Genomic DNA, 57671 nt, shown 5'->3' with positions numbered 1-57671 from the left:
CCGAGAGTATGCTGTAGTCGGAATGAATTTTATTGATTGCTGTGGTCATTTCAATATCCACTGCCTGCCACGCCTGGAAGAGCTGAGCCTGGGCAATCTTGCCAAGAACCATTTTCATCGCTTGTACTTGGCTCTGGATGAGAGCCACAGCGCTGGATAGTGCAGTCAACTGAGTTCCGATGTTTTGGATTTCTGTCGTTTGCGCCGCCAACTGACCGTTTAGCAGTGCTATGTCTGATGCCTTAAGGTTGGCGCTCTGGACGTCGGTCTGCAGCTGAACAAGATTAGCCCCGCCTGTCGACTGCTCCCCCCCGAAGAGCGTACTGAGCATGTTGCCAACGACCGGCCCAGTAACTCCCTGCACATATCCCGAAGCAGACTGCGCCAAGCTTTGGCCCATAGTACTGAGCGCATCATCAAAAAATCCCATTCTGACTTCTCCTGATAAAGACAACTTGTTTTTTAACTGAGGGGAACCATCGTCAATGCGAGCATTGCATACAATGCAAGTAGCATGCGGTCGCGATACTGGTCCAACCGTTGAACTCGCTGGCATGACTAAGGGCCACCCATAGTGAGGTATAAATATTGCCAAAAACTCTTGAATTGTCACTGGCCAAAAATGACCGGCGTCCGTTTGGTTCTGAAGCATTAGTGCTCGTCGGCAGGCCGATCAAGTGAAACAAGGTATTTGAACGCTGGAGGAATCGACATGCCTAACGTCCAGGGGATGCGTTTTGTGATCGGCTTGATCTTGGTATGCATTCGTTGGTATGTGGCTTACCTGCGGAGCTACCGGCACATCGAAGGAATCATGGCGGAACGGGGCGTATCGGTCGCCCACTCATCGATCAAACTATGTTGCAAGGCCTGGCATATAACCCGATCTATATCGGCCCGTGCCAATCAGCAGAGGAGGGCAATGTGATCGCACGCCCCAATGCAACGCGACCAGAACGATGCGTTGGAGTACCGATCGACCTTCAAACGCCTTGACCGGCCGTGGGGGTGAAACCCAAACCGCTGGCACCGCCAACGTATCAAGTCAAAGCCGGCGCCCCTCAAGACCTCAGCTACAACGCCGCAAAGTGTTTAGTGCAACCCGCCGAAGCTCAAGCAGTTTGTGTTTGAACGCGGTAGGAGTGTCTGCCGGGCAGGGGAGATAGACAGGCCTGCCCCGATCTCGTCGGTGGATCAGGCAGCTACGAGAATGCGCACCAGGTGCCTAACAGGACACGCAGGCCATAACACGATCCATCGGGTTTTCATCTTTCAAGAAGTATGGATCAGGAGAGCCTAAGCTACTGATGGCGATTCAGTCCGAAAATGCCCGGTTCGCTCAGTAGTGAGGCGTCTCGCGGCCTGAGACGCCATGCGGTGTCTACATTGGCACAGTCTTTCAGAGGCGGTACAGACTGCCGGAGCCAACGCTGTCCACCGGCGTGCCGTCCGTGCAGCCGGCCATCGGCAAACCCTGCGCCCATCCGGCTGCCAAGGCATGCACGTCACGCAAGGGATCGGACGCCTTGGCGCGCTCATTGCGAATGCGGCAGGTTTCAGGATCAGTGGCAAACAGACCGCGCGCGAAAACGCGACCCTGCTCGGCCAGCTTCGCTGTCTTCGGCCCGCGGATCTCCGCGAAGCGCAGCAGGGCTGCGTCGAGGCAGCCGTCCGTCCCAGCCAGACACCGCGCCAGATGCCAGGCGTCTTCCAGCGCCTGACAGGCGCCCTGGCCAGATGTCGGCAACGGCGCGTGCGCCGCATCCCCCACGAGCAGTACATTGGCCCGGCTCCACACGTGCAGCGGCTCCAAGTCGTGCACGGCAATCAGTCGGATGGCATGCGCCGGTGTCGCCTGGATGATGCGTATGACAGGCTCCGGCCATCGCGCGAACAGATCCCCAATCTCCTTACGCATATCCGCTGCGGACGCCGCCCCCGGCAGTGGCCGTGCCTGCGCCGCCGCCCAGTAGACCAAATCCGGCCGGATCGCCACGCAACCGAAGCGATCACCCGAACCCCAATAATCCTGAATCGCGATATCGTCCACCAGTGCACTCTCCGCCTGCGCCACACCCACCCAGTTCACAAAGCCCTGATAAACTGGCGTGTTGTCCCCCGCGACGAACGCGCGTGCCACCGAGTCCATGCGGCCATCGGCGCCGATCAGCAGATCCGGACGAATGCTTACCCCGTTTTCGAACCGCGCCACGGCTTTGCCGCCAGCATCGAGGTCGATCGCCACTGCCCGATGTCCGAATTCTACCGGGATCCCGGCCTGTGCCGCATGATCCAGCAGTACCGCCTGCAAGTCCCGGCGCAAAATCGTATGGGTCGGATGTCCCATAATCCGGTCTAGCAGCGCAATATCGATGCCCCCCAAAGAATTGCCCGCGGCATCCTGGCGTTGCATGGCCACTGGCCGGCCTCCCACTGCAGCGATGTCTTGCAGCAGCCCGAGTTCCTCTAGCACAAAGCCGGCGTTGGGCCAGAGCGTAACGCCAGCCCCCATCGTCGCAGGTCCCGACCGGCGTTCATATACGCGGGGACTGTACCCCTGCTTGCTCAAGGCAAGCGCCACGCTCAACCCTGCAATGCCGCCGCCAAGTATTCCGATTTCCATGCTGAAGCTCTCCTATTCAATCCGTCCCGACGCGCCGCCGACGGCGATTCATCGGACGAGACGGCATCTTAAATTCCGCCACTGTGGAGTACTAGTATGTGAAAATGGGCAGATTTCATACCTTAATCGGGATAATCATGCGCAATGCCCTCGACCTGAATACCGTCCGTGTCTACGTGGCGGTCGTCGATGAACAAAGCTTTGCCGGCGCGGCACGCCTGCTGACCCTGCCATCCTCTAACGTCAGTCGCCACGTCGCCTCGCTGGAACGCATGCTGGGCGTCCGCCTGCTGGAACGCAGCACCCGCCATCTGCGCATGACGGAAGCTGGCAGGCTACTCTACGAACGCGCAAAACCCTTGCTCGACGCCTTACTATCCACCGAGGAAGAGCTTGGCGCAGTGCAGCGTGAACTGCGTGGCACCCTAAGGATGTGCATGCCAGGCGAAGCGCCAAGGCTGCTAGCTCCTATCCTGGCCGAATTCTGTAGCCTCCATCCCGGCATCGAACTGGAATGCGACACGCGCCTGACTGGTCTGGAAGCTCTCCGAGAAGACATGGATCTGTCCATCGTCTTCCATCGTGGGCGCCAAGATGACAGTACCTTCATCACCCGCGAACTCGCTACGCTGCCCAGCATCGTGGTCGCGGCGCCCGCCCTGCTAGCCAAAACTGGAATACCGCGCCAAGTGCGCGAACTTAGGTCATTGCCTTGCATTACGACCTTGAGTGCGTTAAAGGGCCAGCCCTGGCAGTTTCTCGACGCCACTGGCGAAATCGTGAAGGTATCCGTGCGTAGCCGCTATCGCGTTAACAGCGGAGAACTGGCATTGGCGGGCGCGCGGCAAGGCATCGGCTTTGCGATAGTGGCGGCCTATCCATGCCAGGAAGATATTGCCGCAGGCCGATTGCAGGAAGTGCCGCTGGACCTGTGCCCTGCGCCGCTGCAATTGCTTGGCGTGTACAGCCATCGTCATTCCGTGACTGCGCGGGTTCGGGCTTTGCTGGAATTGATACAGGTGCGGTTGGAAGGAGTCGGGAGCGGCTCAAGATGAAAATCGAATCGAGGAAGGCGCCCGAATAGCGGAATGCCTGCTCCGGCGCTGTGAATTCAATCGAATAATGCAACACTTGAACTTAAAAGCATCGTTGCAGAGCGGAAATGATGCGAAAGAGAACTCGAATCGATTGCGCCGCGCACCGCGAACTCCGGGATTAACGTTGCAAGAGGTTTAGCCACGGAAGAGTTCATGGTGGAATCCACCGAAGCTCAAGCAGCTTTTACTTGAGCGCGGTCGAAGTCGCTGCAGGGCAGGGGAGATAGACAGGCCAGACCCGATCTCGTCGGTGGATCAAGCAGCCGCGAGATCGCATACGAGGAGCGTTGCAGGACACGCAGGCCCAACACGAACCACCGGTTTTTCATCGTCCGAGAACCATGGATCAGGACAGCCAAAGCTACTGGTGGCGATTCAGTGGCACCGTCCGCTTCCGCCCCGAAGCGGTCCTTCAACAGCTGAGTAAAGACGTGATTTCTCGCCACCTGATACTGTGCGGGAGCTCGTTACCGTGCAAGAACGCGGTGAAATATTGAGTAACCAACGGAGCTGATAGCCATTCGTCGGCTCGAAGCCTTACTTGGCCACCGCTGAAGGCGAGGATAGTACCATCTGGATGTATGCCGCTCGGCGTCTTAAGATACGCGCGGAAGTGCTTTCCATCAACTACAGTACGTTTTTCAAGTAGGCAGGTAAGGCCACCTCCTGCCACTTGAAGATAATTCCCAAGCTCATCTGTCAACGACGCAAAAGATGATGGGCCATATGAGCGCAACTTCGCAATCTGTGAACTCACTTGAGCAGCTGTTGGGTCTTGTTTCGGCTGCTTTTTCTCGACTTCGAATAACACATCATGTCCTTGGAAAACTAGTTGATGAAAATGACTGCTTCTGGCCGGTTGCCGTCGTTGGCAGGTTTGGCCTGCGGATTCAATCGGTCAACGCAACACACTGTTCAAATCGTTGAGCCGGTGTTTGGTAGTGTAGCGTCTTCCTGGGGCGCTCGTTGAGTCGTCTGGCTACCGCGTCGAGTTGCTCTTGCGAATACGTGGAAATATCCAACCCCTTGGGGAAATACTGGCGCAACAGGCCGTTGGTATTTTCATTTGAACCGCGCTGCCATGGATTCTGTGGATCGCAGAAGTAGACCTGGATGTCGGTGGCCAATGTAAAGCGTTTATGCCCGGCGAGCTCACTGCCACGATCCCAGGTCAGTGACTTATATAGTTCCTGGGGCAGCCTGCGGGCATTGTCGATCAATGCGTTGACCACCGTGTCGGTATTCTTGGCGGCGACCTTTATCAGCATGGCATAGCGCGTCTGGCGCTCAACCAACGTCACGATCTGGCTGTTGTGGCTGCCACATAGCAGGTCGCCCTCCCAATGCCCGGGCACCGCTCGATCCGCTGCCGTCGCTGGACGCTCGCTGATCGACACCGCGTCGACAATTCTGCCGTGGTTGTCCGTCTTTTGGGTGTGATGACGTGAGCGGCGCATGGCGCGCGTACGGCGCAAGTGCTCCAGTCACTCCTTCTTTAGGGCGCCTCGGGCCTGGATATAGAGGCTGCGGTAAATGGTTTCGTGCGACACGTGATACTCCTCGTGGCTCGTGAACAGCTGCTTGAGCCAGCCAGCAATCTGCTCTGGTGACCACTGCAATTGGAGCTTGCTGGCAACCATGTTGGCCAGCATGCGGCTCTCCGTCAGCTTACAAGGTTTGGGGCGGCGCGCCTGATCCCAAGCATGCTGATCCGCTTGAGCGGCACGATATGCTGCGCGACCACCATTGCGTCTGAGTTCCCTGCTGATGGTTGATGCTGCGCGTCCAAGGCGCCTGGCAAGTGCGCGGATGGATACGCCGGTAACGATGGCGCGCGAGACCTCCTCGCGCTCGGCCAGTGTCAGCGCCAGTCTGGAACGGCATCGCGGCGCTGGCCGTATGCCACCAGATTCAGCCAGAATCCGCTGTATCGATGAGTGATTCCGATCAAATAGCTGGGCTATCATCTGCAGAGAATCGCCTTGCTTCCACCGTTCCCACATCAAGGCCTTCTGCGTCTCGGTGTAATAAATACGTGGTTTCTGTTTCATCTTCAACACTCCTGTAACCTAGGCATTTAGGTTAGAGTGTTGCGACCACCGATTGAATCCGCACCCCATTGCAGACATTCGACCGCCCAGGAAGCGGAGGCGGACACCACGTCATTACTGCGTTGGTCACCGATTTCGGCAAAACCGCCGACTCAATCGAGCTATTCCAATTCTTCGCCGTACATCGCCAGCGAGCGCTGGCTAAGTTGTAGCGACTCGAGCTCGATTTCCAGCGCTTCCTTCTCGACCCCAGCTACCGGCCCGCGCAGCGCGCGCTCCGTTGCCTCCACCTGGCCATTGACCAGACGGTTGGTTGTCGCATGCCACTTGCGGGCTTCACCCGTCCGCTGCATGCGAATGAGCACGTAGATCTTTTCGACGTGGCATGAGGCGTTCGCATAGGAAACATCGATGCAGCGGTCCAGGTATTTCAGAGCACTCGCCGGTCGGCCGAGCTTCATTGCGGCCATGGCCGCTTCCCAGTGGGCGGTAGAAAAGTCTCGTGGTCGGTCGATGCCGACGCAGCGCTTGATATAGGCGTTCGCGAACCTTTCCATCGCTTCCCAGTCCCGTGCCTGCATGGCGGCGCTGCGTTCCTGCTTCTGATGCAAGCATGTCTGGAGTCGGTCGCCGGACTGCCCGGCTGCCGCCGCTGTGTGCACCACTGCGCTGAAAGACAGACCCACGAGTAGAGCGGTAAACCGGTTCATGAGCGATACTTTCTAAACGAGGTGTTAGTGGGCAATCTTGATCGAACCAATTCGTATGGTCGTTTTGCACTATAGCAATTTGTTTTAGCACTGGCAATCCTGTAGGGTTGCCGGATGGGCAGCGGTATCTCGGCACCTAACGGCAGCGCTCGTTAACGCTTGACTCGGCGCGACAGCCCAGGGCGCAGGATGATCGAGGCGAAATATTTCTCTTGACTGTTCTATACCTGTTTGCCTCATACTCGTTTGCTCCCGACAACGTTGCTTCTGGGAGCTGCTACATGCATGATCCTCTTCCGCCCAACCAACACAACACGATGACATTTCGCCGCTCCATCTGGGAAGTCACTGACGACTACCGCTTCCATGGGATCACCAACGAAAAACTCGACCATATCGCACGGGTTTACAACCTCATGGCGGCAAAGCTCAACATTGCTTTCCCGGTACCAGTGGTCTGTACGATCCTGATCGAAGCGATTGCGGCCTTACCGGACGACCCGGCCAGGCTACCCGCCGGGACGCTGAGGCCTGCCTTGGAAGCTTACCTTCGGTTGGCCAAACGCCAGCCAGGATTCGATATCAAGACGGCGATGTGTCTGCTGGCTGTAGAAAAGGGTGGGAACTACGCGCCTGCCGACCGCAAGGTCACGAAGGGGCTGCTCCTGCGCCAAGTGGTGACCGAGGACGAGGCGGGTACGCTCGGGCGTAAGGATGTCGAAAAGTTCGTAAGCGTCTACCTCGACAAGGTGCTGCCGGCCTGGTGGCGGGAGCGTCAGACCAGAACGGCAAGGGACGTAGATGACGACTGGGGAAAGTCCAGTTGAGGATTTCGAAAGCCGCGGCGCTAACAACCGGCACGCGCTTCCGCTATGGAGGCCCTGCCGAGCGAGACCTGCTATTGATTTATTAGGCGGGAGATCTTTAATATTCCAGTCCACCTAGCAGTTGCCGCACGACGACCACATTAAGGCACGCAACAAAACCCTTCTTCTTGTCAGAGCAGCTAGACCACACATTCCGAATGTCTGGAATTGGCCGGCTGCCGTCGTCGGCGGTTTCAGCCCCATTGGGGACATTGGTAAAGACTCAGAGCAGCGTTTAGACGTTCTGGATACTAGTGCACCCTAGCTTATTTTGTCCGGCGGACTATGGGGCAGTGCTGCGATTCGCTCCAATTCCGATCTAAGTCCAAATGCATTGATTGCATGTTGGAGTCCGTACGTTGCAAATGAAACGGCATCAGAGATTCTCCCTTCCACTTCGCGCAGACGCGCGAGTACAAGAGCTAAGCGAACGTTCGTTATCCCAAATCCACAGAACTCCATCGGACCTTCCACCAAGTGTTCCACATTCATTGTGTCGAGTGGAGAGGGCGGCATCGACATCGTATCAAACACCGGGCGACCGTATGCCACGTAGACCTTGGCTGCATCGTTCATTGCCCTTTCAAGTGATGCCTGATCATCATAGCGCCACCACTGATCTGCCCCAGATTCCGACAATCGCCTCCTGAACTCACACGCGGACTCAGCGATCTTCTTTGGGGCGGGCGCGTTACCTAGTACATCAGGAACTGCAACTGGTTGAATAGCAAGATTGATCGCGAACTGTCCTCCATAGCTCGACCCCTGTATATTGACCACATGGATTTGACCATCCCGAGTGCGGCGGAACGTCCTTCCAGATCCCGTAAAGCCTTCTGCACGAAGTTCTGGAGCCAAGTGAACCTTGATAATGGTTTCGATACGCGTAGTTTCAATGGACATTGTGTTTCCCAAAACTCAAAGTAACAGGCTACTGGTAGACATAGCGCAGAGCCAAACCGTAATGCTGCGCGAAATGAAGAGCGACACCGCCATTCAACTAGCGACTTTGTCGTCCCATGAGATGAACGGCCGCTTCTGGCCGGTTGCAGTCATCTGCAGGTTCCGCCCGGAAGCGGCCATTCGGAGAATCGAGGATTATGGCGAGGGCCTGTCATTAGATAACTCATTCGACGCGTCTCGAACCGCATGTAATAGTTCGGTCGGAGTCGGCCACTCCGTAGGCGCCATCGTTTCAGCATCGACAAAATTTTGTGCTCGGCTCAGGAGGAAGGCTGTGGTTGAGGTGACCTCTGGTGTGTGCCATGCCGCAATATCTAAAGAAGCCTTTGCCAACGCCAGTTCGTCCAGCACAGCGCGTGTGTCTTCGAAAAACACAGTCGTACCAACGCTTGACTCAGCTGCCGCTAACATCCCCAGTATGGCCGCTTCAATGCGAGCTGAGGACTGGTGGTTAGTTTTTATGGCTTTTATTGCGAACTGTAGATTCATCGATGTCTTTCGCCACGAGAGGGCAATCAAATAACACTTTCTCACGTTTGCAGCAACGTATTCCCATTTGGGTCTGCACAGCAGGAGGTTAGACGGAAGGACCGCTACTGGCCGCATGCCGTCAAGTTAACGTAACTCCGAAACTACCTGCTTTAACCAAATCCGCATTTCAGAAAACGAACCTGGCCAATAGTCGCATCCCAGTTTTTGCACCACACAGCAAAGCGTTTCATCGGGCGAAGAGTCCGATATCAGACGTTCTATTCCCGCTGCAACCAGCGCCGAATCGGTCGGGGTCGATTCCCTTAAAAATCGGCTAATCACAACTTGCCACGTCGGGTCGTCTAACTGCCAGTCTTGGTGGAAATATCCGCCAAAGAACTGATGGAGCGCTTCATCTGAACTATTCATATCCCTATCTTCTGCGGTCGGCTTCGATGCTGCTGAGTGGCGGCTTTTGGCCGATTGCGGACAATTGTACGTTATCCAAGACTGACATGCTCAGTCCTCGCCGGCAGGAAAAGTGGGCACGCAAGTCTAAACGACAGCCACCACGTCGGCCAGAATGCCAGATAAAATCACCAATCTGCATTCAACTCGGAGAACCCCATGTGCGTCAACTACGTAACTGTCTCACGGCAACTGGCCTTCGACTTCTTCCGCACTTCCATGGAGGAGAGCGACGATTGGCGTGATGAACTCTACCAGGACTACGTTGGCCCAATCATCGTTCATGATGCAGCCGGCAATCGCAAAGGTCTGACTGGCACATACGGGTTCATCCCCAAGCGGCACATGCCACCTGGCCAGCGCCTCACGACGATGAACGCCCGCGCCGAGACCGTTGGCCAATTGAGGACGTACAAGTCCGCTTGGGCAAAATCTCAACTTTGCCTCGTCCCAATGGTCCGCTTCTTCGAACCAAATTGGGAACAACCAACGCATGTGCGATGGTCTATTGGAATGGCCACCGGCGAACCATTTGCCGTCGCCGGCCTCTACCGGGAGTGGGTCGAGGTGGATGGGAGGAGCGCATTTTCGTTCACCCAATTGACCATTAACGCCGACAACCATCCCTTTATGAGTCGTTTCCATCGCCCTGGAGAGGAGAAGCGTTCGTTAGTCATTGTCCCTACCGGCGAATACGACGAGTGGCTTGGTTGCAACGACCCAGAATTCGCAAGGACATATCTTCAGCCGTATCCGGCCGACCTGATGTGCGGAGAGCCGGCGCCGAAGACACCTGTTTTAAAGCAGCGCGAACTTTTTTGAGCCGAACTTTGTCGCTAAAGTGGAGAAACGAGCAGGTTCAAGTGCTATATCACGGTGCAGCAATCATTGGAGGCGTGGCCGGCGCGCACACCGCCAGACTTCCCCGACACGGGCTAACCGCCGTGGAGGTTTTTCATGTCGGCCGGGGAGAATTCCCGCTGTTTTTAGCAATCAGAGGCGAGTTGGTACGTCGGGTATCTCGGCAAATTTCGGCTCGTCAAGCAGCTTAGCCTTGTACGCCATTAGCTCATTGTCCGCCACATCGAAACGGTTCAGCCATTCTTCCGCAGCGTGGCCAATCAACCGCGGCTCGCTCCCCGCGGATGCGTAATGTATCCGGATTTTCGGTGTCCTGCTGGGCTTGAGGAGCATATTGGGAAGCACCAGCCGCGCGGGCATCGGCGAGTCAGCAGGTGCGGCTTCGGATTGGGCGCCGCCCTGGATTACAAGCCCAGTTCCATAATCGAATAGGCCAAACCAGTCCATCGGTAATGCCGAACGAATGGCCGATATACCTCCGACTTTATCCACATAATCATTGTCTATCGCTGTGAGCCAGCCAACTGTTTTAATGCCCAGGTGAGCATTGACTGCGCCGCTGACAAGGTTGCCGGCATCAAACCCGCGGAGCTTGGACGTCAGGAATGCTTCGAATGCCTGGTTTTCGTCGTACCGAGCGGCCGACAGTATTAGACTGTGGCCGCCGTACCCGTGGACGGCACATAGGCGTCGGGCGAAGCTCACGAAGAGCGCCTGGAAAAGTCCGGGATTTTCTTCGACGAACAAAATGGGCACGCTAAACCGCAGCCCGCATAAGCCCCTGCCTCCCATTTCCGCCCGCCAAGCGGGTAGGCCGACGACCTGAAACTCCCATGGACCCGCGTCCTGCGCTAGCACGCCACTGGTGTAATGAAAACTCACCGCATCGTCTGGGTCCATACGTACTAGCATTTTGTTCAGCGGTTTTGCCTCCGCGTAGGCCGTCTTATCCGGCCCTTCTGGCGGGTCTTCCCGGTAGAGCCAGGTGAATTTAGGCTCAGCCTTGACCTGGAACTCTTCGAAACAAGCGCTGATGGCATCGCGAACTGCCGGGAGATGTGCATCCTTGAAGAAGAGCGTGCCGGCGATTGCGGGCACGCTGCCGACATAGTCCTGTGGCCCCTGATTAGTGAGCATGCCCCCAGGTACATTCATTGCATCAGGGTTCTCGCGCAGAAGTTCCAGCAAGTCCATTGGTAATTCAGTCATGTTCATTCCTTAATACGCTGGCAGGCCACCAAGCGGTGGCCGTTTTGTAACAACAACCATATAGATTAACCTAAGAAGAGCGGCTGCCTTCCCGAGCTGCTCGACCGGGATTTTTGAGGGCTCGAGCTCGGCCCGGTCGCAGTCGCACTCATCAGATGCCAACGGCACCATTTTCATTTCGTCTCCGGCGATGACGATATAGTCCTCTCGCTGGCGGGGGCGGAACGGGTCTCCAGGGAATTTTATTTCCACGACTTGTTTGATATTGTCCTGCGTTGGAGGCTTCGTCGGGTCCTTGACGATATTGACGTCAGGCCTCCGTGTGTAGCCCCGGCCGGGCTTATAAGGCACAGGGTGGCTTGAGTCTTTCGGCCAAAGTGTCTTCGTCCAGCCGGGCCATAGGGTTCTGCTCTTCGTATCCACGACCTTATCCAGAAAAGGCTCTGGCGGCCGTTTTGTCATATCGTATGTGAACTCTGCCTTGTATAGACTTCGGTGGTCAAGAGCCACATCGAGAGCTTTCAATCGAGCCGAGACGCATTCTTGTTTAAGCGACCGGCCGTCTGCACCGATTGCCGGCATGCTTTTGCATTTGCACACGGCCGAGCACAAGACCTTCTTGTCGGAGAAATCGAGCTTCGGCTTGTGAATCGGCACGACGGTCGTGGCGCCTTCTCGTCTCGTCTGAGAAGAGTGCTCTTTCAATCGAATCTTTGAGCTGGCTCGCTGCTTGCACTATCGGAAGCCGTTTGGGTTTGAGAAGGGTTATGCACCTAGAGGAAAGGCCAACGGATATAACTGTGAATCGCATACGAGTTTGTTGGAGGAGAGGGCTCAGCACCCCGCGGCTGACAGAAGTAAGAGCGCCAAGCGGGATACCAAAGGCGCACACTGGGCAGAAGCTAGGTTTAATGTCAGGAAGCCGCACAGTGCGAAACTGAAGAACCACGGCTTTTACTATTTCGCCGACAACAAAAAGTGGAAAATTCCGCCCTCCTTCTGGGCGGAATCGCGAGTCACTTGCCTGCCCCCGTCACGGGACACAAGAATATTCAATAGTTCCCTTCATTGCGACGGCGGTGGTCATCGCGGTCGTTGTAATAACGTTCCTCATCAGGAGCCTCGCGAAGGACGCGCCCCTGTTCGATTACCACAGGAATTTGTTTCCGGTCAATTACCGTGCGGCACCGCTGAACCGTCCTGTAGCCGGCCGAATCCGAAGATATGCGGTCACCGGCCATTGCGCCGGCGATAGCACCTACCGCGGTGGCGGCTGTCCTGCCATTACCGCGGCCAATCTGATTTCCCAGAATTCCCCCGGCGATACCGCCGAGAATGGCACCGCCGTAGCCCGAGTCTGCCGATTGGACCGGAACTTGTTCGTTCCAGCAATCCTGCCGAGGAGACTCGACGGTCCGATATTCGGTTCGTGGTTGTTCGAAGGTCCGGTATTCCGGCTGTCCAACGGTACCATATCGGGGCCAGGGCTGTTCCGCGCTCCGATATTGGGTGGCACAGCCCGTCAAGGACAGGCCGAGGACAGCTATCCAGCTGAGTTTAGTTTTTAGCATGGGGGTAATCATATGAATTTGAAACGGTTCGGCAACCTCATCACCATCGCATCGATATCCCAAAAATCGTTGGTTTGGGGCGCGCAGCATTGGTTTAGATTAAATTTAGGGATTCCATTTGGCGACACTGCCAACATATCCATCTACCGATGGCCGCAACAATTTGATTCATTTCTCGCCGGGGCACCAGTAAATGTACATGTGATGTAGTGTACGGACAGAGTAATACGCGCCACGTCAACTCGGTAGCTGTAGAGCTGTATCACTGGTAAGCAGTTGTAACCACTGAAGACGCCCGGAATGTAAGGACCGCTAGGTCGTCGCAGCGAAGCTACCACGCCCAAAATGTGCAATGGCGCAGCAACCGCAGTCGAACGCCTTACGCAGAGGGCAACGCCCGGTATTTTTAGCAATCAGAGGCGAGTATGACGGGCTGGTACGAGCCGACCTTCGCGCTGTGACGGCTTGAGTCATGGGAACCGGATTGTGCTTATCACGACGGGCGGATAACGCCCCAAAGCGGAAGTTACTGAGTAAGTAAAACTGCCAAAACTTCTTTTTGCCCACGTTCGATTGCAAACGCTCTCGCATCCATGTTTGTCATTGATTGACCTGTATAGGCCACGCTGTAGTCAATTCCATATTCAATAAATAATTCAGCCAACTCGGTACTACCAACATAGATTGCGCTGAATAACGCGTTTCTCTCCGGCTCACTTACATCAAACTTGGCTCCTTGACTTAGGAGAAATTTGCAGACTTCCACATGGGCCTTTGAGGCAGCATAATTTAGGGCATCACCACCAAAGGTACCGCCCTTTGCATCAATGTCAGCACCACAGGATAGGAGGAGTTTGAGAGCTTCTAAATTTCCAGCACCTGCTGCAACATGCAAAAGAGGACCGAACGGCGTCTGACTGTTTAGTAGAGCCAAATCTTCGCGTAATAGCTGCTCTAAGCTTTCAATTCGCCGCTCCTGAATGGCGTCGTAGGCTGCCTTTATTTTACTCATGATGATATCGCTATTCGGTACATGGTTAGCAAAATAGACAATTGGAAATGGCTGCTCTTGGCCGGTTGCCGTCGTTGGCAGGTTCCGCCCCGAAGCCGACGTTCACATTTGGTGTATCCATTCCACTTGACCGTCAAGAAGTGTGACCCAAACTCGTACATCTGGAGGATCGACAACTGCCACCGTGGGGTCCGTTACTGCTGGAACGACGTAAATCGCCTCCCACCTGCTCGACTCTTTGCTGCCAATCCGGCCAGGAAGGATGTACTCAATGGCATTTGACGACAAATATTTCTCAGCAATCCTGAGACACAGGTCTTCGGTCATCGCGTTCCTTGGAAATTATCGAATGGCCGCTCCTGGCCGAGTGCTATCGTTGACAGGCTCCGCCCCAAAGCGACCCTTCGTAAACTAGAACTCTACTGACGTTTTTATGGCACCGTTACCCATCAGGCGTGCATTGTGATAGCTATCAGAGGCGCTCGCCCTGCTTCTTCGCATCGTTCATTTACAAAAGCAGCGCACTCAATCAGCTCATCATACAATGCAGGACATCTAGTCTTGAAGGATGATGCGCCGTCAATGACCAAAGCCAAACTCTCACCTGCGGCGACATGCACAGATGACATCTGTGCCGACGGCTCGTCGAGGTATCCCATGCAGTCAATCCATGCGTTCATATTTCGCCCATAGAAATCTGGGAACCCACAAGCATCAGAGAAAACCGAGTGAAAGGTCTCGTCGTCGACTATGAGGTTTGAATTAATTCGAATTGAGTTCATAAAAAATTTCTGCCGTGCTCATGGGGACTCGAACGGCCGCTTCTGGCTGCAGATTCAATTGTTCAACGCAACACTTTAACTTAAATGCATCGTTGCGGAGTGGAAATGATGCTAAGGTAAACTCGAATCGATTGCGCCGCGACCCGCGGAATCCGAGATTGCCGTCGCAAGGCGTTTTGCTGCGGGAACGTTAATGCATGAACCTCCCGAAGCTCAAGTAGCTTATGCTAGCGCGCGCCATGAGTCTCAGCAGGGCAGGGGAGTTAGACAGGGCAGCCCCGATCTTGTCGTTGGATCAGGCGGCTACGAGATCGCGTACTAGGAGCGTGGCAGCACATACAGGCCCTAACACGATCCATCGGGTTCTCATCTTCCAAGAACTCTGGATCAGGAGAGTCTTAGCTACTGAGAGCGATTCATTAAGCGGCCGGGGCAGCCACTATTTTGGCGTGATGTAGCCAAGTGTCAGACCGCGCCAGCCGCAGAGGCAACTCCACCAGCGGCGCGCAAAATCTTCGATCTCATCAAGTGCTTTATGCAGATGATGGACCAGGCTGTTATATCCAACGGTGCCGTCGTAGTGCTCTGAAGCAGGCACATTGCTGCTGCCGGTCGGATATGACATCAGTCACCGTCGGTTATAGTTTGGGAAGTCCAAACACATGGATTAGACTTCGCGATTTTGCAAATTATTAATGAGCAAAAATGCCCAGTAGGATCCATACTCTTGGGAGTCTAACGGTGGACGAGTCCCACGTTCCAAATGTGCTTCAATCGAAGGACGAAACTCGCAGTCCGCTGCCCATGAGCGAAGCATTGACGTTAATTCGATATCTCTAGGACTTCCCTTAGTCACGACTGACGCTGGCTCACAAGAGTTCTGAATTTCTGCACCGGCATGTAGGTGTCGATACTTCGGCTGCCCAAGTGCCACCTCCAGTAGAAACGATAGTATCGAACCATCCTCGCAATAGAAGTCAGCCACCAAAGAGCCTCCATCCCTACAAATTCCCCCCTCAGCAATTCTTAGTTTCGAAGCAGTCACTATTATTAGTCCATGGATTAATGATTGAAATACTTGACTCGGTGTCACATTGCCAGACGTGAGTCGGCCGACCAGCGACCTTTGAGTCGCTCACTTTAGCAGACAAGCAGAACGGTCGTAAGCCTATCGGCACAGCGTTCGTAGCGGATGCGTAATCGGCGGAAGAAGTGCAACCAGCCCAGCGTGCGTTCGACCACCCAGCGCCATTTACCCAGGCGTTCGCGCGACTCGATGCCATAGCGGGCCATGCGTAGAGCGATGCCACGGCTGCGCGCCTGCTACTGAAGGGGCGGCTTCAAGCAGCGGGACCAGCATCCGTGAATCATGTACCTGAGCCCCCTATATGCTCGCCACTAGAGGCAGACCGCGTTGATCGACGAGCAGCCGGTGCGTTCATCCGAGCTTGCCGCAGTCGATGGGATTGGGGCGAGTATGCTGTCCGCCGAGGGGGGATGGCGCGCTGGCCGAGTCGACACTGGCGCGTTCCCTTTGAATCTAGTCATATTCACGCAAGTGCAGCAGTATGGCGTCATCGACGCGTTGCCAGACACCGGTCTGTTGCCAGGCATGTAGACGCTGACTGACGTTTTGTTAGGCGTTCTAAGTCGGATTTTATGATGCTATGAAATTGATAGTGTGGTACAGGTGCCACTCGCGCACTAATATTCTCTGAAATTTGAAAATATTGTTATTAAAAGAGTATATTTTTATATGCGTGGCGTTGCACAAGTAATTTTGTGATTATATTTTTATGTTTAATGTCCTTGTAATGATGTTTAATTTATAATTATTGGGGGCGAAATTGAATATTATTTTTATTTTTGCGTCAGGTATTCTTTTGTCCGGGTGCGCTGGTACAGCTGAATATCTAAGAAGTCAGCCGGTCACTCACTTTCCATCGGCTGCCAGTATTGCAGTTCCAGAAAATCTGGATAGATTAATTAAGCTTCACTGCATGAGAGATCAAACAGCAGATTATGTGGATAGCGGTGGTGGGCCAACTAAAGAGTGTCTCTATGTTTCAGCTGATGCAAGTCAACTGACAAAGACCTTACTGCCTGATGCTGCTACCAGTACAAGAAATTCGGCCATCTCATTTTTAATTAGTTTGTCTGATTTAAATTGCTCCAATTATTTGCAACGTGCTTTTGCAAATAAGGCTGGACTTGATTTTACAAAAAATCTTATTGGTGATGTGACTACAGCTGTGAGCGCGGGAACCGTCTTTGTAAGTCCGCAACTTTCTTCAGCTTTGAGTGTAACTAACTTGGTGGTTGGAAAAGGTGTGGAAACTTTTAATAGTTCATATTATTTTGATAAAACTTTCCAGGCTCTTGAAAGTGCAATAATGGCGCAGCGAATTCGAGTGAAAACCTATATAATGGCAAAGCAATTGAGAGTCAACTCGCCTGGCTCTGTCGATAATTATGATATGTCTCAGGCGTTATCAGATATAAGACTTTATGATGATTCGTGCTCAATTAAGGCAGGTTTAAGTCAGCTTGTACAACTGGCAGATTCTCAAAAACAATCAGATCAAAAAAATGGAATTAAAGTTGAACTATCAGGGAATCCTTTTGAGACAGCTAAAAAACTGCTTCTGGATTCGCGATCCCCTGCTTTGAAGTGACGTCCCTGAATACGACACCGGTAAGCCCGTGCGCTGGCGCATCGAGCGGGCGCGCGGTGCCCGTGTAGCCATTGCTTGAATGTGGGAATACCGGCCGGCGGACCAACGGCTGTCGTTCTCGATGCTGACGATCAACGCCGTCGGACTGAATCGCCACGATTGCTGTAGGCACTTTGTTGCCATCATTAATTGCGAAAGGACGCGCGTTAGTGAAAATTCCGGCTCTTCGTATCCAGCTGTCCAAGCAGATGTGAGCAATCGACCAGCCGCTTGGCAATCAGGTTGTGCACGCCGCTCTTCGATTGCCAGATGCCGTACACCCCCAATAGCGAGGCATTCATCAGTTCGGCGCGCTGCTTTTCCACCAGCGTGGGCCAGACGATGATGTTGATGGTGCCAAATTCATCTTCCAGGGTGAGGAAGATCACCCTCTTGGCCGTTTCCGGCCGCTGTCTTACCGTGACGATGCCGCAGCCCCTGGCCAGCTGGCCATCGCTGAAGGTGTTCAGGATATCCGACGCTACAAAGCGCATTTTGTTGAGGCGCTCGCGCAAGAGAGCGAGTGGATGTCGGCCCAGTGTCAGGCCGACATGCCGGTAGTCCGCCACGATGTCATCGGCTTCCGTGGGCGGCGCCAGCTCCAGCACGGGTTCGGCAATGGTCGTCCCTCGCATCAAATCCCGCTCCGGCACGCTCGCCGCGGCATCCCACATGGCCATGCGCCGGTTACCTGTCAGCGTTACCAGGGCATTGGCCGACGCCAGCGCCTTCATATCCCCCGCATCGAGTTGCGCGCGCATGGCAACATCGCGCGTATTCTTGAATGGCGCGGCAGCGCGGGCTTCTTCAATGCGCCAGGCCGCCTCTTTCACCATCCCGTTGATATTATTGAGACCAAGGCGTACCGCCAGTCTGCCGTCCGCCATCGGCTCCAGGGATGCTTCCCATCCGCTCGTACAGACATCGACGGGTCTTACCTCGACGTCATGCCGGCGCGCGTCCTGCACCAGGGACGAGCGGCTATAAAAACCCATGGGCTGGCTATTGAGCAGGGCGGCCAGGAACTCGGCGGGATGATGGCATTTCAGCCAGCTGCTGGCGTAGGCCAGCAGGGCAAAGCTGTGCGCGTGGGATTCTGGAAAACCATATTCGGCAAAACCGCGTATCTGCCCAACAATGGAGGTGGCAAACTCGATGCTGTAGCCACGCTCGGCCATGCCGCTCATGAGCTGGTCTTCGAACTGCTCCAGGCCACCTTTTCTTTTCCAGGCGGCCATGGCGCGGCGCAGGCGGTCTGCTTCACCGGCCGTAAAACCCGCTGCCGTCATGGCGATCGACATGACTTGCTCCTGGAAGATCGGCACCCCCAGCGTGCGCCGCAGCACCGCCTCGATCTCGGGGCTGGGATACGTCACTGCCTCCAGGCCCTGGCGCCGGCGCAAATACGGATTGATCATGCCGCCCTGGATGGGGCCTGGCCGGATGATGGCCACCTCAATGACCAGGTCATAGAACTCGCGCGGCTGCATGCGCGGCAGCATGGACATCTGCGCTCGCGATTCGATCTGAAACACGCCGACGGTGTCCGCTTGAGAGATCATCTGGTAAGTGGCGGCATCCTCGTGGGGGATATCGCCCAATTCAAAACGTTCGCCACGCTGCTCCGAGATCAAAGCCAATGCGCGGGCGATACACGACAGCATGCCCAGCGCCAGGATGTCGATTTTTAAAAGGCCCAGTTCATCGATGTCATCCTTATCCCATTGAATCACGGTGCGCTCGGGCATGGCGGCGTTTTCAATGGGCACCAGGCGGGAGAGGGGGCCGCGCGAAATGACGAAGCCGCCCGGGTGCTGGGAAAGATGACGTGGAAAACGCATCAGGCGCTCGGCAATTGCCGCCCACTTCTCGGCGATGGGGGAGTGCGGATCGAGTCCGCAGGTAATAAGGCGCTGCTGCAGATCGGCCCGCCCACCCCAGCTATGCGAAGCTTTGGCCACCTTGTCGACCACCGATAAATCCACGCCCAGCGCGCGCCCCACATCGCGCAAGACACTGCGCGGGCGGTAGGAAATGACGACGGCCGTTAAAGCGGCCCGCATGCGGCCATACTTGCGATAAATGTATTGAATCACCTCCTCGCGGCGCTGGTGCTCGAAGTCGACATCGATGTCGGGCGGCTCATCGCGCTCGCGCGAGATAAAGCGCTCGAAGAGGAGGGTGCCGCGCGAGGGATCGACTTCGGTGATGCCGAGGCAGTAGCACACCGCCGAATTGGCCGCTGATCCGCGCCCTTGGCAGAGGATTTTTTGCGAGCGGGCGAAGCGCACGATGTCGAATACCGTCAAAAAATAGGGTTCATATTGCATGTCGCCGATCAGTTCCAGCTCATATTCCAGCTGTGCCTGCACGTTGTCCGGAATGGCGTGCGGGTAGCGCCAGTGTGCCCCGATATACGCCTGCTCGCGCAGATAGCTGGCCGGGCTCTGTCCCTCGGGCACAATCTCGCCTGGATATTCATAGCGCAGCTCATCGAGCGAAAAAGTGCAGCGCTGGGCCACGCGCAGGGTTTCATCCAGGGCGTCGCGCGGATACAGGTTGCCCAGCCGTAGGCGCGAGCGCAGATGCGCTTCGGCATTCGAGGCCAGTTGATAGCCGCACTGCGCCACTGGCGTATTCAGACGAATCGCGGTCATGGTGTCCTGGATGATTTTCATCGAGCGCAGGTGCATGACGACGTCGCTCGTGGCCACCACCGGCAGGCTGAATTCGGCGCCGATGGCTTCGACCATGGCGCGGTGCCGGTCATCCTGGGCACGGTGGTGCAACGTCAAAGCGACGCGTGCGCGGCCCGGAGCGCTGCGCACCAGCCACTCGGCTTGCCGCTCGATCTCTTCATAGGGGGCGTTATATTTGGGGCACAGGATGAGCTGGCAGCCCGGCAGCCCTTTTAAGTGGGCGAGAGGGGCGGTGGGGTTGGCAATGTCGCGTGGCCACACCAGGTAACTTCCTTTGTCGGCGCGCGTGCGCGCGGCGGTAATGAGTTCGCTCAGGTTGCCGTAGCCGTCGCGGTCCATGGCCAGGATCAGCACAGTGAAGGGCGGGGTGCCGTCCTCCGGTGTCACTCTCATCTGGCTACCAATGATGAGGTGAATGTTCCACTCTCTCGCCGCCACATGTGCCTTGACCACGCCGGCCAGTGAACACTCGTCGGCCATGGCGATGGCCTGGTATCCCAGCTGAGCCGCGCGTGCCACCAGTTGTTCGGGCGGCGAAGCGCCGTGCAGAAAGGAGTAATGGCTCATGCACTGCAGCTCGGCATAGTCGGGCAGCGTGGAAATTGGCGGCTGGTCCATGATCAGCCGAACATCCCGTGCAGGTACCAGCGGCCGTCAACGACACGCTCCAGGTAGATCCAATAGCAGGTCGCATCGCTTCCTTGCGCGATGTAATAGTCGCGGGCCGCGATTTGATCGTTCCACCAGCCGGCCTCAATGCGTTCCGGCCCCTTGAGCATTTTTAGGGGGGAACCATAGAACGGACGCTCGCCGCGCAGCAGCAGCGGGATAGGTTTTGGTAGTAACCAGAACGGGCGCTCAAAAGCCTCATCCTCGGTGTTGGCCGCCTTGTGTTTTCCGGTGGCGGCAGCCCAGGCATTGCTTTCCTCCGGCCGATGGTCGTGATGCTCGACAGGGCAGAGGACGTTGTCGCTGCCAAGACGGGCACTGAGTAATTCCAGTAGGCGCTTGTAGTCGGCGGGACTGCCGCCCGGCTCGGGAAACAGATCTTGCGTCGGTGGTGCCATCGCGGTGAGCAAGCGCGCTTTCAGGCGCAGGGCGATGACCGGGGCAACCAGTTCCGTGCGCGCCAGGCGCTCCTTCAGTAGCCGAAGCAGATGTTCATCGCGCCAGGTCGGCTCTGCCAATCCGATCTCGATCGGCGTGGGCGGGATCGCGGTCTTGCCGCGCTCGTGCTCCAGCAGCAGAACAAAAACACTCACAGCCTGCTGGCGCGCGACCAGCCAGCCAACGAATTGCTGCAGCAGGCCAGTGGCGCCGTCCAGCAGGGCGTCGGCGTGTTCGATCCGGTCAAAGGTTTCGATGCGCGCTGAAAAAGTTTCGGGAATGGCGATCCATTCAAACAGTTCAGGAGCGAGCCCATAGGCGCGGTCGAGCTCATCGAGCACGTGCTTGTTCATTCTGCGCTGGATGCCGGGGCGGGGCAGGCGCCGTAGTGCCGCCAGATGATCCGCGCCAATATCCGTTAGCCATTCGAGGTGAGTCGCCGTGCTGGGCAAGTAGGAGCAGGGCATGCGGTCGAGCTGGCGTTCTAGCGAGCGCATGTGTACGGTACGCCGCAGAATGATCTGGCGTTTGGCCGGTTGCCAGCGCGACAGCAGCCAGGCCCCCATGGCCGTCGGTGCCGTGCCGAGTTGCGCCGTCACCCCAAGCGCTTGTAGGGCAGCACGAATGCGTCGGCTGATGGCTGCGCGCCCGCTAAACAAGCGCAAGCTGGCGGTCACGTCCAATAACAGGCTGAAGTCGCCGGCATGCGCCACTTCCGGGGTGAACTGGAGGAGGGCGAGTGCAACGGCATTGCTCATGATCTGTTCGCGCTCAAGGCTGCGCTCCAGGATCACGGTATCTGGCGAGACGGCCGCCACGCCGCCAGGGCGCATGCCGATACGTACCCCTTCGGCATAGGCATGCTGCGAGACCGCAATGATGCGGCCCTTCTCGACCACCGCATACGGCCCCGGTTCACACCAGCGCGGCCTGAGGCATTCGAGAGGCAACAGTGGGAGGTGTACGCTGAACCAAAACCGCATTTTGATCGTCCAAAAATCGTTGACGTGCCGGCATGTCAGCCAGCGGGATAAAGAGTGGCGCCTCATGATGTGGGCCACGTCGTTTGATGATGTGAGTGGAAATGCCACCGGCGGCGGGGCGCAATGCCAGGCGCAATGGCGCTGGCGAGGCATCGGCCGCTGCGCTCATCGGCCGGACCAGCCAGAAGAACGTTTCGGTTGTCTGCGCCGCCAGATTGAGGCGCCGCAGTGCTTCGTCGCGGATATTCGTCTGCCACAGCAATACCGCACCGCAACTGCCATTGCGCAGGATCTGCTCGGTGGACCAGAGAGCATCGGCGGTGCTGGGCGCACGTATCCAGAGCAGGTTCGGGCAGCTCAGGTCCATGAATTTGCAGGCGGCGGAGTTCGGCAAGTACGGCGGCTGCACCAGGGCGATCCGACGACGTTGCGATAGTTGTGCCAGCACTGGCCGCAACAAGTGCATTTCCCCGATACCCGCTTGCTGCACTAGCAATTCCGTGAAGGTCGATTGCGGCCAACCGTTGCCCGGAAGCTCACGATCCAAGATGTTGTGACCGGTAGTGACGGTGCTGGTTGTTCCTCGGCTCAGTTCACTTGCCCGCCAGACGTCACGCAACAGAGCGCTACTGGCCAGTGTGGTAGAGCTGGTGCGTTGAAGGGTAGCTGAAAGCATGGCGACTGGCTTGCGAGGTTATTGACGATTCTCAAAACTACTGTATATAAACACAGTATATGCTGAGGACGTCAAAAACTGCAAGGTCCATGAATTTCTTGAGTTGTCAAAAATAACAGTTGTAATGTCGCGAAAAGGTTAAGGAGACGCCTCGTTGAGGGCACATATTGGTGTGTCAGCGTTATTGGATGCGCGCGCCATTCACTTTTCAGTCCTCGGTATTCCATTGCGGCCATGCAACGGAAGTCAACCGGAACAGTGCATGTGTAGCAATACTTCAAGCTTGTACGCCTGGAACCGGCTTGGCCGCGGGTTTAGTTCAATCGAAACAGGTTTTTCTTTGGCATCAAAAAAACTGACTGTCGCTGCGCTAACAGCGGCAATTTGCCTGCGACTTGGCCAAGCCATCAAACCAGTTAGGTTCGTGATTCCTCGCGGAGGTAATTCGACTCTAACAAGGTTCACATTTTGGCTTTACCCATCATCCCCTGGATTGGCGGCGAACGAGGCCTAGCTGACCGTATCATCCCCCAGTTTCGTCCTCACACCCGCTACGTCGAGGTATTTTGCCAGCGGTGCCGCGCTGTACTTCATGCCGGCCGCTGGCCGAGGTCAAGGTTTTCAATGACGTTAACGGAGAGCTGATCAACCTATATCGCGTGGTCAAAAAGCACCTAGAGGAGTTCGTGCGCCAGTTCAAATCTCGTGAAAGAAGGATCATGGGATGCTGGTTTTGCCAGACAGTTCCGCACACCTTGCACCAGTGCTGGCCCAGCCCACAACCCGCTGCGCCTGGTCCACCAACATTATGACCCTGCAGCCGACAGCCTCGCTCCCATAGTTGAGCTGCAGAAGGTCATCCTCATGTCGATAGCTGGCGGGCGTGCCGTACTGGGCGGCGACGGCGAAGCAGTTCTGACCAATCAAATTATCCGGCGCGCGATCCCCGCTGGCCGCGCATCCCGATGTCAGGATGATAAACATCAGCGAGCACAGCCATCTCATTTTTCACTTCCAGGACATGATTGACCTCATCCTAACTCCCGACAGGACGAGTAACTTTGCGTGAGAACATGAAGCTTGACTGTATAAGGGGGCTGACTATGCAAGGATATTGCTTCTGTCTATTTCTGGCCGCCAATAAGACCCACATGATGTATGAAGAGATGCTGCCGGGTCACGAGATACTATTGACGCTACCGGGCGGCAAGGGCCTGTTGCTACCGTATAAATATTCCCGCACTGAAAATCGCGGTCTTACAGTCCGTTTATAATGTAGCGGAAATGTAGGCGATGCAGTAGCAGCGAACCCGTTGCCAAGTAAACCATGTTTTCTGATATGTCAACGCGCTGCTCGTCATCAAGCACCAATCGTCGGTCACTTATAGCACGCAGAAGCAGGCGCTTCACTGAGGACTCGATGGGATATAACATTCTTCGCCGTCCGTTATTGCGAGGGAAGACCATCTAGTGGTTGCATGTCCATGGAATTTACCTCAGCGGCCATACTTGGCGCGTCTGTCCGCAAGGCCCTGTAGCTTCTCAAAGATTAGCGGAAGATCAATAACCGAGTATCTACGCTCACGCTTTGTCCAAATCGTGCCAGCTGGCCCTACTACCTCAACTTCGACATAGTCTAAACCAAGCACCTTTGCAGCGTTGCCAGCATTAGTAGCGTGTAGCGCTAAGCCACGCTCATTTTTAAAGCGTGCAACTATTTCTGTGGCACTTAAGCATTCTTCCCCCTGAGCTATATTTCGCATCATTTATCCTGCCAGCGCTTTCGCGCGTAAAAGTACATTTCGACTTCCGGCACCGGCCGGATCGGGTGCCCTAATTAGGGCAAATAAGGTTGGCCGGGCACGAGTAAAGTTGATCGGAACCTCACGCCAGATTGGACTATTTCCTGACTGGCCGCACAGACCAGCTCATATCCAGTGTGCTTCCATCAACTTCCGCTTCTTTATATTGAAGCTTTAGCTAAACACTGACTATGAGTGTCATGTTTCTCTACCTTGCTCGCGACAAAGTAGATGAAAACGTCCAACTCACCTATACGATCAGACGGAGATATCGGTCTAGAAGTTCGCGCCAGTGCTTACCCTTGCGCTCAGCGGTTACCCTCCGCGAGTAGCCGAAGGATCGCTCACAGACGGAAGCCGCCCATCAAGCGAGCTTTGCCGGTAGCCATTTCTTGCCGGCCATTGTCGTTGGCAGGCCACGCCAGCGTATCCATCCTCCGGATGCATCACCCTGCCCGAAACGGGTAAACGTTGAGCTACTAGCATATCGAGGAATGCACGAGGAGGGCGACGTATCGGTCGACCATTCAACGATTCACCGGTTGATAATTAGGTTTCCGCCGCTCCTCGAGGATGGCTCGCTAGTACAAACCGCCTGTCAGTGGCAGCTAGCGGATGGACGAGACGTATATCAAGGTAGAGACCCAAGCTCCGCCCTCATTTTTATCTCCCTTCCGCTGCGGTTTCACGTCCTTAGATTTCTTACACGAAAGTGAGCTTTGATCCATCGCAAAGAGCATGGTTTTTACACAGGATTGACGATTGACTTTGCAGGTAGTGGGATGCACGATGGATTCGCTATGGATGCACATTGGATGCAACTATAGCTAAGTACAGATGCTAGTTATTAGGAGGGAATCGACATGTTTGGACTGCTGAAAAACATCTGGGTACAACTGACCGGCGCTCTGCATGATGCCGTCGATAACAACAGTGACGTCGGACGCACGGCTCGTCAGGGTGTGCGCGAACTGCAGCAACAAATTGGCAAGGCGGAGGACAGCATAGCTGCCGTTGACGCCGAGTTGCGTCTGATGAGAAAGGACCATCAAACCGCCTTGAAGGACGCAACCAAGTGGGACCAAGTCGCCCGGACAGCGGCCAACGAAGGCCACCGCGAGGAGGCTCTGGGCGCAATCAATAACCAGGTGCTGGCGGAGGAGCGCGCGCAGGCGTATGAGAAGAATGCCAACGACCTGGCACCATCGCTCACCGTGCTGAACCAGCAACTTGCCGAGCTGCGCATGCAGAAGCAGCAGCGCGATACGGCTGCCACCCTGCTTGAAGCGCGTAGCAAGGTTGCCAAGGCTAAAACCAAGGCGGCGCGCACCATCGGCAACGTTGGCCAGAACCCCGGCGTAGATTTCGAGGCACTCGATCGCAAGGTCGATCGTCAGGAGGCGACTGCTGCTGCCTTGAGCGACATGGCGAGTGCGCGCGCGGCCCTCAATCCTGAACTGCGTCTTGCAGATATTCGCCGCCGCGACTCCGTCGCCGCCAAGGCCGCCGAGTTGGGGCTGTTGACGGTGGAGCCGACTTCCTCAGGGCAGATTGCCGGAGACAAACATGAGTAGGCGAGCAAACCTGTCGCTGCTCCTGCTGGTGACTGATCCCGTGATCGCCCAGCCGCTAGCTGCATCCGCTCGGGGTGGGGTTAGTTCGGAGATGTGGCAGATATTGGACATTCTCAGTATTGTCATATGCTTGGCCGGCCTGGGATACACGGTTGTGATGGTTTTTCGCGTTACGACCGGCCGTTCGACAGCGGAAAAATTATTTGCTGCGGTACCGATAATGTTGTCAACAGTATTCGGGTGGCGGTTTATCGATACGATGTTTGATCGTCCAGCTCAACAAGAGGAGAATAGCTCCAGCTTGTTTTCACGGCTGGTAGAGTGGGCGGGCAACCACCGGAGCGGCCTGGCCCTTGGGGCCTGTGGTATCGCAGCGGCTGCCGGTGTTGCGTACATGGCTTACCGTGCGCACGACCGACGCACATTGTCGCGTAAGGCTCGTCGCCAGGTGCGTGAAGTGCTCAACGCCCTCGACATCGTCGAGCACTACCGCATGTACTGGGCCGGCCGGTGTCCAGTGGATGAAGTCGCGAAGCTTCTCCGCCTATCCCGCATCGAGACCCTCAATGCAACAGGGGACCAACTGTTGGAACTGCTCGAGCATACCCATAATGGTGCGCCGCTGGATGATGAGATGCTGAAAAAATTCAAGCGCCTCAAAAACGACGTGGAGAAGACGGCCACCGATGGCACCGGCACTCGCGTTGTATGGCTTCCTGGCACCGAGGGAGTTAACAGTAACGATGAGCGGTGTGATGGCGCTAAGTCGGGAGCCATTCTCAGGCGGGAGCGGCCGGACCGGACTGGGTGGCATGGTATCGGCTGGGTATCACGACCATACCCCCAGTCGGACGAGAATGTTGCCGGCGGACTTACTCTCGCCCTGGTCGCTCCTGGCATCGCCGCAGCGACTGTGCGACAGGCCGATTTGGCCCACGGCGACGCTGGATGCCGCGCGAGCGATGACCGCGGCGCGGCATCCCGAAGAGACCGCTTAGGTTTCGGCGGCAACGAATCAAATAGCTACGATCAGTAGGAGAAATTGGATGGGCCATACACCACCGAAAAACATCGTGGATGCATTAACCGATTTGAGCAGAACGAATGAAGGCAAGTCGAATACTGCGCGCCTGCGTGAAATCTTCCCTGTGGTTGAGGCCACGCTGAAATCAGGCGTCACTCTGGAAAAAGTGTTGCTGACCCTGAATGACCAGGGTTTCGACTTGTCAATTTCGGGCTTCAAATCGGCGTTGCATCGTCTCCGCAAAGAGGAACGGTCCAAAGCATGAGAAGGGGACCGTGTTCGTAACTGCCTTTGGCGATTGGACACAATACCTAATCAATTTACCATGCCATTTCTATTCGCCATGACGTTACTTGGATGGGCCCACATGATCGCGGTGTACCGATCGCTCATGAGCGGCCGCCAGCCGATCCTCCACGTGCTCGCGCTCTTTAGCTTGATGCTGCTCTTCCTGGACGCAGCCTACCTTTCTCCGCTTAACAGCCGAGGCGTGCCTGGGGACGTGCGTAACTGGGTGCCGATGGCCGTGCTGGTATCCGGCCTTCTCAGCATGGCCACCTTCGGATGGAAGTTTTACTCGATTTACCGCAGTGGTGGCGATAAAACAGAATCAGGATGGAGCTCCGGTTTGAGCCTGGTGTTCGTGGTCTTGGGGGGATACATGACCGGCACAGCCGTCGACCACATGACATTTTTCAGCGATCCGAACAACTCCGGAAAGGCTGCCGCTGACGCGCTCGGTGTGAAAGACATCCGATGCGAGCAGATGGTTCTGGTGCGCCTAACCAGCACTGGAGCGGATTACCGCTGCCCCGTTTCGATTTCGCTAGGCATCATGTCCTCGACACCTTTCGTGCCCTGGCCATCGTATGTGCCCGGCCATAGCCATGAACTGAAAGCCGCGATCGACATGGCTTTCCGCGAGACGCACCGCCTCGACGGCAAGTAACAGCTAGTCATGGTGGTCCTTGTCAAGTTAGTGGCGCCGGGTGGGCGACGTCCATGCCTTGATGAGAGTGTTGAGACGAAGGACTTGCATTCGGGTCAACCAGTATGGCACTTGGCAACGCTCTTGCGTAACAATGCCTCGCCAATACGGTTGACGAGCCACAGCAGGCGCGCCGGATCCATTTCATTCTCAACCACAACATGGAATTGATCTGGCGAAAGTTCGTCAATCATGGCTACATCCCACATCGTGCCGATTTACTATTTTAAAAACTTTTCGTTGAACGCCTTTTGCCTTTGTTTTTCCACATGCTTGTCGTATCTGTCCATCGCCAACAATCCCGCGATACTCGCGAGTAGGATGACGACGACGATCATGAGAATTTTACGCATTTAGCACCTCGACACAATCCACCATGTTTGCTAACTGGTTAGCCCGGCATCCCGAAGTATCTGCAAAAAGATGTGCCCATCTTCTTCTTCAGTAAAGATTTCCTCACCGTCGAGCATGTACGCCTTGAGCAACTCTGCAATGCCTGCCTCTTCGTTTTTCAAGGCCACTTCCGTCTGTCCAAGGCGATAATGCACAAACGGGTTCTCTTGGCCGTCAGGACCATTCAGCGCATCGAACAATGCCTCGCGCGCCGCAGAAAAATCAGCAAGATGGTAGAGCGCATCGCCAATCGAGGCTTTCAGCCAGGTATACGCTTCCCAATCAGCCTGTGGTGAAGGGAGCAGGTCAAGGGCCTGCGTCCATCTTTCTGCGGCTTGGGTGAATTCGCCTTGATCTGCCAGGTCATTCCCCATTTCTGATAGCAAATCGATCTGCTTGCTTACATTGGAAGGTAAGTCCATTCAGTTTCCCATTCGCTGGTGTTCAAACGCCCGGTTCAGGTCATCGATTTCATAATACGGGACCTCTTGGAGAAAGTCAGGCCGCGGCATCTTCTTTATGCGCCATATCAGTAAATCGCAGTTCATACCATTTATTATCGCTTGCAAGAAACTCTGACTGTCCAGTAAAAGCATCATGACGTGGGGTATTCACAGAGGGTATTCTTTGAGAACCCTATGGCCTTACACCGTATTTTCAGGATACTTTTTGCATTCCTTCAAGAATTCACATCGGCGACACTGCGATATTGATTCCGCGTGGTCGGCTGAAATCGTTTGATTCAATAAAGCTATTCTGCGGTGATAAAGCGCGGTGCTTTCTTTGTGGTTAAGCAAGAAAACCTTCATGGCTTTACGTCCAGGTATGTCGGGGTGCTCAACAACGACAAACCCATACTCGTTTACCTTGGCTCCGCTTGCTAATTCCAGAATCATCTTTTGGACAGAGAGTTCGATCACGTCCGACATGAACACACGCTCCACACGTCGGATTTTGTACTCCATCAACGTGAGTTTTCCTTTGTAGCGATAGGCTCGATCAACTCGCGCGATGAGTTTGATGGGGTGATCGAGTGAGAAAGTTTGCTCTGCGTAAGCCAGGCTGGCGTATCGCAGTTCCTCCGGGAACCAGCACGGTCGCGTTCGAGACATCGCATGTCTTCTTACTCCCCGTAACAGACAGAGCAGCAGAAGTACCCCACCTATATGCAAAAGCGCCGATAGAAAAGTCGACATGCTCATCTTTTTTCGGTGGTACGAGATACAAGGTGAAGACGCCGACGACGCCTCGTCTCCACTTTTTTCCGTCGCGACCGGTACAGTCGATCGCATAATTTTACAAACCTTGCTCGGACAGATTGCGCTACCTGGCAGTTTGTCTTATGCATCGCCGATAGCCATCGTGGTAGCATCTTGTACAACCATTTTGGGCGCTTGGTCGTTCGTTGCGATGATGCGTTGGCTTGGATGGACGACTGTTCTCGCAAACTTGTGGCCCCTAACGGCACGGCGTTCACCTCCAACGTTTCGATGAAGAATTTCACGTGCTGCAGCTCGCCATTTTCTCGGGCCTGTTCGCGCTTGGGCGAACAGCGTGGGCCAAACCTGTCGGCCAGAACGATCTTGCGCTCGCAGTACCCCATTTCGGCCAGTTGGCTAGCACTGATACGAGGTAGCTCTTCGTTTTCCATGTTCGACTCCTATTCGTTTCTTGACGGGCCAAAAAGCTCCATCGAGGCCAAGGCGACGATGGCATCCTGTCCCGGCGTGTTTGGTCCAGTACTTGGCTTGGTAATCCACTGCGCCTCCATGACTGATGTGGTTTGTCCGCATTGCTGTACTACCAGTCCGGCATAGGCCAATGTGCGCAGGCGATTCACGCGGCGTGGCCCCTTTGGGAACTTGACGAGATCGTCATACAGGGGAGGGTTGTCCGCGCGTTCCAGTTCGACACTTAAGCGGATGGTAAGAGGTGTGCCCATGGTTTAAGTCGCCATGTTTAGCCGATCGGTCCCATCTGTCCGAGCTGATGAAGCGTCGGCCTGCTTGGCTAGCTCCGTGCCGGCATACTGAAAACCTTTAACGTTGGCAAAGATCGGATCCTTCAGTTCCTGCAGCTCGTGATGCGGGAATGCGGTTTTCAATGCTTTGCGATAGAAGAAGGCGCCACCGCCGACCAGAATAATATTTTTGATGTCGGCAGCGTCGCCCACGTAGTGCAGCATTTCGGCGACAGCCTGCTCCGGGATCTTCTGCGCGAGTGGCAGGTGTTGAGCAATGTCGTATTCTTTTTGAAAGATGACCGGCTTTTTTCCCGTTCGCAGCGCCAAATCGATAGCGTCATATTCGCGGTAGTGAGAGCCGGTGGCTCGGCTGATGCCTTCGATGATCGTGTGGAGCACATCAAACATGCCACGCGGTACCGAATGGCTGCGCTTGTCAATTTGCTGCATGCCTTGCGTCACAAGCCAGTCAAACGTCCGCCGACCTGGATCGATGATCAGATTGCGTTCCTTGCGCATCTGAGCAAGGCGCCCATGAGTCAGCCCGCAGTACATCAGGGCCCCGGATGGCTGCGCAATTGCTTTGACGCGCGCGATCGTGATTTTTCTGCCTTCCGCCAGGATGTGTTCACCGGTCACGCGGCGCTCCAACGCCGCCACCTGCTTCTTGAGCTTATACGTGGCCACCGGGAGACCAAGTACCAGTAGATCGATCCGGTCGAGACGCATGTAATGCAGGGCACCCAGTAACAAAGCCAGATATTCAGGCGTTGCACTGTAGCTGTCATGCTGCAGTACATTGGCATTGAAGATGTCGGAGGCCAGGTGAGCGTCCGGCCCGACCTCATAGTTCAGATCGTCGACTGGAACGCAGACGGTCCGACGTTTCATTCCCCAGGCCTCCTGCTCATAGACCGTTTCACATGGGTGGGCCTGCGACGGGAACATCGCGCAGCGCACATCACCATCGCTGACCCCTGCAATGAATTTGGTATTTCCCCGGCCAATGTCCACGGCTCGCACGATGGGTTCCACTTCGTCCTCCTGATTGCTGCAAGTGATCAACAGTAATAGTGGGGTGGTACATATTCCATGGGAAAAGCCCTGCTTTTTTAGCAGAATTTGTAGCAAGTACGATTCCAGACGTGCTGGGGGCCGACTGGAGTCGCGCTGTGGCGCGGCTATAGTGGTACATGCTGGCGGGAGATCACATCGCATCTGCGCTGGAATTGCGCCGCACCGCGGACGTATTTTGATTGCTCATCTGTGTACCTGGCTCAGTCCGTTCCCATGTTCAAAACCATTTACAATCAGAGGAATGGCCACGCGGCGTTCTTCATAGGGCGAAATCCTCGCCAGATGCGATTACCAAATAAATTCGACCTCAATCACAAATTTTCAGTGCCGAAAATCGGCTTGACATTCGAAAAAACTGATCATATTCTGTGACGACTGTCTGGACCCACTTCCAGGAACATCGCGTTCCGAATGTGGCGCTGGCAAGCGTGGTATGCCGTTGCAGTCGTAACCTGTCTATCGAAGCGAAGTTAATCGGCCGCGCCCTGCGGTCGAATTGAGTGGTATGTCAGTGAAGAAGTATGTCGGGCTGCCCCTGCGGGGGGAATTGCTCGCGCGTGATTTCTCGTCAAGAGACGCTTGTCAAATCGGAGAGGGCCTTGCGGCGCTCCGTCGCTAATTTACGATCCTGGTAGTGTCGATGTATCGCCTGCGGCCGCGAACCGCAGGAGAGTGATTTATCACCTATTCAATCTTCCTGCTGTACGAAGAGCCTATCGCGGTGCCTTGTTGTGACGTTGCCGAAGAAGCTTCGATCAACCTGGTTAGTGCGCAATCACGAAGCGGCCTGGTGGTAGGGCTGATGGGATGAACGTGAGGGAAGAGGGGCAAGGTCCTGGTTCAATTGAGAGTGGCCGGGGCACCTAAATGTCTTTGTGGCGCAAGCGCCGCACTGCTCGCGCAAGACGCGGGGACTAACACAGAAGGAGAAATTCGCTGGTTATTCGCATGAGCATTTTTAAGACACCGCGCCTTCGGGCAAATAGAGAATCCGCCATCGACGCTGAGATAGGGGCAGCGCGTTGGAATAGATAGAACATATCTCCCTCGTCGGCGCAGCAGGCCAGGCGCCGATGCCAGTTGAAGGCCACACCGGGGGCATGCGCGCCAGACAGTGCAGCATGCCAAATCGACAATCCTGAGAATCGGGAGGGAGAAGTCATGCCTCATAACACGCAATGGAGGGAGCAGCTTGATACGTTGCTGGACGCGTTCAATGAACGGCATGCCAGCGTAGGAAAAGGGGTTTCGCATAGCACCAGAGAGGCGCGCAGCCAGGGCTTGTACCGGATCTTCGCATTACTGCGCAAATTGGGATTCAAGCCAGTACCTGAAAACCTGGCGGAACGGCACGTGCGCGCGTTGATGGCGTATTGGACGGCGCAGCCGTTACCGGCAGATGTGTTGCTTGATATGCCGATGACGATACCGCGCCGTGCATATCCCTGCAGCGCGGCCTACATTCAGCAGCAAATGAGTTTTATCCGGGTTTTTGCCAGCTGGATTGGTAAGCCGGGCCTGGTGCGCAGTGCCGTGAGCTATGTGAGCGACCCGTCGATGGTGCGCCGCTCATACGGGGCGCTCATCGACAAGGGGTGGGAAAGCCACGGTCTTGCTGTCGATGAGGTGATTGCGGCCGTTGATGCGGTTGACAGCCACGTGGGAGGGCAGCTGGCGATGATGATCGCCTTTGGCCTGCGCCGTAAGGAAGCCGTGATGTTCTGCCCGCGCGCCGCCGAGATACCGGCGTATGCCTTGCCAGTGCAGCATCCTCGATCCGATCATTACATCAGTTTTTTGCGCATCAAGCGAGGGACGAAGGGTGGTCGGCTGCGTTATGCGGCAGTGCGCACGCCTCAGCAGCGGCAAGCACTGGCGCGGGCGCGTTGTCTCGCCCGGCAGGACTGGGGGCATATCGGGCATCCTGGACTGTCCTTGAAACAGTCGCTGGACCTGTTTTCGAATGTGGTGCGTTCAGTAGGGCTGACCAAGAATGACCTGGGTGTCACGCCACACGGCTTGCGGCACCAGTTCGCCGGCGATTTGTACTTTGATATCACGCAGGTGCAGCCGCCGGTACGTGGTGGCGAGCTGTTAAACGATCGTGAGGTGATGGCGGACGCTTATCGGCAGGTGGCCGAACAGCTGGGCCATCATCGACGGCAGATCAGCAATGCATATCTGGGTTCGCCGGTGGGCCGACCCAGTGACGAAGTGGAATTAATAGGAGCAGCATCATGAAACGGGGACATTGGCAGCGTTGGTCATCGGGAGAGTTGCATGCGCGCCTGGTCAAGCGCTCTGTAGCCGGTGATGATGGTGGTGAGAGCGTCGAGTATAGAAAACCTGGCGCCGTCCGCGCTCCGCGTCCGCCGCGCGAGCGCTACGAAGCTGTGTTGACCCGTACGCGCGGCGTGAGCAGCATGCTGGTTCGATGTGCGTCGCAGTTGTTCAATGCAATGCGCATGCGCCGGCTGGCTGAGCATCGCAGGCGTATTGGTCAATCGCGCGCGGTGTTGCGGGCTGTGAGGCAGTTCACAGGGGAGGGATACGCTGCGCGGTGCCTGGCCTATCTGCGCAATGTGGATCCGCTGGTGTTCGAAGAGGTGGTGCTCTCTGCCCTGGAAGACGCCGGCCTATTTGTATTGCGCAACCCGAGGTACTCTGGAGATGGCGGGATTGACGGCAAGGTGTGGCTGCCAGGGCATGGCTGGTATGCGGTGCAGTCGAAGCGTTACGGTGGCCATGTGAATCATCACCACGTGGCAGCCTTCGGTGAGGCCCTTTGTCGTCATGGTTTTGGGGCAGGACTATTTTTGCATACGGGGCGCAGCGGCGCGGCCGTGTATCCCCACTTGACCAAAAGCAAAGTGGTGCTGGTCAGTGGCGCTAGTCTGGTACAACTGGTGCTCGGGAGGCGCGCGGGGGAGGTCGTATGGAACTGAATGCGAAGAGCCAGCAGTTGCTGCGAGCATGCCGGACGGCGGGATCAACTTATACGGTGATCGAGAAAAGCGGGTGCAAGGGTATTGAGGTGGCCGATGCCCGTCTTGCGGCGCAAGCTTATTATGATGCACCAGTGGAGGGGCGGCCGTTTGTCTTATGCAATTTTAGTCACTCATCATGTGTGATTGCTGACACGCGGCGCGTTTCACGATGTGGGCGCTTGGTAAAGCATGTGATCGTGACATGTGACGATGGGGGAGCATTCATGCGCTGTTTTGATCAATTGGTGCATGAGCGCTTTAGGTTACTTGCAAGATTATCTGACGAAACACATGGTATTCGCTAAGTCAGTGAAACCGATACATCTCTTGAGAGAGCAACGGCTATGTACATATGGATGATGGCCCGTAGGCTGCTTAGTCGTCAACGCCCGTGTTGAGTAGTTGGTCGAAAAATTCCTGAAGGGGGTGTAGTTGCGGGTGGGGCTCGGTACGATAGAACCGGAGCAAGCCTAGACTCTCGAGGCGAATGCTTGCAGCCGCGCGTGAGACGCCGTAGTGGCCCATTAATTCGTGAGTCACCTTCAGGTAGTGTTGTTGATTGCAGTGCTGATCATCTACGTAAAGAGCCCCGAATCCTCTATTTGCGATACCCAACCATTGCGTGATTCTTGCAAAATTTTGTACGAAGCCGTCCTTGGGCATTAACAGGCAGGAGGCAAAAATATTTGCCTGGTACTCTAGTCTTGCAATATCGGGTTCTAAGGTACTTCCGGTGCGCGGGAGCGCGAAATCATCCTCGTCACACACTTCCCTAGACATATATTTGGAATGTCCCAGAAAGTGGTGCGCAAGTTCATGTGCGAGCGTAAATCGCTCTCGTCCTGAGTTCAATATCGGTTGGTCGTACAGACGGATTTCGAGTGGTGCGAAGCAGATCTGTCCCAATATCGTATTTTTCGAGTGCGGATGTTCTAAGCGAGCAGTTCTCTTAACCACCAGGCCGCACTGTGTAGCTTCGCGGGCGCAGATCGCATGCAGTGATACCTCGCCATCCTGGTAGCCAATATCGCGTAGGATCGAGAGACTTCGCTTTTCCAGGATTGCTTGTTCGAGAAATGGCACCAATGGACTAGGTCTGCCTTTTTGGTTGCGTATGCTGTTTAGTTTTTCAGACGGAATATTTGTATCGTTTAGCAGTTTTTCGAAGAAATCCCAGGCGGAATTTGTCAGACCTGTGGGTGACTGCATGTAGAGATCGAAAACGTTACTGACGAAGTCTGGAACCGAAAGTCCGTCGAGTATCATGTCGTATGAAGTGTTCACATCTGAGTAGGCACTGGTGGAAGGCGAACGGTTTAGCTCCCATTTGAAGTTTAAGCGGTCAAAATAACGGAGCAGTCCAATTCCTTTAGATCGCGCAAACGTCATTGCTCCTGACTGAAATGACGCGGTACTAGCTATAATGGCTTTGGAGTTTGAAGCAGCTACTTGCTGAGTTTTCGTGAAAAATTCCTCTACATCATCGACCGACACGGAGTGTGAATAATTTTTACATTCAATAAAAGTTACGAGCGAATATTGCGAGGCGCCAGGCAAGTAGAACTCGATCGATACATCGAATATGATATTTTTTTCGCGATCCTTTGAGTAATAGCCTTTTTTTTGAAATATTTTGCAGTTTTTTGCATTGCCCCAAAAATCGCCGGCAGCGATCTGTTGCGAAAAAAGGTCGAAGATGTATCCTTCGAGTAGGTCACCCTTCAATGTGGTATTCATTCGAGCAATCGGTTGCGTTTTGGACAGATTTTTTAGTATCGTATCTGTTTTTAAGGAAAACTAGGAAAAGTGTATGGGGCAGGGCGCTGATGGTTGATTTTCAAATCGCTAATCCTACATTCTTCAGCGTGAAATTTCCTTAAAGTAGTACATTGGTGTCGCAATTATTCCACAGAATTTCATTTATACGTCAGTGCTGACCAGCAAGTGACAGGATTTTTTCGCAGCGTTAGGCATATGTTGTTTCACAAACCCTCATTTCAGGATAGGCATGAAAAGTAACAACTTCGATCTGGTCTCAGACGCTGCATTGAAAGAAACAGTTGATGCCGTGTTAGCTGAAGCAAAGAGTGAAGCGAGACCTTGGTATCGGAGATTGCGGCTGCAACTGGCGCGCGCGAAAGATAGCACGCAAGAAGAGCTAATGAATCGCGAATTTTTGGAGAAGCTGTGGGAGGATGATTCTGTCGCGTCGACTGGAATGGGAAGCGTGAAGCTAGGCCCTGCACTCGATGATCCTTCCTTCCGTGAATGGTTTAGCCAGGCGTTTAGCACTACCCTGCCAGCTGACGAAGCTGAGGTCGAGGGATTTCTAATTAGGCTATACAAGGAGATCGAGAGAAATCTGCGCCAAAAATGTGACCGGGTGGCACGTTTGAAGCTGAATCGAGTCATGTGCGCGCGCTTTCCGCAACAGTTCACAACGATCGCAGATGTGGGTAGTTTACAATTCTTGCATCGTGCACTGGGCGGCAAATCCAATGCACATCCAGTTCATGCACATCTTGCGATTAAACGTCGGCTCGACAATTTACTCGGCCCTGTCGATCCAAACCTACCAGATGCAGACCTCGACCGCCTTTGTCTTCCTTGGTCTCTGTATGAGTACATCACCAAGGAGACACTTGCGGCGCCGGCTAGCGAAATCGATGTCACGGGAGTCGATTCTCTGTCAGAAATGCGACCGCTTCCTGCAGCCATTCGTCGGAAAGGTCTGACATCTATAAAAGGCTATTTCAGTACACTTCTTGAACTCGTGCCACTCCTGCAAGATGGTTTGTCGCGTGAAGAGTTTGCAGACGAAGTACGACGCAGCAACCCTAGTCTAGCACCGTCCAGCGTTGGCATCGTTATTAACACGGTTGCAAGAGAGTTCGATCTGTGTGTCTATGATGGAGCAATTTACACCCTTAATGCGCGGGGTTTAAATCTGCTCGAGACGCGTGATCCTGATGAGTTAGCCGATCATTTACTCACCCGGATTCTTGGTGTCGACTATGCGATCAAGCTTCTCGAAAGTGGGCCGCTAGCGCTCGTCGACTTCATTGCAAAGATCAAAAGTATCAATCCGGGCTGGACGTCAGATTTCATGCCTCGCTCCATGATTACGTGGTTGACGAGTCTTGATCTTCTTGAGCAAGACTCGGTAGGACGATACCAGTTAAGCGTGCGTGGTGAGGCGTGGGCGAGCAGAGTCACTTGGGCACCTGAATCGATCTCAATCGATCATCCTGAAGTGCAATTATCTGGTACTTCGAACAATATTTCAGTTCAGATTCCAAGTTTTTCTATGGTGCAACAGCGAATCCAACATATTGTCGAGGCAAAGCTCGTTTTTCCTGATGACCTGGTGCGTCAACTACATAGTGGTTTGTGGAGTCAGCCGCTACGCCATTTTGCCGTACTGACAGGGATTTCGGGATCCGGTAAAACTCAGCTTGCGCTTAACTATGGACTTGCTGTCACGGGCAGCAGCCGTGACGAACTAGATCGAACTCGTGTGATTCCTGTTCAGCCTGCCTGGTACGACTCTTCGCCACTTCTTGGCTACGTGAGCCCGTTGACCCAGCGTTATAGTACAGCGCCATTTCTTGATATGTTGATAAGTGCAGCCGATGACCCGATGCACCCCTACGTAGTCATCCTTGATGAGATGAACTTATCGCATCCAGAACAGTATCTTGCTCCGATGCTTTCGGCGATGGAAACAGGGGGATGGATTGATTTACACGATCTACCGGAAGATGTCACCAATGTGCCACAACGAATCCGCTACCCGGCGAACTTGGCGATCATCGGCACATTAAATATGGATGAGACGACACACGGCTTGTCTGACAAAATACTCGATCGTGCTTTCACTCTGGAGTTTTGGAATATTAATGTCGAAGACTTTCCCGGATGGGATCGATTTTCATTGTCCACAAGGCTGCATAGTTCCACAAAAAAACTTCTCATTGATTTGGGTTGTGCTCTCGCGCCAGTTCGCTTGCATTTTGGATGGAGAACTGTCGAGGACGTTTTGCGTTACTTGAGCTTCGCCGTTGAGGCAGGGTCTACTGAGCAAGATGCGTTGGATGCGGTGATTTATGCGAAGGTGCTACCAAAGCTTCGAGGGGAGAATACGGTGAAGTTTCATCGTGCGCTTTCGTCTGCGTGCGCAATATTATCGGAGCATGGCCTGGCAAGATGCACAGCAAAATTGTCCGTCCTGATCGACGATCTGAAGGAAACTGGAACGGCGAGATTCTGGCGATGACCGGCTGGAATAGCGAAGTGACTGTTCCTCAACTATCAGTCTCACTTGATGGCGCATCAGCGCCACCGGAGATCTATTTACCGGGTAGTATCATTTACGGATTGAGGGAGCGCGAGTGCTGCATTTTTACGGTACTGGATGCTGTACCCTCGCAGGTTTTTGTGGATGACGTCGAAGTTTATGCGAACAAGGATGGCCTATATCAATGGATACCTAGCTTTTTGTCGGGAACAGTTCAGTTAGCGGTAGTAGTAAGTGAGGCAGCCGAGTTTGTTTTTCATGTACACATTGGTTCATCGGAGAAAAAGCTGTCTGATGCGCAATATGAGGCGATGGTGAGCGAGATTCGATGCTTTCGTGCCTCCTTATTGCTCGACAACTCAGGCGCGACCTTGGGTTTTGACGAGGAGACGAGCGCGAGCAAGCTTGATGCGCTTGTAAGACTTGCGAGAATTAACGCATATGCCCCTCTTTTTTTGCGCCAACTTCAACCGATCACCGACGCGCCGCATAGAACGCTTCAGCAGAGCACCCGCCCCATTTTGCTATCCCAAGCAAAGCGTCTGCATTCCTCTGCCTTGCGTGAACCACGTATTGCTGCCATTGCTATGGATGCCACAAAACATTCCGAGTTCATCGATACAATGTATGTGACGAGTCCGGTGGTAAGTCCTACCTTTGATACACCATCCAACCGCGCCCTCAAATCTCTCATCAAAAGGATGTTGGCGCAGACCACCTCGCTACTGGCCGCCGTCCAGGAACACAAGCTGGGAGGAGATAAACAGGAACAGGAGCAGCGCCGGCCGCGTAGGGAGCGCGCATTGCAAATGATTCTGGAAAAGCTCAAAGTTTTCCTTCTGCTTGAGCCCTTTGCCAGTGCAGCATGCACCAACGCGTCTGCCGGTGGACTAACACAAATAGCCACCCAGCCAGCATACAGTGGCGCTTATCGGAGTGGAACAAAAGCACTTTGGCTTGGCACTGCTGGTGATAATGAACAGGACCAGTTACCGGTCAGGCCAACGTGGGGGGTGTATGAGGCCTGGTGTATGGTCCATCTTCTAGCAAGAATTTCTCAAGTGTTTAGCGGTAGGCTAAGCCGAACGACGAAACGGGGGATAGTCACTGCTGACGAATCCTATGTGATGCAACTGGATCAACACGTTCGCATGGAGGTACATTTTCAGGCACGTTTTCCTGCTGGTGATGGGAACACAGCCGAGAATAGGGGATGGTGTCTATCTGGTCTGCGAATTCCCGATGTTGTGATTGGAATTGTCTCCGGTGAAAAATGCGAATTCATTGTTATGGACGCAAAGTATCGTCGCCACCGGGATAATGTGCTCGAAGCAATGGAGTCTGCCCATATTTATCATGATGCTCTACGAGTGAATCGCATGCGTGCCGCTTTCTGCCTTCTTTTGCTGCCGGCAATTGCCGATGTCCCGCACCTCGATAATTCTGCGTTTCTGTTTGAGCATGGTGTGGGTACCGTTAGTGAGTTCTCTCCTGGCGGCGCTGGCGTCGCGCGCTGTACGAACCTCATTCACGGCTGGGCCACCACCGTAATGCATTCGCTCGCCAAACAGGTGCACGTTTCGTAATGTATCGGCAAGACCAATCTTCTATGAACGATTGATTTTCGGTGAACTTTCGTCTTGATGCGGCTTGAATTCGTCAAGAACTACTGCAAAAATGAGAGTGCTTTCTGTGAGAATCGCTCTCACATTGCTCCTGCCGCCTCCATCGCGGATGTTTGGCAGGATCTTGCCACTCACGTGGTGAGCGTTGCGGTCGTCACCCGTCATTCACCTGTCGAGTAAGACTTCGACACGTTGCTTCGGCAACCGATCTTTGCCTGGCCACTTGTCAGGCTGATTGCGCAAGCAGAGGATCGTTTGCGTCACGGAAGTACAGTTCAATCGCTACTTCTCAGATTAGGCCCCTGTTCTCAGGAATGGCGGGCCTTCTTTCGCTTGCCTATCGGATGTTGACGATAGCCAGGCATATCTTCTCGTGTGCGGGGCATCGCGGTCCCCGTGAGGAGCCATGGTGCCTTCTTTTTTGGAGAGCTATCATGTCTCAACGACAATATCTACAAAATCAGGAAAACCCGCTGTGTGTTTTGCTTGGCGGTACGGGACTACGTGAGGTGTGTGGGCAGGTGCATGTCGAGTGTGCACTACTGTGCTCGCGCTCAGGTAACCCTTTGGTGCCGCAGACTTCTGCGGACGAGTTGCAGTTATATCGGTCTCATCCTGGCAGTGGATTTCAGTACCGGAGGTCAAGCATTGGTGCGTTGTTTGCCTGTGTTGTCCATCTCACGACTGAATTCTGGTTGCTGCGACCCTGGCTAAAGCGGCTGATTGCCCGGAGTCATTCACCGTCTGGACATAGGGCTTGCTAAGGAGACCAGCATGGTAACCAGGGTATTTGGAAAGGGTGTCGAACCTGATGGGATGGGTCTCGAGGATGAGCGTTTTGAGGCGGAGTGCCCGGCATGTTCACATGAACGGGCCAGGTACCACAGCTGGGAAAGCGCCGAGTCTGGCACGATCAATCAACACTGGAGCGTTTATTGCCCCGGATGTGGTTACTCGTTACCAGATGAGGGAGAGTGCTAAATAGATTGTCTCGTTTGCTTGTTAAAGGAGCGAGGCGTGTGTAGATGAGGGGGCACCAGCATCCGATGGGATGCCGGCGTTCCCTTTATTTTTTGTGGAGGACATCATGCAAAACGATGGAGAGATGAGGGCCGGAAAGCGGCGGCGCTCCTTGGTCGAAGTTGAAGAAGAACGGGTTTGGGCGAGTCTTTATCGGCGCACGGCAGATCCGATGATTGCCGCGGAGTTGGTGGCACATCTGGAGAAGAGCGGTGAATTGCGATTTCAGCATAGTGGCCTGTATCTGCGCTGCAAACAAGTACTGCGAAGGGAAAAGGCGCGTCAGGTACGCCTGCGCAAGATTGGTGCTGGTATCCGTTGGGCATTCCATATGGTGATCGGTGCCCCCCTTGGCTTTACTGGAAGGCTGATCAGGAATATGGGAGCGGTCATCCTGGCCAGTTTGCCGGAACGCGAGGACAGGGCTGCCGCTCAGCTACACAGGTTGAAATCTGGGAGCGCTAGTCAGGTTGACGCCGGCGAGGATGTATCGCCGTCAGAAATTGTTCATCCACTACGTGAACAGGCTGCAACTGAATCTAGGCAACAGGCGAGTATCGGTGCATCTCAGCGGTCGACAAGGCGCGCTGGCGGCAGGGCGCGTTGAATTGTGATCGAGTGTGGCGGGGTGGCGTCGACATCATGCTTCAAGGACAGGTGCTATTGCTGATGAACTCGGGATTCTTGCCCAGGGAACCGTTTGATGTCTGGACGGGACATCAGTAAGCTGGCTATCGGTGAAGTACGACGCCGGCCGATGTGCGGCACGATGCCACCGTCTCGTCGATGAGCTTATGCAGTAACCGAGTCTCGTCGGCACGACCCCGTAAATGCTGTTTGCATTGTTCGATGTAGGCGTCGAGATCGGCGAGCCTTTTGATACCCACTGGCTCGAAGCCTGTGACGTAGCGCAAGCGCTCGACGTCTCTCGACGTCAGTCGGATATGTACGCCAAGTTGCAGCATGTTGTTGCCAATCGCGGCCCTCATCAGATCCGTCATCCAGCACAGATCGTTTTCCATAGATGCATCCGTTGCTCAGGATAGGCACCCATCGAGCAGATTTCAAGTTGCCAGCATGTGCAGGGCTGGCCTCGTCCAGGGTCGTGCCAGGTGCCAGCATCGATTGTCCAGGACGTTTCAATTCCCTTAAGCAAGGAGGACATCATGAAACATCAATATTTACCTTGGAAGAGGAGTGGGATACCACAAGCCAGCGCAGCTGGAGAAGTCGATCCGCTCATTGAGCAGTTGGAGGCACTGCCTCCAGGTACGCGCGTTGTGACCCGGGACGGCGCGCAGTTTATTCGAACAAACAGGACGTGCATTTGTTTTTGCGACCTGGCGACCGGACACCTGTGCTCAGCAAAGGATCTTTGCTATGTACATGGAGGTTCCACGGGCGGCGGGGTAGGGCATTTGCACTAAGGAGCATTGTCATGAACGAAGTGATCAATATAACGATTGGTTTGATATATTACGAGTATTGCCGCGCGCTGGACATCCGTGACGACGAACGGCGGCGGCATGAGCTGATGAGCGTGATGTTATATCGCGCTGAGGAGATGGGGTATGACGACTACAAGCGCGGCATTGAGCAAGTACCGCGCTTGTTTAATAGGGAGGTCGGCTTGCGGGATGCCTGGCTGATGGGTTTTGCGCACGCAGCGATACGCGACAGTGTTGAACAGTTGATGGAATTGCGCAGGAAGCGTCAGCAGGACCCTGCCGAAGCGGTAGAGCGCCATGGAGGCGACGATGGACGGTGCTGATGAGGTGCACGGCCTGGCCGTAGTTCAGCAATATATCGAAGCAACTGAAAAGTGGCGACCCGGTAGCGGTGAGCTTGTGCACCTGGAAGCATTTCGGGCAGCTCTGCACTTAGGCTACGAAGACTACTTCGACGGAAGGGAGGAAATGCCGCTGGTGTTTCTATTCAATGAGTCGCTGCAGGAACTGTGGCTGGAAGGTATTCGTCTCGCCAAGACGGCAGCCGAAATGCGCTTATGTCGTGCTCACGGTGGCTGGAGATGTTCATGTGCTCAAAGGGTTGACGGGGTTTGTTGGAGAAATGGGCGACGTCAATGCATCGTGAGCGAAAGGCAAAGCAGGGTGGCCAGCCTTGTTGCGCTTGGTGAAGGCAGTGCTTAATGCCTGTCTGGAAACAGTTAGCGCCTCTACTAGAGGCGCTTTTTTTTTGCGAGTGGGGTGATCGCGTCGCAATTGAGCATTTCAGTCACTGAGCGCTGGCCCAGCGCAGGTGAACCTGGCACAGGGACTGACTCCCACCCTGTGGTTCACTTCACATGAGGTTGAGCGTTGCGTCAGCCAAATCACATAATTCCGGCGTATGGGAAATAAAAAACTCTTGTTGATAGCCACCGAGTTGCATGACCTGACGCTTCATCGCCAGGAACATACGTTTGTGCTCGGCATCAAAGGCCCCGTCGGCCTCGTCCGAGAAAAGCGTCTCGCTGCGTCGGTTACTTGACTGGGTCAGATACAAGGCCATGGCTCGCGTGAGGCATTCATTGATCCAGACGCGTTCACCCCCGCTCATTTTGGATACGCTCTTGGCGAAGCCGGTATGGGCGTCGTGGACGATGATGTCAAACCCTTCCTTGGATTGCCCTTTATTCGAGTCGAGCAGCGTGCGAATGGATACCGTAAAGCGTGGCCCATAGCACGCCATCAATAAATCGTTGGTGAGCATCGACAGGGCGGGGCCCGCGTCGTCAATGGCCAATGCGATCACGCCGTCATTGCCCAGGCATGTGGCGAACAAAGACCAGGTCGCAGTTTGTTCTTCAATGTGAGCGATGCGGGCATCCAGGGCGGTTAGCGTTTGACGTTGACCCAGTAGCTGGCGTTGAAGCTCAGTCAGGCGGTGCTGGCGTCCGATCGCTTCGTGCAGTTGTGCTTCACACGCCGCGAGCTTGTCCGTGAAGTGAGCGATTTCCTGATCAGCATGCGCGAGACGAGTCGGATCGAACGGCACAGGAAGAGCGGAGAGTTGCTGTTCAATACGCTCCCGTTCCACGCGCGCATCCTGTGTGGCCCGGGCGCGCTCATCTGCAATGGCTGCCAGTTCCTTGTCGATGCGTACTTTTTCCTGCTTTTCGGTATCCGTTTCATGCTCGACGGCTGGCGCGAACAGGGGAATGCGGCGGGCGATATCGTCGATGCTGGTGCATGCTTGCTCGATCTCGCCGGTGCGTGCGGCAAGCTGCTGATTGACTGAGCATCTTGCCCGAGTTCTATCCAGGCGGTGTAGCGCGCACGCCAAGTGCTCTGCCGAGTTCGGCATGGTTGCGATTTGCTTGTCCAGTTGCGACAGCACCTCGGTTTGCTGGTGCCGGGCGTGTTCCAGTCGGCGCAGGGACTGTTCGTACTGTGGAATGATGGGGCGGGCTGAGCGGGCGTGTGCAAGAAGCTGGCATTGTCCTTGTAGCGCGGTTCCCGCGCAGGGAACGAGGGCGGTGAGCGAGAGGCGCTGGTGCAATGCTCTGGTTTGACATACCGTTTCACCGATTTCCCTGTTGATCGCATCGATCTTTTGCATGGCGAGCGCACGCTGGGAGGCTGCTTCGGTATGCCGGTCATGCAACTGACGGCAGGTTGCGGCATGATTGCTGCGGCATTCCAGGAGGCGGGTCAGGATCGACAGTCGCCGATTGGCCTGGGCCACGCGCCAGTGATCGGCGGTTAGCAACAGCAGCCTCGCGTGCCTGCTGGTTAGCGCCTGATATTCCTGTGCATGCGCCTGCCGCCGTTGCAGGATCTGGTGTGCCAATGCCTGGCCTACCTCGATGAGGTCGTGTTCGCGCTCGTCCATCCGCTGATTGACCGTCCGCACGCTATCGCGTAGCTGCTGGAGCGTTTGTTGGAGCTGCTGGCGCTGGTTTAGGTAGGTTGCGTCAACGGCTTGTTCGGCTTTGATTTTCGCCAGGGTATTTTTTTGGGCATCCAGCGCTTCCAGGGCTGTCTGCCTGCAGCGCTGTACGGCCTCCAGCGCGTCGTCCGGCGTGGTGAATTGCCGTGAAAGCTCGTGATTGTCATCGATCTGTCGCTGTAGCAGCCGCCGTTCCTGCTGCAAGCCCGAAAGCCCGTAGCGCAGCAGCTTGGCCGTCTCCGCAGCCTGTAGACCCTTGGTACGCACGCGCTCCAGTCCGAGCAGGTCACTCAATAGTATTTTGATTTCGGCATTGCGGTAGTGAGCCAATTGGCGCCTGTTCTGCGCCGAAAAAGCCGTGGTAAAGAATGTGGCGGCCGGACCGACGATGTCCTCGACGCAGCGTTGATACGACTCCATCCGACCATCGGACACGGTACCGTCTGGCAGTTGCACGGGCTGCCATGTACCAGCGCAGAGCTGATGAAGGTAGGCCTCGCTCCTGCGCTTGCCGTTGAGGCGAATGATGATCTGGGTACGGTATCTTTGTTTCCCCATTTCCCACACGAGTTCCTTGCGGTTGAGCGGCAAATACACCTCGTCATAGTAGGAAAAGCTGCCAAGGCCGTCAGCCCCTGCCTTGGACGGCATGGTTGCATAGGGAGTCATATTGTCTAAAACGGTCGTTTTGCCTCGTCCATTAGGGCCGACGATGGCCACCAGTTGGGCACCGGCTGTCATACGCTCGAAGTCGAGCGTCAATGATTCTTTGTTCATCCCATCGCGAATGCCGATGAAGCCCGTTAAGGTGAGGGAAAGAGGGCGCATGGTGATCTCTCCTGTTCAAAGTGTTTTCTGATTTTTAGTATGAAGCGGGGCATGCGCCCCTCAAGGCTGCACAGGCCCATTTCTCGAAGCATTGCATCCGCCTGTCTAAGCTTCGCCAGCGACCGATTCTCCTGACAGGGCGGCCATGGCAATGTCGGCGGGTGAGCGGGTGGCTAACTGGGCCAGACACGTCAATAGGGGCGCTGCTGGCGTGTCAACCTGGCGTGCCCAGGTATCGATTTGCTCTTCGAGTTGAAGGCAGCGTGCCATTCCCTCCGCTCTTGCACGGACAATGGGAATCACGCGACCTTCGAGCTTGATGCCTGCCGCGCCACAAAACAATGCCGTGATCGCTTCGCGGTCGATGGTGGCGCGTTCCTCTTCAAGGCACTGCCAGCGGATACGCACCCAGGCACCTTCGATGGAGTAGCTAGCGACGTATTGGTGCAGTGCATGTATATCCGGCGGTCCAGCAAACGCCAGCTCCAGTGTGCGGCGCGCCGGCGTCGCGACGAGTTCACAGAGAGCGCCGTCTGCCGTGATCTTCCACATCAAAAAACCCTTACTACCTTGTTCACCGTAATGCAACCGTCCAATGGAACCAGGGTAGGCGATCATCTGCCCACGCTGCTCCCACGCCTGATGCAGGTGAATATGCCCCAACATGACGGCATTGGCTTGTGCCTGAAACAGCGCGCCTGCGGTAAATTCATGGTCCATTCCCGCCATCGGCACCCCATGTTCTGTCATGCAGCCGATCACGGTACCGTGGGAGAGCGCGATGGTGGGAATGCCCCGCTGGCGCGCCAGCAGATTGCCCTGCGCGTAACCAGCCAGTAGGTCCGCAAGATAGTGGCCCATCGCCTGTCCCGCTTGTTCCGCGCCGGCACTGGCGGCCAAATTCGCCTTGTTCATGGTCGGAACACATGAGCAGAGCAGGGTGCAATCTTCGTCGTGCCATTCGTTGGCATCGAAACGGGCGTGTGTCGAAGCCGTCCATTCACGCCGGCTATTGAGGATGACCTGCTGTAGACGGTTGGCCACATGAATGGGATACCGTCCCCCGAGCAGTGAAAACAGATCCAGCGTACCGGGTGGCTCGTGTGAGAACGTCCCTTGTAACATCAGCACTGGGCAATGGTCGGCCAGGCGCCGAATCTGGCGCGCAAGCGCCATCAATGCCGGCGAATGGGCATCCAGGGCATGATCGGTGGTATCGCCAGTAATGACGGTGACCTCGGCCTGTCTTGCGATCGCCTGGTCCACGGCATAGGTGAAGCAGGTGTCGACCTCGGGCAAGGTCGATACAGCATAGTGCAGATCGGAAAAATGAGCGATGCGCATGATTATTTGTCCTTGGCTGGCGCTGTTGGAGTGCGTGGCCTGGATAAAGGCGTGTCGGACGCGCGCAGGCGGGCGTTGACCTTGTCACAAAAGCCTTCCGGATCATTTTGATAGCGTTCCAGTTCCGCCAGCACGCGTTGGCGGCCATTTACATTGCGCCGCCAGCCGGCGCCCCACTGGCGATCAGCAAAGAGGCCAAAGCGCTCCCGATCTACGCCATAGGCTGCGGCGAGGTCGAACAGGGTGTTGATCGCTTCATCTTCGGTAGATGGGGCTTCCTGCGCAGGTAACTCAGACTGCATGGATTCGGGGGCCGGCTTATGCTGTACAGATGCTCCGGTCTCCGCAGGCTGTTCCAGCGTTAGATCATCTCCATCATCGGGACGGTTGGACGTTGAGGCTGCGTCTCGTTGTTCATGGTGACCCTGCAAGATATTTGCGGCCTGATCCGCCAGGTGTAAAGCGCTTTCATCGTCGTGCTGGATCAAGAGCGAGGAGACATCGATCGGTGCTTCCAGTTCGATGATCCAGTGTGCGCTGCGCACGGATTGCCCGGTTTTGGGATCGATATGCGAGACGTCGCGCAGCTTTTTACTGAAATAAAAGGGTGTGCGGTGCTGATCCAGGAATCCGGCCAGCCGGCCACCGCGCATGAACGAGATGGTTTCAAAGCGTTCGATGGCGCGGCTCATGGCATAAAAACTGTTCGTGTGCAGGACGAAAGCATCGATCGAGGGAATGCCGGGAATATAAAAAATGAATTTTCCGGTCAGGTTGCATTGCCGGTTCTGAAATTCCGGGCAGTTTTCAGGATCGCAGACGCCATTGTTTTCTGGCCGCAGTTGGAGTGGCCGCCCACCGAAGGTACGTACAACGCGCTGGCTGCGCTCATCAAAGCGGACCGGGGCGTACATTTTGCAGTAGCGGGTATGGCCATCCGACGCATATTCGCTCCAATAGCGCTTGTCATTGCGTGCCCAGGCGGCCAGTTCGTGTGGCATGACCAGTTGCCAGGTATCGGCAGGAAAGATGACTGGAAAACGATACAGCCGGATGACGCCGTCACCCCGATCCTCGCCAAAGGCCGCCAAAATCTGCGCTGCCAGGGCCGGATTGGGGAAGTCATTCGGACGTACGGTGAACCAGGTCACATTTTTGGGAACAAGCGGTGCCTTGATGTCTGGAAAAGCTTCGGCAATTTTTTGTCCGATCTCTTCAAATGAACAGTTTGAGGCGAGCCCCTGATCGTAGATTGCCTTGGCTTGCGGATTGCTCGCGGCCGCCTTGCTCAGCACTTTGATGCCCGCCCGAATCGTGCCGCCGGTGGGAATGCGGGCTGGCCGTTCGCCAAGGACCGTTGGCGGAGCGCCTTGCGCAAGCGTGCGATTGACGATTTCCTTGTCCATGATGGTCTCCTTTACGTGAAAATGAGCGATGAACCATCCTCTCATTGGTCTGTAGTGAGTCAACCCGGCTATCGTGTCCAGACTTTTTCCCATGGCGCGAGCGCACGTGGGAGGTCCGAGCAACGGCAAGACTGAATGCGTTCAGGGACGGGAAGGTAGGGACTACATACGCGGATGTGGTGGTTTCTGGGTACTCTTCGACAACAGGCGGCGCACCGTACCGGCTCGCGTCCCAAGATAAAACGCGATCTCCTCGGTTGTGCAGCCGTCGGCGTGCAGGCGATGCGCGACGGAGCGCCGCGCGCCCAGCACACCAAGACCAGGCAGATTGGCGTAGCGGAAGATACGTTGCAGGACGTCGTGTAAACCCTTTTCGGAGGTGCCTTTCGCGCATGGCGAGGTGAACGACTCACCGCTCCGACTGAGAAATAGGCTACTGTCGCCCTGCAGTCCTCGATATGCGCTTCGATCGCTGACACCGTATCCAGCGGCCACGCGCCACGCCAAATACGCGTCAAGCCAGTACAACGCTGTTGTGTCGCAAAGCAGAAGCGGGCGTGCTATGCCATTCGAAGCGGCATGTGCTGGCAGCCATGGTGGCGAGTGGCGCCGGCCCGACGCATCGATGTAGTCGGCGATGGTTATCCTGGCGATCTCATTTGGACGTGCGCCAGTATGGATAAGCATGAGGAGAAGGGCGATATCGCGCTGTTTGCAGCGACTATGCCGTGCCGTGTGCAGCACCAGCTGCTCAATGTGCGTATGGGCAATGATCGGAGGTGCGGTTGTGGCCGCAGGTTTCGCCAGCGGCACGAAATGTTCCAATGCCTCCAGATAATCTTTCCCATGCGCGCGGATGACCTGGGCAGTGGGAGCACTGTCTTCGTCAATGCCGATCACACCTACGACGGATTGTAGATCTCGTGCTAAATCGGCAACCGATTTGGACACCGTCGATTTCGTGACACGAAACTGCTCTGCGATCTGGTCATAGGTTTGTCCTTGAAGCATGGCCAGAAGCCAGGTCGATGCGAAAGAAGGGGATCGTGGCTCCATATTTCGGCTTTCGTGGCAACGGTGATTTCCACTATTGTTGTCGGGCCACTTGCATGGCTCCAGCCGAAATTGCCCCCTATAGCTAGGTATTTCGATGGCACAATGAGAAATAAAGGGGCTAAAGCACGCGCGAATTGTTTTAGAATGGTTTTCACTTGGCATGCGTGCTCAAGTCATATATAGGTGTCACCCCAAATTTGTCCTACTTTCAAGGAATTCGTATGGATATCTCATCATTATCACTGGCCGAGTTAAAAAAGCTCGAAGCGCAAGCAATTCAAGAAATCAAGGCCCGACAAAAAGACGAGCTGGAAAGAGCCCGTGCGGAAATGCAGGCGATTGCACAGCGGGTCGGCGTGCCGCTGACCCAGTTGATCGCAGGCGTACCAAAAAATGCAGCGAAGGGAGAGAAAAAAGTTGTGGCTGCTTTGTATCGCAACCCTGACAACCAAGAACAGCAGTGGAGCGGTCGCGGCCGTCAACCTTTGTGGGTCAAGTCGTGGATGGATAAGCACCAGTCGCTCGACGGAATCCGTATCTAATTCAGAAATTTTCAGAGTAAAACCACGCAATTGTTGTGGTAATGACCTCGTCTTGACTATTTCATAGTTATGGGACCGTTGACGCGTTAGATGGGGGCGAAAATATTCCCCCTATTCTCTTGATGTGATTCTTTGGTAAGTATTCATATATCGACATATACTACCTTGTCTCGAGGGCATCAGCTGTTCATTGATCCGAAGAGCATAAAGAAATCAAATGCTTAGCCGGCTCATTGACCATCGAGTGGAATAAGTTTCGATTATAAAATGTCATGTTCTTACTGATTAGGTAAGCCAAAGCCCTGTTTTTACAGGGCTTTTTTTATGCTATCGATATCGGCTGCCATTGCCTGTGCTGCCGCCACAAGGCCGCGCATCTATTTACTAGTGGTAATTGGATAGTTGAAAGACAGTTACCAAGGAGGTAAAGTTCTCAATAAATAAATTAAGTTGCCCGATAGAAATAATTAATTTATAATTTCCTTACGTAAATAATTACTTAAGGCAACATATGCACCTGCGCTTGACGCCATGGTGCGGTGTATTTTTGTTCAGCGGCACCCTGTGTGCCGCCGTGTCCGCGCAGACCCGTCCTGAAATCGCGCCGCCCCTTCCCACCCCGCCTGGCGCCAGCCAGCGCGACGATGCCAGCCAAGAATTGATACGCCAGCAAGAGCGCGAGCGCCTCCTGCGCCAGCAGCAGGAACGCACGCCCGACGTGCGCCTGCTCGAGGCGCCCGTCGCCGCCTCCGCCAATCGCCTGCCCGCGGGCGAATCACCGTGTTTTACGATCGATCATCTGGAACTGCAGGGCGAGGGCGCTGCGCAGTTCCAATGGGCGCTGGATGCCGCCGGGCGCGACGACCTGGGCGCGCCGGACTCTGCGCTGGGGCGCTGCCTGGGCACGCAGGCCATCAATGTGGTGATGGGCCGCATGCAGAACGCCATCATCGCGCGCGGCTACGTCACCACCCGCGTGCTGGCCGAGCCGCAGGACTTGAGCAAGGGGACGCTGGCCTTGACGCTGATACCGGGACGCATCCGCCAGATCGGCTTTGCGCCCGGCACGAATCCCCGCGCCACGTGGTGGAATGCCGTGCCAGCGCGCCCGGGCGACCTGCTCAGCGTGCGCGACACGGAACAGGCGCTGGAAAACTTCAAGCGCGTGCCGACGGCCGAAGCCGATATCCAGATCATGCCGGCCGAGGGCGGCAACGCGAAGCCGGGCGAGAGCGATCTGCAGATTCAATGGAAGCAGGGCTTGCCGTTTCGCCTGGCGCTGGGCTTCGACGATGGCGGTTCGCGCTCGACGGGCAAGCTGCAGGGCAGCGTGACCCTGTCGTATGACCACTGGCTGACCCTGAACGACCTGTTTTACCTGAGCCTGAACCAGAACGTCGACGGCGACCGTGACGGCCCGCGCGGCACGGCCGGCATGGTGGCGCATTATTCGATTCCCTACGCCTACTGGCTGCTGGCCTTCACCGCCAGCGACAGCCATTACCACCAGTCCGTGGCCGGCATCAGCCAGGACTACAACTACAGCGGCGCCAGCCAGAATCGCGAAGTTAAGTTGTCGCGCCTGGTGTACCGCGACGCCTCGCGCAAGACGACGGTGTCGCTACGGGGCTGGCAGCGTTCCGCGCAAAACTTCATCGACGACACGGAAGTGGAAGTGCAGCGCCGCCGCATGGCCGGCTGGGAACTGGGCATCGGCCACCGCGAATTCCTGGGGCAGGCCACGTTTGACGTCAACCTGCAATACCGGCGCGGTACGGGCGCGATGGATGCGCTGGCCGCGCCCGAGGAAGCGTTCGGCGAGGGCACGTCGCGTTTCAAGCTGCTGCTGGCCGACGCGGCCCTGTCCGCGCCGTTCAAGGTGGCTGGCCAGCCGCTGCGCTACACGGGCAGCTGGCGCATGCAGCACAACCGCACGCCGCTGGTGCCGCAAGACCGTTTTGCGATTGGCGGGCGGTATACCGTGCGCGGCTACGACGGCGAAAGCAGCCTGTCGGCCGAACGGGGCTGGTTGCTGCGCAACGAGCTCGGTATGCCGCTGGGCAGCAGCGGCCAGGAAGCGTATGCGGGCCTCGACCATGGCGAAGTGGCGGGGCCGTCCGCTGCCTGGCTGATAGCCAGCAACTTGACGGGCGCCTTCGTCGGCTTGCGCGGCCAGTGGCTGGGCGTGCAGTACGACGCCTTTGTCGGCTGGCCTGTGCGCAAGCCTGAACTGTTCCGCACGGCCAGCCATACGGCCGGTTTCAGCCTGAACGCCAGCTATTAAAAAATTCCGATGTGAAACGCTGCCATCCGCCAGCTGTTCTCTTCTCCCCTTATCGCATCATTTAATTGTCATTAGGACATTTCATGAATAAGAACCTGTACCGCATTATCTTCAATAAACGCCGTGGCCAATTGATGGTCGTCGCCGAAAATGCTTCTTCGCAAGGCAAGGCGGCCAAGGGCGAGGGCAGCTTGACGAATGGCGTGTTTGAAGGCGATGGCGGTGGCGGGCTAAGTTTAAGTGTGAATGGCAAGTTACGGCCGCTGGCGCTGGCCGTGTTTGGCGCGCTGGGCATGGTGAGTTTTGTCGCCGGGCCAGCCATGGGGCAGATCGTGGCCGACCCGAACGCGCCGGGCCGCCAGCGTCCGACCGTGGTGCAAAGCGCGAACGGCGTGACGCAGGTCAACATCCAGACACCGAGCGCGGCGGGCGTGTCGCGCAATACCTACAGCCAGTTCGACGTGACGGCGAATGGCGCCATCCTGAACAATAGCCGCGGCAACGTGCAGACGCAGACGGGCGGCTGGGTGCAAGGCAACCCATGGCTGGCAGGCGGCAGCGCGCGCGTGATCCTCAATGAAGTCAATTCGGCCAACCCGAGCCAGCTGCGCGGTTATGTCGAGGTGGCCGGGCAGCGCGCCGAGGTTGTCATCGCCAACCCGGCCGGCGTGGCCATCGACGGCGGCGGTTTCATCAATGCGAGTCGGGTCACGCTGACGACGGGCACGCCGATCCTCAACGGCGGCAGCCTGGACGGCTACATGGTACAGCGCGGTGTGGTCAGCATCAACGGGCGTGGACTGGACACGTCGCTGAGCGACTACACGGCCATCCTGGCGCGCGCCGCACAGATCAATGGCGGCATCTGGGCGCAGGAATTGAAAGTGGTGACGGGGGCGAATCAGATCGATGCGGCGCATGGCGTGGCGGGCGGTATTGCTGGCGTGGGGCCGGCTCCGGCGTATGCGTTGGACGTGGCGCAGCTGGGCGGCATGTACGCGGGCAAGATCACCCTGATCGGCACGGAAGCGGGCCTGGGTGTGCGCAATGCAGGCGTCTTGGCGGCCACGGCGGGTAATCTGGTGCTGCAATCGAATGGCTGGCTGAGCAACAGCGGCAATATCCAGTCCGCAGGCAGCGGCAGCCAGACGAGCATTGCGGTGACGGGCGACGTGGCCAACAGCGGCACCGTGTATGCGGGCGGCGACAGCCTGGTGCAGGCGCAGGGCAACATTGCCAACAGCGGCGTGATCGCGGCCCAGGGCAATGCCAAGGTGCATGCCACGGGGGCGGCGGCGCGCATTGATGCCACCGCCGGCTCGGTGCTGGCGGCTGGCTTGAATCTGGACAATACCTTGGCCGCCAGCGGCAAGCTGAGCGTTTCTGCTGGGGACATCATTGCCGTGCACGGCACGGCCGTGGCTGGCGGCGACAGCAGCCTGGCGGCGCGCCAGCTGGACCTTGCTGGCGCGCAAGTTTCGGGTGGGAACATCAGCCTGGGTGCCAGCGCGGGCGACCTCGATGCCAGCCGCGCGAGTATTGCAACGCTGGGCGGGTTGTCGCTCAACGCCACAGATGCAGTGCGCACGGACGCGGCCGTCGTGAGCGCAAATCAGATCGATCTGCGCGCGCATGATTTGTCCAATATCGGTGGACAGATATCTCAATTTGGTACCAACGATCTGCTGCTTCAATTGCCAGGTACATTGAACAATAGTTCCGGACGTATTGCGAGCAATAGCCAAAATCTGGCTCTACGCACGCAGATGCTCTATAACGTGGATGGCAAGATAGAGCACGCCGGTACGGGAGCGTTCACCATGGTCGTGGCAGATACACTCCTGGGGCAGCGTGGCCGCATTGTCACGAACGGCGGCATGTCGCTCGATGTCGGCAAGCTGGACCATCGCGATGCTGTCATGTCGGCGCAGCAGATAGGCATCAAAAGTGTCGTAATCGACAATCGTGGCGGCAGCATTAGCCAGACCGGTTCCGGTCAGGCGTCGCTGCTGGCGACGCAAAATCTGGATAATCGTGCCGGCAATATTGAACTTGGTGGCGACGCGGCAATAGCGACTTCGCTGCTGTCGAATACCCAGGGACGCATTACCTCGACGCAAAGCATCGGTATCCAGGCCGGCGCGGAACTGGATAACCGCGCGGGCATAGTCGCGTCTGGACAGAACCTGACGCTTGAAGGCGCCAATATCGACAATGCAGGGGGCACATTGCAAGCGTTTGCCGGTCAGGCGAATTTGCAGTTTGCGGATTTGAGTAACACCGCAGGCAGCATTTTCGCTGGAAGCAATGCGCATCTCCAGGGTAGTAATGCCTATAGCAGCGGCAGCGTGTATGCGGTCGGCAATCTGGCCTTGAATCTCGGTGGCAAACTCACAAATACTGGCGTCATCGCCGCGCATGGCAACAACAGCATTCGGGCCGACAGTGTAAGCAGTGGAACGGGCAGCCTGATTGGCGCCGGTGTCAAATTCGATGGCGGTTTGGCCGCTGCCGGCGATTTGACCGTCAATGTGAGCAATGACCTGGCCGCGCATGGCCAAAATCTGGCCGCTGGAACGGCCAGTCTGAATGCGGCTTCGATCAATCTGGATGCCAGTCAAACCAGCGCCTCGCAGATCGTCCTGACGGCAAGCGCCGGTAATGTCAGTAGCGTGGGCGCGATCATCAGCACTCCTGGCACGCTATCCATTACGGCAAATGCCAATACGCGCCAGATACTGGACAACAGCAAGGGAACCTTAAGTGCCGGCCAGCTTGATGTCGCGCTCTCGGGTTTGAGTAACCGGGATGGCGTCATGATACAGACCGGAGCGGGCGACACGAATATTGCCCTGAAGTCGCCGAGCGCATTGCTGGACAATACGCGCGGCCGCATTGCCGTCAATAGCCATAGCCTGAATATCGCAGCATCCTCGGTGACCAATACGCAAGGACGTATTGAGCATGCGGGCAGCGGGGACCTGTCCCTTCAAGCAAGCGTTCTGCATGACGAACAAGGTACATTGATCAGCAATGGTGCCGTGCATATCGTTGCGGATACCATGCAACACGATGGAGCAGTGACATCGGCGAATCGTTTGAATGTGGCTGTCAATTTTCTCAGCAATCATGCGGGCCAGTTGGTGCAAACCGGTACCGGCGACGCGATGTTTACCGTCCAGCAACGATTGGATAACGCTGCTGGCGAGATTAGCAGTAACGGCACGCTGTCTCTGCAAGCCGGAAGCATTGACAATACCAAGGGACGGATCACGTCGGCAGCAGCGGCCTCCATCGCCAGCAAGGGGCAACTGGAGAATCGTGATGGCGTGATCAGTACGGGTAGCGACCTGGCATTCAAGACCGCTGGGGACTTTAGCAACACAGGCCTGATGTATGCAGGCCGCGACCAGCAGTGGACGGTGGGCGGTGCGTTGATCAATAGCGGTTCCATCGCCGCGCTGGGCAATACGACCCTGCAGGCGAACAGCATCAGCAGCAGCGGCTTGCTGGGTGCGGGCGTCAAGGCCGATGGCAGTCTGGGCACCAGCGGCGACCTGACCCTGGCGGCTACACAAGGAATCACCGCCAGCGGGCAGAACCTGGCGGCGGGCCAGGCCAGCTTGACGGGCACGTCGCTGGACTTGAGCGGCAGTCAGACCGGCGCCGCCAATATCGCCCTGACGGCGACACAGGGCAATGTGCTGACCCATGGCGCGGTGGTGAGTACGCCGGGCCTGCTGTCGATCACGGCCAATGCGGGCAACGCGCAGGCGCTGGTAAACACGGGCAAGGGGCAATTGAGCGGCGGCCAGCTGGCCCTGCAGGTGGCAAACCTGGACAACAGCGGTGGCGACATCGTGCAGACGGGACAGGGCAAGACCGTCATCGCCACGGGTGTGCTGGACAACACGGGCGGGCGTATCGCCGTCAACAGCAGCGACCTGGGCCTGAGTGCCGCGACCCTGACGAACATCAACGGCCGCATCGAGCATGCGGGCACTGGCGTGCTGGCCATCACGGCCAGCACCCTGAACGGCCAGGGCGGCAAACTCATCGGCAACGGTGCGTTGCGTATCGACGCCGCGAGCATCGACCACCGCGACGCCACTCTGGTGGCGCAGCAGGTGACGCTGCAGGCGGGCAGCCTGGACAACCGGGGCGGCGGCATCGGCCAGACGGGTAGCGGCGGCATGACGCTGGGCGTGGCGCAAACGCTGGACAATACGGGCGGGCGTATCGAAAGCAATGGCGACCTGGCCGTGACGGTCGGCACGCTCTCGAATCAGCAGGGTTTGCTGAGCGCCGTGCAGCAGGCGACGATAGGCGCGCTGGGCACGATCGACAACACGGCCGGCACGCTGGCGGCCGGGCAGAACCTGGCCGTGACCGCGCAACAGCTGGATAACCTGGGCGGCAAGGTGCAGGCGCAACACGGCAATGCCAGCTTGCAATTGCAGGCATTGCACAACACGGGCAGCGTGTTTGCCGGCGGCAATCTCGACACGCAGGCGGGCGTGGTGCGTAACAGCGGCAGCCTGTATGCGGCGGGCAATCAACGCCTGCAGGTAACGGGCACATTGGCCAACACGGGCGTGATCGCGGCGCAGGGCGACAACCGCATCACGGCCGAGCGCATCGACAGCGGCGCGCAAAGCCTGCTGGGCGCGGGTGTCAAGGCCGACGGCAGCCTGGGCGCCAGCGGCG

Annotated in this window: 46 protein-coding genes and 3 pseudogenes (1 of these 49 only partly in view); 21 read left to right on the top strand and 28 right to left on the bottom strand. The window is 56.0% G+C overall.

The genetic code is table 11. The annotated features are described in order from the left end of the window. Nucleotides 1–430, bottom strand: the beginning of a protein-coding gene (locus tag O3298_RS14825) for a hypothetical protein (RefSeq protein ID WP_305059843.1). 1058 nt of this gene lie to the left of the window's left edge; only the first 430 of its 1488 coding nucleotides appear in the window; the start codon lies at nucleotides 428–430; the stop codon falls past the left edge of the window. A gap of 282 nt (nucleotides 431–712) precedes the next feature. Here O3298_RS14825 and O3298_RS14820 point away from each other — a divergent pair. Beyond that, nucleotides 713–853: pseudogene (locus tag O3298_RS14820) on the top strand (IS6 family transposase); the annotation flags it as partial. Nucleotides 854–1399: 546 nt separating this feature from the next. On the opposite strand, the gene O3298_RS14815 reads toward O3298_RS14820, so the two are convergent. Beyond that, entirely contained in the window at nucleotides 1400–2623 is a 1224-nt protein-coding gene (locus O3298_RS14815; protein ID WP_305059842.1) for an FAD-dependent monooxygenase, read from the bottom strand. Between the two features lie 137 nt (nucleotides 2624–2760). Here O3298_RS14815 and O3298_RS14810 point away from each other — a divergent pair, with 137 nt between their 5' ends. Then, nucleotides 2761–3678, top strand: a complete 918-nt coding sequence (locus O3298_RS14810; RefSeq protein ID WP_305059841.1) for a LysR family transcriptional regulator — start codon at nucleotides 2761–2763, stop codon at nucleotides 3676–3678. A 932-nt stretch (nucleotides 3679–4610) separates the two neighbouring features. Here O3298_RS14810 and O3298_RS14805 read toward each other — a convergent pair. Beyond that, nucleotides 4611–5771 (bottom strand): annotated as a pseudogene (locus O3298_RS14805) (IS30 family transposase). A 161-nt stretch (nucleotides 5772–5932) separates the two neighbouring features. Next, on the bottom strand, nucleotides 5933–6481 hold the full coding sequence (locus O3298_RS14800) for a hypothetical protein (protein ID WP_305059840.1): 549 nt from the start codon (nucleotides 6479–6481) through the stop codon (nucleotides 5933–5935). Between the two features lie 281 nt (nucleotides 6482–6762). On the opposite strand from O3298_RS14800, the gene O3298_RS14795 reads away from it, so the two are divergent. Further along, nucleotides 6763–7308: a hypothetical protein gene (locus tag O3298_RS14795; protein ID WP_305059839.1), complete on the top strand. Its 546-nt coding sequence runs from the start codon at nucleotides 6763–6765 to the stop codon at nucleotides 7306–7308. Nucleotides 7309–7608: 300 nt separating this feature from the next. Here O3298_RS14795 and O3298_RS14790 read toward each other — a convergent pair whose 3' ends face one another. The 3 genes from O3298_RS14790 to O3298_RS14780 all read right to left on the bottom strand — a co-directional run bounded on the left by O3298_RS14790 (nucleotide 7609) and on the right by O3298_RS14780 (nucleotide 9210). Then, the gene (locus tag O3298_RS14790; RefSeq protein ID WP_305059838.1) at nucleotides 7609–8250 is read right to left on the bottom strand and encodes a DUF4304 domain-containing protein; all 642 of its coding nucleotides are present in this window, start codon (nucleotides 8248–8250) and stop codon (nucleotides 7609–7611) included. Between the two features lie 195 nt (nucleotides 8251–8445). Continuing rightward, entirely contained in the window at nucleotides 8446–8799 is a 354-nt protein-coding gene (locus O3298_RS14785; protein WP_305059837.1) for a hypothetical protein, read from the bottom strand. 126 nt (nucleotides 8800–8925) lie between these two features. Continuing rightward, nucleotides 8926–9210: a contact-dependent growth inhibition system immunity protein gene (locus tag O3298_RS14780; RefSeq protein ID WP_139335871.1), complete on the bottom strand. Its 285-nt coding sequence runs from the start codon at nucleotides 9208–9210 to the stop codon at nucleotides 8926–8928. A 198-nt stretch (nucleotides 9211–9408) separates the two neighbouring features. Between O3298_RS14780 and O3298_RS14775 the strand changes: the two genes are divergently transcribed. Further along, entirely contained in the window at nucleotides 9409–10071 is a 663-nt protein-coding gene (locus O3298_RS14775) for an SOS response-associated peptidase family protein (protein WP_305059836.1), read from the top strand. A gap of 171 nt (nucleotides 10072–10242) precedes the next feature. On the opposite strand, the gene O3298_RS14770 is transcribed toward O3298_RS14775, so the two are convergent. From O3298_RS14770 to O3298_RS14750, 6 genes are all read right to left on the bottom strand, one after another. Further along, complete coding sequence (locus O3298_RS14770; RefSeq protein ID WP_305059835.1) at nucleotides 10243–11319, bottom strand: type VI immunity family protein; 1077 nt, start codon at nucleotides 11317–11319, stop codon at nucleotides 10243–10245. Nucleotides 11320–11328: 9 nt separating this feature from the next. Continuing rightward, nucleotides 11329–12024 carry a VRR-NUC domain-containing protein gene (locus O3298_RS14765; protein WP_305059834.1) on the bottom strand — a complete coding sequence of 232 codons (696 nt, stop codon included), beginning with the start codon at nucleotides 12022–12024 and terminating at the stop codon, nucleotides 11329–11331. A 347-nt stretch (nucleotides 12025–12371) separates the two neighbouring features. After that, complete coding sequence (locus O3298_RS14760; protein ID WP_305059833.1) at nucleotides 12372–12980, bottom strand: glycine zipper 2TM domain-containing protein; 609 nt, start codon at nucleotides 12978–12980, stop codon at nucleotides 12372–12374. A 436-nt stretch (nucleotides 12981–13416) separates the two neighbouring features. Continuing rightward, the gene (locus O3298_RS14755; RefSeq protein WP_305059832.1) at nucleotides 13417–13902 is read right to left on the bottom strand and encodes an ankyrin repeat domain-containing protein; all 486 of its coding nucleotides are present in this window, start codon (nucleotides 13900–13902) and stop codon (nucleotides 13417–13419) included. 449 nt (nucleotides 13903–14351) lie between these two features. Continuing rightward, nucleotides 14352–14684, bottom strand: a complete 333-nt coding sequence (locus tag O3298_RS29175) for a barstar family protein (RefSeq protein WP_369811579.1) — start codon at nucleotides 14682–14684, stop codon at nucleotides 14352–14354. Nucleotides 14685–15123: 439 nt separating this feature from the next. After that, on the bottom strand, nucleotides 15124–15309 hold the full coding sequence (locus O3298_RS14750; protein WP_305059831.1) for a hypothetical protein: 186 nt from the start codon (nucleotides 15307–15309) through the stop codon (nucleotides 15124–15126). A gap of 1222 nt (nucleotides 15310–16531) precedes the next feature. Here O3298_RS14750 and O3298_RS14745 point away from each other — a divergent pair. Further along, a complete protein-coding gene (locus tag O3298_RS14745) occupies nucleotides 16532–17359 on the top strand; it encodes a hypothetical protein (protein ID WP_305059830.1) in 828 nt (275 codons plus the stop codon). 206 nt (nucleotides 17360–17565) lie between these two features. On the opposite strand, the gene O3298_RS14740 is transcribed toward O3298_RS14745, so the two are convergent. From O3298_RS14740 to imuA, 3 genes are read right to left on the bottom strand one after another with little or no spacing between them, the layout of a single operon-like run. Then, nucleotides 17566–20715, bottom strand: a complete 3150-nt coding sequence (locus O3298_RS14740; RefSeq protein ID WP_305059829.1) for an error-prone DNA polymerase — start codon at nucleotides 20713–20715, stop codon at nucleotides 17566–17568. Between the two features lie 2 nt (nucleotides 20716–20717). Then, nucleotides 20718–22103, bottom strand: coding sequence for a DNA polymerase Y family protein (locus O3298_RS14735; protein WP_369811578.1), 1386 nt, complete (start codon nucleotides 22101–22103; stop codon nucleotides 20718–20720). 16 nt (nucleotides 22104–22119) lie between these two features. Next, nucleotides 22120–22863 (bottom strand): translesion DNA synthesis-associated protein ImuA, encoded by a 744-nt coding sequence (gene imuA, locus O3298_RS14730; RefSeq protein WP_305059827.1) that lies wholly within the window; start codon nucleotides 22861–22863, stop codon nucleotides 22120–22122. Nucleotides 22864–23331: 468 nt separating this feature from the next. Between imuA and O3298_RS14725 the strand changes: the two are divergent. From O3298_RS14725 to O3298_RS14705, 5 genes and pseudogenes are all read left to right on the top strand, one after another. Further along, nucleotides 23332–23621, top strand: a pseudogene (locus O3298_RS14725) (DNA adenine methylase); the annotation flags it as partial. A 1907-nt stretch (nucleotides 23622–25528) separates the two neighbouring features. Continuing rightward, nucleotides 25529–26239, top strand: coding sequence for a PspA/IM30 family protein (locus O3298_RS14720; protein ID WP_305059826.1), 711 nt, complete (start codon nucleotides 25529–25531; stop codon nucleotides 26237–26239). After that, nucleotides 26232–27275, top strand: a complete 1044-nt coding sequence (locus O3298_RS14715) for a hypothetical protein (protein WP_305059825.1) — start codon at nucleotides 26232–26234, stop codon at nucleotides 27273–27275. Before O3298_RS14720 ends, O3298_RS14715 begins: the two co-directional genes overlap by 8 nt. A gap of 10 nt (nucleotides 27276–27285) precedes the next feature. Then, nucleotides 27286–27528 carry a hypothetical protein gene (locus O3298_RS14710; protein ID WP_305059824.1) on the top strand — a complete coding sequence of 81 codons (243 nt, stop codon included), beginning with the start codon at nucleotides 27286–27288 and terminating at the stop codon, nucleotides 27526–27528. A gap of 102 nt (nucleotides 27529–27630) precedes the next feature. Further along, entirely contained in the window at nucleotides 27631–28212 is a 582-nt protein-coding gene (locus O3298_RS14705; protein ID WP_305059823.1) for a hypothetical protein, read from the top strand. 95 nt (nucleotides 28213–28307) lie between these two features. On the opposite strand, the gene O3298_RS14700 is transcribed toward O3298_RS14705, so the two are convergent. The 6 genes from O3298_RS14700 to O3298_RS14675 form a co-directional block, all read right to left on the bottom strand. Then, complete coding sequence (locus tag O3298_RS14700; RefSeq protein WP_305059822.1) at nucleotides 28308–28445, bottom strand: hypothetical protein; 138 nt, start codon at nucleotides 28443–28445, stop codon at nucleotides 28308–28310. Nucleotides 28446–28634: 189 nt separating this feature from the next. Continuing rightward, a complete protein-coding gene (locus O3298_RS14695; RefSeq protein ID WP_305059821.1) occupies nucleotides 28635–29066 on the bottom strand; it encodes a tol-pal system YbgF family protein in 432 nt (143 codons plus the stop codon). Between the two features lie 222 nt (nucleotides 29067–29288). Then, nucleotides 29289–29846: a hypothetical protein gene (locus tag O3298_RS14690; RefSeq protein ID WP_305059820.1), complete on the bottom strand. Its 558-nt coding sequence runs from the start codon at nucleotides 29844–29846 to the stop codon at nucleotides 29289–29291. Continuing rightward, entirely contained in the window at nucleotides 29843–30295 is a 453-nt protein-coding gene (locus O3298_RS14685; protein WP_305059819.1) for a hypothetical protein, read from the bottom strand. Before O3298_RS14685 ends, O3298_RS14690 begins: the two co-directional genes overlap by 4 nt. Nucleotides 30296–30304: 9 nt before the next feature. After that, nucleotides 30305–30586: a hypothetical protein gene (locus tag O3298_RS14680; protein ID WP_305059818.1), complete on the bottom strand. Its 282-nt coding sequence runs from the start codon at nucleotides 30584–30586 to the stop codon at nucleotides 30305–30307. 3 nt (nucleotides 30587–30589) lie between these two features. Beyond that, on the bottom strand, nucleotides 30590–31738 hold the full coding sequence (locus tag O3298_RS14675) for a PRTRC system protein D (protein WP_251373950.1): 1149 nt from the start codon (nucleotides 31736–31738) through the stop codon (nucleotides 30590–30592). A 1107-nt stretch (nucleotides 31739–32845) separates the two neighbouring features. On the opposite strand from O3298_RS14675, the gene O3298_RS14670 reads away from it, so the two are divergent. From O3298_RS14670 to O3298_RS14660, 3 genes are read left to right on the top strand one after another with little or no spacing between them, the layout of a single operon-like run. Next, nucleotides 32846–33925, top strand: a complete 1080-nt coding sequence (locus O3298_RS14670; RefSeq protein ID WP_305059817.1) for an integrase domain-containing protein — start codon at nucleotides 32846–32848, stop codon at nucleotides 33923–33925. After that, complete coding sequence (locus tag O3298_RS14665) at nucleotides 33922–34629, top strand: restriction endonuclease (protein ID WP_305059816.1); 708 nt, start codon at nucleotides 33922–33924, stop codon at nucleotides 34627–34629. Before O3298_RS14670 ends, O3298_RS14665 begins: the two co-directional genes overlap by 4 nt. Beyond that, the gene (locus tag O3298_RS14660) at nucleotides 34620–34976 is read left to right on the top strand and encodes a hypothetical protein (RefSeq protein WP_305059815.1); all 357 of its coding nucleotides are present in this window, start codon (nucleotides 34620–34622) and stop codon (nucleotides 34974–34976) included. Before O3298_RS14665 ends, O3298_RS14660 begins: the two co-directional genes overlap by 10 nt. 70 nt (nucleotides 34977–35046) lie before the next feature. Here O3298_RS14660 and O3298_RS14655 read toward each other — a convergent pair whose 3' ends face one another. Then, entirely contained in the window at nucleotides 35047–36408 is a 1362-nt protein-coding gene (locus tag O3298_RS14655) for an ImmA/IrrE family metallo-endopeptidase (protein ID WP_305059814.1), read from the bottom strand. A 271-nt stretch (nucleotides 36409–36679) separates the two neighbouring features. On the opposite strand from O3298_RS14655, the gene O3298_RS14650 reads away from it, so the two are divergent. The 3 genes from O3298_RS14650 (at nucleotide 36680) to O3298_RS14640 (ending at nucleotide 42220) form a co-directional block, all read left to right on the top strand. Then, the gene (locus O3298_RS14650) at nucleotides 36680–38947 is read left to right on the top strand and encodes an McrB family protein (protein WP_305059813.1); all 2268 of its coding nucleotides are present in this window, start codon (nucleotides 36680–36682) and stop codon (nucleotides 38945–38947) included. Next, nucleotides 38878–40554 (top strand): DUF2357 domain-containing protein, encoded by a 1677-nt coding sequence (locus O3298_RS14645; RefSeq protein ID WP_305059812.1) that lies wholly within the window; start codon nucleotides 38878–38880, stop codon nucleotides 40552–40554. The genes O3298_RS14650 and O3298_RS14645 overlap by 70 nt, the downstream gene beginning before the upstream one ends. A 1126-nt stretch (nucleotides 40555–41680) precedes the next feature. Then, on the top strand, nucleotides 41681–42220 hold the full coding sequence (locus tag O3298_RS14640) for a hypothetical protein (protein WP_305059811.1): 540 nt from the start codon (nucleotides 41681–41683) through the stop codon (nucleotides 42218–42220). 124 nt (nucleotides 42221–42344) lie between these two features. On the opposite strand, the gene O3298_RS14635 is transcribed toward O3298_RS14640, so the two are convergent. Further along, the gene (locus O3298_RS14635; RefSeq protein ID WP_305059810.1) at nucleotides 42345–42635 is read right to left on the bottom strand and encodes a hypothetical protein; all 291 of its coding nucleotides are present in this window, start codon (nucleotides 42633–42635) and stop codon (nucleotides 42345–42347) included. A gap of 416 nt (nucleotides 42636–43051) precedes the next feature. On the opposite strand from O3298_RS14635, the gene O3298_RS14630 reads away from it, so the two are divergent. After that, nucleotides 43052–43384 (top strand): hypothetical protein, encoded by a 333-nt coding sequence (locus O3298_RS14630; RefSeq protein ID WP_289909467.1) that lies wholly within the window; start codon nucleotides 43052–43054, stop codon nucleotides 43382–43384. Beyond that, nucleotides 43371–43763 (top strand): hypothetical protein, encoded by a 393-nt coding sequence (locus tag O3298_RS14625; RefSeq protein WP_305059809.1) that lies wholly within the window; start codon nucleotides 43371–43373, stop codon nucleotides 43761–43763. Before O3298_RS14630 ends, O3298_RS14625 begins: the two co-directional genes overlap by 14 nt. A 151-nt stretch (nucleotides 43764–43914) precedes the next feature. Here the strand turns inward: O3298_RS14625 and O3298_RS14620 are convergent, their stop codons facing one another. The 4 genes from O3298_RS14620 to O3298_RS14605 all read right to left on the bottom strand — a co-directional run bounded on the left by O3298_RS14620 (nucleotide 43915) and on the right by O3298_RS14605 (nucleotide 50138). Beyond that, nucleotides 43915–46332: an AAA family ATPase gene (locus O3298_RS14620; RefSeq protein WP_305059808.1), complete on the bottom strand. Its 2418-nt coding sequence runs from the start codon at nucleotides 46330–46332 to the stop codon at nucleotides 43915–43917. 105 nt (nucleotides 46333–46437) lie between these two features. Then, entirely contained in the window at nucleotides 46438–47676 is a 1239-nt protein-coding gene (locus O3298_RS14615; protein ID WP_305059807.1) for a metallophosphatase family protein, read from the bottom strand. A gap of 2 nt (nucleotides 47677–47678) precedes the next feature. Continuing rightward, nucleotides 47679–49082, bottom strand: a complete 1404-nt coding sequence (locus O3298_RS14610) for a hypothetical protein (protein ID WP_305059806.1) — start codon at nucleotides 49080–49082, stop codon at nucleotides 47679–47681. A gap of 162 nt (nucleotides 49083–49244) precedes the next feature. After that, nucleotides 49245–50138: a hypothetical protein gene (locus O3298_RS14605; protein ID WP_305059805.1), complete on the bottom strand. Its 894-nt coding sequence runs from the start codon at nucleotides 50136–50138 to the stop codon at nucleotides 49245–49247. A gap of 221 nt (nucleotides 50139–50359) precedes the next feature. On the opposite strand from O3298_RS14605, the gene O3298_RS14600 reads away from it, so the two are divergent. The 3 genes from O3298_RS14600 to O3298_RS14590 all read left to right on the top strand — a co-directional run. After that, nucleotides 50360–50680: an H-NS histone family protein gene (locus O3298_RS14600; RefSeq protein WP_289909506.1), complete on the top strand. Its 321-nt coding sequence runs from the start codon at nucleotides 50360–50362 to the stop codon at nucleotides 50678–50680. Between the two features lie 511 nt (nucleotides 50681–51191). Then, entirely contained in the window at nucleotides 51192–52964 is a 1773-nt protein-coding gene (locus O3298_RS14595) for a ShlB/FhaC/HecB family hemolysin secretion/activation protein (protein WP_305059804.1), read from the top strand. Nucleotides 52965–53047: 83 nt separating this feature from the next. Next, nucleotides 53048–57671, top strand: a 4624-nt coding sequence (locus tag O3298_RS14590; protein WP_305059803.1) for a filamentous hemagglutinin N-terminal domain-containing protein, incomplete at its 3' end; no start/stop codon positions are given.

This window comes from Janthinobacterium sp. SUN137, from assembly GCF_030587265.1.
GTDB classification, from domain to species: Bacteria; Pseudomonadota; Gammaproteobacteria; order Burkholderiales; family Burkholderiaceae_D; genus Janthinobacterium; species Janthinobacterium kumbetense.
Note: the sequence above shows the minus strand (reverse complement) of the source record. Positions and strands in the feature narration are given on the sequence as shown.

Bases quoted from the DNA above. Each gene is read 5' to 3' on its own strand.
- O3298_RS14815 (WP_305059842.1), bottom strand. From the start codon at position 2,623: ATGGAAATCGGAATACTTGGCGGCGGCATTGCAGGGTTGAGCGTGGCG.
- O3298_RS14810 (WP_305059841.1), top strand. From the start codon at position 2,761: ATGCGCAATGCCCTCGACCTGAATACCGTCCGTGTCTACGTGGCGGTC.
- O3298_RS14800 (WP_305059840.1), bottom strand. From the start codon at position 6,481: ATGAACCGGTTTACCGCTCTACTCGTGGGTCTGTCTTTCAGCGCAGTG.
- O3298_RS14795 (WP_305059839.1), top strand. From the start codon at position 6,763: ATGCATGATCCTCTTCCGCCCAACCAACACAACACGATGACATTTCGC.
- O3298_RS14790 (WP_305059838.1), bottom strand. From the start codon at position 8,250: ATGTCCATTGAAACTACGCGTATCGAAACCATTATCAAGGTTCACTTG.
- O3298_RS14785 (WP_305059837.1), bottom strand. From the start codon at position 8,799: ATGAATCTACAGTTCGCAATAAAAGCCATAAAAACTAACCACCAGTCC.
- O3298_RS14780 (WP_139335871.1), bottom strand. From the start codon at position 9,210: ATGAATAGTTCAGATGAAGCGCTCCATCAGTTCTTTGGCGGATATTTC.
- O3298_RS14775 (WP_305059836.1), top strand. From the start codon at position 9,409: ATGTGCGTCAACTACGTAACTGTCTCACGGCAACTGGCCTTCGACTTC.
- O3298_RS14770 (WP_305059835.1), bottom strand. From the start codon at position 11,319: ATGACTGAATTACCAATGGACTTGCTGGAACTTCTGCGCGAGAACCCT.
- O3298_RS14760 (WP_305059833.1), bottom strand. From the start codon at position 12,980: ATGCTGCGCGCCCCAAACCAACGATTTTTGGGATATCGATGCGATGGT.
- O3298_RS14755 (WP_305059832.1), bottom strand. From the start codon at position 13,902: ATGAGTAAAATAAAGGCAGCCTACGACGCCATTCAGGAGCGGCGAATT.
- O3298_RS29175 (WP_369811579.1), bottom strand. From the start codon at position 14,684: ATGAACTCAATTCGAATTAATTCAAACCTCATAGTCGACGACGAGACC.
- O3298_RS14750 (WP_305059831.1), bottom strand. From the start codon at position 15,309: ATGTCATATCCGACCGGCAGCAGCAATGTGCCTGCTTCAGAGCACTAC.
- O3298_RS14740 (WP_305059829.1), bottom strand. From the start codon at position 20,715: ATGGACCAGCCGCCAATTTCCACGCTGCCCGACTATGCCGAGCTGCAG.
- imuA (WP_305059827.1), bottom strand. From the start codon at position 22,863: ATGCTTTCAGCTACCCTTCAACGCACCAGCTCTACCACACTGGCCAGT.
- O3298_RS14720 (WP_305059826.1), top strand. From the start codon at position 25,529: ATGTTTGGACTGCTGAAAAACATCTGGGTACAACTGACCGGCGCTCTG.
- O3298_RS14715 (WP_305059825.1), top strand. From the start codon at position 26,232: ATGAGTAGGCGAGCAAACCTGTCGCTGCTCCTGCTGGTGACTGATCCC.
- O3298_RS14710 (WP_305059824.1), top strand. From the start codon at position 27,286: ATGGGCCATACACCACCGAAAAACATCGTGGATGCATTAACCGATTTG.
- O3298_RS14705 (WP_305059823.1), top strand. From the start codon at position 27,631: ATGATCGCGGTGTACCGATCGCTCATGAGCGGCCGCCAGCCGATCCTC.
- O3298_RS14700 (WP_305059822.1), bottom strand. From the start codon at position 28,445: ATGATTGACGAACTTTCGCCAGATCAATTCCATGTTGTGGTTGAGAAT.
- O3298_RS14695 (WP_305059821.1), bottom strand. From the start codon at position 29,066: ATGGACTTACCTTCCAATGTAAGCAAGCAGATCGATTTGCTATCAGAA.
- O3298_RS14690 (WP_305059820.1), bottom strand. From the start codon at position 29,846: ATGAGCATGTCGACTTTTCTATCGGCGCTTTTGCATATAGGTGGGGTA.
- O3298_RS14685 (WP_305059819.1), bottom strand. From the start codon at position 30,295: ATGGAAAACGAAGAGCTACCTCGTATCAGTGCTAGCCAACTGGCCGAA.
- O3298_RS14680 (WP_305059818.1), bottom strand. From the start codon at position 30,586: ATGGGCACACCTCTTACCATCCGCTTAAGTGTCGAACTGGAACGCGCG.
- O3298_RS14670 (WP_305059817.1), top strand. From the start codon at position 32,846: ATGCCTCATAACACGCAATGGAGGGAGCAGCTTGATACGTTGCTGGAC.
- O3298_RS14665 (WP_305059816.1), top strand. From the start codon at position 33,922: ATGAAACGGGGACATTGGCAGCGTTGGTCATCGGGAGAGTTGCATGCG.
- O3298_RS14660 (WP_305059815.1), top strand. From the start codon at position 34,620: ATGGAACTGAATGCGAAGAGCCAGCAGTTGCTGCGAGCATGCCGGACG.
- O3298_RS14655 (WP_305059814.1), bottom strand. From the start codon at position 36,408: ATGAATACCACATTGAAGGGTGACCTACTCGAAGGATACATCTTCGAC.
- O3298_RS14650 (WP_305059813.1), top strand. From the start codon at position 36,680: ATGAAAAGTAACAACTTCGATCTGGTCTCAGACGCTGCATTGAAAGAA.
- O3298_RS14645 (WP_305059812.1), top strand. From the start codon at position 38,878: ATGCACAGCAAAATTGTCCGTCCTGATCGACGATCTGAAGGAAACTGG.
- O3298_RS14640 (WP_305059811.1), top strand. From the start codon at position 41,681: ATGCAAAACGATGGAGAGATGAGGGCCGGAAAGCGGCGGCGCTCCTTG.
- O3298_RS14635 (WP_305059810.1), bottom strand. From the start codon at position 42,635: ATGGAAAACGATCTGTGCTGGATGACGGATCTGATGAGGGCCGCGATT.
- O3298_RS14630 (WP_289909467.1), top strand. From the start codon at position 43,052: ATGAACGAAGTGATCAATATAACGATTGGTTTGATATATTACGAGTAT.
- O3298_RS14625 (WP_305059809.1), top strand. From the start codon at position 43,371: ATGGACGGTGCTGATGAGGTGCACGGCCTGGCCGTAGTTCAGCAATAT.
- O3298_RS14620 (WP_305059808.1), bottom strand. From the start codon at position 46,332: ATGCGCCCTCTTTCCCTCACCTTAACGGGCTTCATCGGCATTCGCGAT.
- O3298_RS14615 (WP_305059807.1), bottom strand. From the start codon at position 47,676: ATGCGCATCGCTCATTTTTCCGATCTGCACTATGCTGTATCGACCTTG.
- O3298_RS14610 (WP_305059806.1), bottom strand. From the start codon at position 49,082: ATGGACAAGGAAATCGTCAATCGCACGCTTGCGCAAGGCGCTCCGCCA.
- O3298_RS14605 (WP_305059805.1), bottom strand. From the start codon at position 50,138: ATGGAGCCACGATCCCCTTCTTTCGCATCGACCTGGCTTCTGGCCATG.
- O3298_RS14600 (WP_289909506.1), top strand. From the start codon at position 50,360: ATGGATATCTCATCATTATCACTGGCCGAGTTAAAAAAGCTCGAAGCG.
- O3298_RS14595 (WP_305059804.1), top strand. From the start codon at position 51,192: ATGCACCTGCGCTTGACGCCATGGTGCGGTGTATTTTTGTTCAGCGGC.